This is a genomic window from Modestobacter altitudinis, assembly GCF_005930475.1.
Lineage (GTDB): Bacteria > Actinomycetota > Actinomycetes > Mycobacteriales > Geodermatophilaceae > Modestobacter > Modestobacter altitudinis.
In genome coordinates this window covers 1-57,671 of record NZ_SJEW01000002.1, presented here as the reverse complement: position 1 = coordinate 57,671, position 57,671 = coordinate 1, and the positions used below count along the sequence as shown (strand labels likewise).

General features: G+C 73.7%; 50 protein-coding genes and 1 pseudogene (1 of these 51 running past the window's edge). 34 read left to right on the top strand and 17 right to left on the bottom strand.

Features of this window, described 5'->3' with window-relative positions; genetic code table 11:
• The 5 genes in view from FHL79_RS01085 to FHL79_RS01070 are tightly spaced (each overlapping or abutting the next) and all read left to right on the top strand, a layout consistent with a single transcriptional unit that may run on beyond the window.
• On the top strand, positions 1-273 hold the final stretch of the coding sequence (locus FHL79_RS01085; RefSeq protein ID WP_218938282.1) for an ABC transporter ATP-binding protein. It extends 558 nt beyond the left edge of the window; 273 of the gene's 831 nt are visible here — the last part of the coding sequence; the start codon falls outside the window, past its left edge; its stop codon occupies positions 271-273.
• Positions 270-1,154, top strand: a complete 885-nt coding sequence (locus FHL79_RS01080; protein WP_138756799.1) for an acyltransferase family protein — start codon at positions 270-272, stop codon at positions 1,152-1,154. Before FHL79_RS01085 ends, FHL79_RS01080 begins: the two co-directional genes overlap by 4 nt.
• The gene (locus tag FHL79_RS24895) at positions 1,151-1,360 is read left to right on the top strand and encodes a hypothetical protein (RefSeq protein WP_171057947.1); all 210 of its coding nucleotides are present in this window, start codon (positions 1,151-1,153) and stop codon (positions 1,358-1,360) included. Before FHL79_RS01080 ends, FHL79_RS24895 begins: the two co-directional genes overlap by 4 nt.
• Positions 1,357-4,938 carry a CDP-glycerol glycerophosphotransferase family protein gene (locus FHL79_RS01075; protein ID WP_171057946.1) on the top strand — a complete coding sequence of 1,194 codons (3,582 nt, stop codon included), beginning with the start codon at positions 1,357-1,359 and terminating at the stop codon, positions 4,936-4,938. Before FHL79_RS24895 ends, FHL79_RS01075 begins: the two co-directional genes overlap by 4 nt.
• Positions 4,935-6,839, top strand: coding sequence for a hypothetical protein (locus FHL79_RS01070; RefSeq protein WP_138756797.1), 1,905 nt, complete (start codon positions 4,935-4,937; stop codon positions 6,837-6,839). The genes FHL79_RS01075 and FHL79_RS01070 overlap by 4 nt, the downstream gene beginning before the upstream one ends.
• Positions 6,840-6,883: 44 nt before the next feature.
• Here FHL79_RS01070 and FHL79_RS01065 read toward each other — a convergent pair whose 3' ends face one another.
• The 8 genes from FHL79_RS01065 to FHL79_RS01030 form a co-directional block, all read right to left on the bottom strand.
• Positions 6,884-8,119, bottom strand: coding sequence for a polysaccharide pyruvyl transferase family protein (locus FHL79_RS01065; protein ID WP_138756796.1), 1,236 nt, complete (start codon positions 8,117-8,119; stop codon positions 6,884-6,886).
• Between the two features lie 208 nt (positions 8,120-8,327).
• Positions 8,328-9,137 (bottom strand): CDP-alcohol phosphatidyltransferase family protein, encoded by an 810-nt coding sequence (locus tag FHL79_RS01060; protein ID WP_138756795.1) that lies wholly within the window; start codon positions 9,135-9,137, stop codon positions 8,328-8,330.
• Positions 9,134-10,354 (bottom strand): CDP-glycerol glycerophosphotransferase family protein, encoded by a 1,221-nt coding sequence (locus FHL79_RS01055; RefSeq protein WP_138756794.1) that lies wholly within the window; start codon positions 10,352-10,354, stop codon positions 9,134-9,136. Before FHL79_RS01055 ends, FHL79_RS01060 begins: the two co-directional genes overlap by 4 nt.
• Positions 10,355-10,390: 36 nt before the next feature.
• On the bottom strand, positions 10,391-11,269 hold the full coding sequence (locus FHL79_RS01050; RefSeq protein ID WP_138756793.1) for a glycosyltransferase family 2 protein: 879 nt from the start codon (positions 11,267-11,269) through the stop codon (positions 10,391-10,393).
• On the bottom strand, positions 11,262-12,740 hold the full coding sequence (locus FHL79_RS01045; RefSeq protein WP_218938281.1) for a bifunctional cytidylyltransferase/SDR family oxidoreductase: 1,479 nt from the start codon (positions 12,738-12,740) through the stop codon (positions 11,262-11,264). The genes FHL79_RS01050 and FHL79_RS01045 overlap by 8 nt, the downstream gene beginning before the upstream one ends.
• Before the next feature lie 345 nt (positions 12,741-13,085).
• A complete protein-coding gene (locus FHL79_RS01040; RefSeq protein ID WP_138756791.1) occupies positions 13,086-13,820 on the bottom strand; it encodes a PIG-L deacetylase family protein in 735 nt (244 codons plus the stop codon).
• A complete protein-coding gene (locus tag FHL79_RS01035; protein WP_138756790.1) occupies positions 13,820-14,743 on the bottom strand; it encodes an RNA polymerase sigma-70 factor in 924 nt (307 codons plus the stop codon). Before FHL79_RS01035 ends, FHL79_RS01040 begins: the two co-directional genes overlap by 1 nt.
• Before the next feature lie 77 nt (positions 14,744-14,820).
• Positions 14,821-15,099 carry a chorismate mutase gene (locus FHL79_RS01030; protein ID WP_138756789.1) on the bottom strand — a complete coding sequence of 93 codons (279 nt, stop codon included), beginning with the start codon at positions 15,097-15,099 and terminating at the stop codon, positions 14,821-14,823.
• 256 nt (positions 15,100-15,355) lie between these two features.
• Between FHL79_RS01030 and pcrA the strand changes: the two genes are divergently transcribed.
• Positions 15,356-17,647 carry a DNA helicase PcrA gene (gene pcrA, locus FHL79_RS01025; RefSeq protein WP_138756788.1) on the top strand — a complete coding sequence of 764 codons (2,292 nt, stop codon included), beginning with the start codon at positions 15,356-15,358 and terminating at the stop codon, positions 17,645-17,647.
• A gap of 160 nt (positions 17,648-17,807) precedes the next feature.
• Here the strand turns inward: pcrA and FHL79_RS01020 are convergent, their stop codons facing one another.
• Together FHL79_RS01020 and FHL79_RS01015 are read right to left on the bottom strand one after the other, a co-directional pair.
• Positions 17,808-18,806: a M23 family metallopeptidase gene (locus FHL79_RS01020; protein WP_246080201.1), complete on the bottom strand. Its 999-nt coding sequence runs from the start codon at positions 18,804-18,806 to the stop codon at positions 17,808-17,810.
• 244 nt (positions 18,807-19,050) lie between these two features.
• Positions 19,051-19,962 (bottom strand): esterase/lipase family protein, encoded by a 912-nt coding sequence (locus FHL79_RS01015; RefSeq protein WP_138756787.1) that lies wholly within the window; start codon positions 19,960-19,962, stop codon positions 19,051-19,053.
• A 158-nt stretch (positions 19,963-20,120) separates the two neighbouring features.
• Between FHL79_RS01015 and FHL79_RS01010 the strand changes: the two genes are divergently transcribed.
• The 8 genes from FHL79_RS01010 to FHL79_RS00975 all read left to right on the top strand — a co-directional run bounded on the left by FHL79_RS01010 (position 20,121) and on the right by FHL79_RS00975 (position 28,500).
• Positions 20,121-21,203 carry a hypothetical protein gene (locus tag FHL79_RS01010; protein WP_246080199.1) on the top strand — a complete coding sequence of 361 codons (1,083 nt, stop codon included), beginning with the start codon at positions 20,121-20,123 and terminating at the stop codon, positions 21,201-21,203.
• Positions 21,204-21,323: 120 nt separating this feature from the next.
• Positions 21,324-22,487 carry an ADP-forming succinate--CoA ligase subunit beta gene (sucC, locus tag FHL79_RS01005; protein ID WP_138756786.1) on the top strand — a complete coding sequence of 388 codons (1,164 nt, stop codon included), beginning with the start codon at positions 21,324-21,326 and terminating at the stop codon, positions 22,485-22,487.
• Positions 22,488-22,585: 98 nt separating this feature from the next.
• Complete coding sequence (sucD, locus tag FHL79_RS01000) at positions 22,586-23,464, top strand: succinate--CoA ligase subunit alpha (protein WP_138756785.1); 879 nt, start codon at positions 22,586-22,588, stop codon at positions 23,462-23,464.
• A 129-nt stretch (positions 23,465-23,593) separates the two neighbouring features.
• Complete coding sequence (locus tag FHL79_RS00995) at positions 23,594-24,244, top strand: hypothetical protein (protein WP_138756784.1); 651 nt, start codon at positions 23,594-23,596, stop codon at positions 24,242-24,244.
• Positions 24,245-24,296: 52 nt separating this feature from the next.
• Positions 24,297-25,493 carry a cell division protein PerM gene (locus FHL79_RS00990; RefSeq protein WP_138756783.1) on the top strand — a complete coding sequence of 399 codons (1,197 nt, stop codon included), beginning with the start codon at positions 24,297-24,299 and terminating at the stop codon, positions 25,491-25,493.
• Positions 25,494-25,640: 147 nt separating this feature from the next.
• Positions 25,641-26,276, top strand: a complete 636-nt coding sequence (gene purN / locus FHL79_RS00985; RefSeq protein ID WP_246080197.1) for a phosphoribosylglycinamide formyltransferase — start codon at positions 25,641-25,643, stop codon at positions 26,274-26,276.
• Positions 26,273-27,823 carry a bifunctional phosphoribosylaminoimidazolecarboxamide formyltransferase/IMP cyclohydrolase gene (gene purH, locus FHL79_RS00980; protein WP_138756781.1) on the top strand — a complete coding sequence of 517 codons (1,551 nt, stop codon included), beginning with the start codon at positions 26,273-26,275 and terminating at the stop codon, positions 27,821-27,823. The genes purN and purH overlap by 4 nt, the downstream gene beginning before the upstream one ends.
• Before the next feature lie 11 nt (positions 27,824-27,834).
• Positions 27,835-28,500, top strand: a complete 666-nt coding sequence (locus FHL79_RS00975) for a pentapeptide repeat-containing protein (protein ID WP_138756780.1) — start codon at positions 27,835-27,837, stop codon at positions 28,498-28,500.
• Between the two features lie 6 nt (positions 28,501-28,506).
• Here FHL79_RS00975 and FHL79_RS00970 read toward each other — a convergent pair whose 3' ends face one another.
• The gene (locus tag FHL79_RS00970) at positions 28,507-29,073 is read right to left on the bottom strand and encodes a hypothetical protein (RefSeq protein ID WP_246080195.1); all 567 of its coding nucleotides are present in this window, start codon (positions 29,071-29,073) and stop codon (positions 28,507-28,509) included.
• Between the two features lie 216 nt (positions 29,074-29,289).
• Here FHL79_RS00970 and FHL79_RS00965 point away from each other — a divergent pair, with 216 nt between their 5' ends.
• From FHL79_RS00965 to FHL79_RS00950, 4 genes are all read left to right on the top strand, one after another.
• On the top strand, positions 29,290-30,159 hold the full coding sequence (locus FHL79_RS00965) for a bifunctional methylenetetrahydrofolate dehydrogenase/methenyltetrahydrofolate cyclohydrolase (protein ID WP_138756779.1): 870 nt from the start codon (positions 29,290-29,292) through the stop codon (positions 30,157-30,159).
• Positions 30,156-30,497 (top strand): DUF3017 domain-containing protein, encoded by a 342-nt coding sequence (locus tag FHL79_RS00960; protein WP_138756778.1) that lies wholly within the window; start codon positions 30,156-30,158, stop codon positions 30,495-30,497. Before FHL79_RS00965 ends, FHL79_RS00960 begins: the two co-directional genes overlap by 4 nt.
• A 59-nt stretch (positions 30,498-30,556) precedes the next feature.
• Complete coding sequence (mdh, locus tag FHL79_RS00955; protein ID WP_138756777.1) at positions 30,557-31,510, top strand: malate dehydrogenase; 954 nt, start codon at positions 30,557-30,559, stop codon at positions 31,508-31,510.
• Between the two features lie 83 nt (positions 31,511-31,593).
• Positions 31,594-32,808 carry an NADP-dependent isocitrate dehydrogenase gene (locus FHL79_RS00950; RefSeq protein WP_138756776.1) on the top strand — a complete coding sequence of 405 codons (1,215 nt, stop codon included), beginning with the start codon at positions 31,594-31,596 and terminating at the stop codon, positions 32,806-32,808.
• A gap of 194 nt (positions 32,809-33,002) precedes the next feature.
• Here the strand turns inward: FHL79_RS00950 and FHL79_RS00945 are convergent, their stop codons facing one another.
• Complete coding sequence (locus tag FHL79_RS00945; RefSeq protein WP_246080193.1) at positions 33,003-33,413, bottom strand: CAP domain-containing protein; 411 nt, start codon at positions 33,411-33,413, stop codon at positions 33,003-33,005.
• Positions 33,414-33,537: 124 nt separating this feature from the next.
• Between FHL79_RS00945 and FHL79_RS00940 the strand changes: the two genes are divergently transcribed.
• Together FHL79_RS00940 and FHL79_RS00935 are read left to right on the top strand one after the other, a co-directional pair.
• Positions 33,538-34,155, top strand: coding sequence for a hypothetical protein (locus FHL79_RS00940; RefSeq protein ID WP_171057945.1), 618 nt, complete (start codon positions 33,538-33,540; stop codon positions 34,153-34,155).
• A complete protein-coding gene (locus FHL79_RS00935) occupies positions 34,152-35,486 on the top strand; it encodes a hemolysin family protein (RefSeq protein WP_138756773.1) in 1,335 nt (444 codons plus the stop codon). Before FHL79_RS00940 ends, FHL79_RS00935 begins: the two co-directional genes overlap by 4 nt.
• A 12-nt stretch (positions 35,487-35,498) precedes the next feature.
• Here the strand turns inward: FHL79_RS00935 and galE are convergent, their stop codons facing one another.
• A complete protein-coding gene (gene galE, locus FHL79_RS00930) occupies positions 35,499-36,452 on the bottom strand; it encodes a UDP-glucose 4-epimerase GalE (protein ID WP_138756772.1) in 954 nt (317 codons plus the stop codon).
• 62 nt (positions 36,453-36,514) lie between these two features.
• Here galE and hisC point away from each other — a divergent pair, with 62 nt between their 5' ends.
• The 4 genes and pseudogenes from hisC to FHL79_RS25660 all read left to right on the top strand — a co-directional run.
• Positions 36,515-37,639: a histidinol-phosphate transaminase gene (gene hisC / locus FHL79_RS00925; RefSeq protein WP_138756771.1), complete on the top strand. Its 1,125-nt coding sequence runs from the start codon at positions 36,515-36,517 to the stop codon at positions 37,637-37,639.
• Positions 37,640-37,666: 27 nt separating this feature from the next.
• A complete protein-coding gene (gene trpS / locus FHL79_RS00920) occupies positions 37,667-38,689 on the top strand; it encodes a tryptophan--tRNA ligase (protein WP_138756770.1) in 1,023 nt (340 codons plus the stop codon).
• Between the two features lies 1 nt (position 38,690).
• Positions 38,691-39,287: a 2'-5' RNA ligase family protein gene (locus tag FHL79_RS00915; protein ID WP_138756769.1), complete on the top strand. Its 597-nt coding sequence runs from the start codon at positions 38,691-38,693 to the stop codon at positions 39,285-39,287.
• Positions 39,242-40,153, top strand: a pseudogene (locus FHL79_RS25660) (YihY/virulence factor BrkB family protein); the annotation flags it as partial. The gene FHL79_RS00915 and the pseudogene FHL79_RS25660, both read left to right, overlap by 46 nt.
• 40 nt (positions 40,154-40,193) lie before the next feature.
• Here the strand turns inward: FHL79_RS25660 and FHL79_RS26060 are convergent.
• Positions 40,194-41,663 (bottom strand): D-alanyl-D-alanine carboxypeptidase family protein, encoded by a 1,470-nt coding sequence (locus FHL79_RS26060; protein ID WP_281283846.1) that lies wholly within the window; start codon positions 41,661-41,663, stop codon positions 40,194-40,196.
• A gap of 294 nt (positions 41,664-41,957) precedes the next feature.
• Between FHL79_RS26060 and FHL79_RS00900 the strand changes: the two genes are divergently transcribed.
• The 10 genes from FHL79_RS00900 to FHL79_RS00855 all read left to right on the top strand — a co-directional run bounded on the left by FHL79_RS00900 (position 41,958) and on the right by FHL79_RS00855 (position 53,707).
• Positions 41,958-43,013, top strand: coding sequence for a BMP family lipoprotein (locus FHL79_RS00900; protein WP_246080221.1), 1,056 nt, complete (start codon positions 41,958-41,960; stop codon positions 43,011-43,013).
• A gap of 181 nt (positions 43,014-43,194) precedes the next feature.
• A complete protein-coding gene (locus FHL79_RS00895; RefSeq protein ID WP_138756768.1) occupies positions 43,195-44,739 on the top strand; it encodes an ABC transporter ATP-binding protein in 1,545 nt (514 codons plus the stop codon).
• Positions 44,736-45,902: an ABC transporter permease gene (locus tag FHL79_RS00890; protein ID WP_138756767.1), complete on the top strand. Its 1,167-nt coding sequence runs from the start codon at positions 44,736-44,738 to the stop codon at positions 45,900-45,902. The genes FHL79_RS00895 and FHL79_RS00890 overlap by 4 nt, the downstream gene beginning before the upstream one ends.
• Positions 45,899-47,191 (top strand): ABC transporter permease, encoded by a 1,293-nt coding sequence (locus tag FHL79_RS00885; RefSeq protein WP_138756766.1) that lies wholly within the window; start codon positions 45,899-45,901, stop codon positions 47,189-47,191. Before FHL79_RS00890 ends, FHL79_RS00885 begins: the two co-directional genes overlap by 4 nt.
• On the top strand, positions 47,191-47,610 hold the full coding sequence (locus tag FHL79_RS00880) for a cytidine deaminase (protein WP_138756765.1): 420 nt from the start codon (positions 47,191-47,193) through the stop codon (positions 47,608-47,610). The genes FHL79_RS00885 and FHL79_RS00880 overlap by 1 nt, the downstream gene beginning before the upstream one ends.
• Positions 47,607-48,890 carry a thymidine phosphorylase gene (locus tag FHL79_RS00875; RefSeq protein WP_138756764.1) on the top strand — a complete coding sequence of 428 codons (1,284 nt, stop codon included), beginning with the start codon at positions 47,607-47,609 and terminating at the stop codon, positions 48,888-48,890. Before FHL79_RS00880 ends, FHL79_RS00875 begins: the two co-directional genes overlap by 4 nt.
• Positions 48,891-49,003: 113 nt before the next feature.
• Positions 49,004-49,864: an ABC transporter ATP-binding protein gene (locus FHL79_RS00870; RefSeq protein ID WP_171057944.1), complete on the top strand. Its 861-nt coding sequence runs from the start codon at positions 49,004-49,006 to the stop codon at positions 49,862-49,864.
• A 70-nt stretch (positions 49,865-49,934) separates the two neighbouring features.
• The gene (locus tag FHL79_RS00865; protein WP_138756763.1) at positions 49,935-50,750 is read left to right on the top strand and encodes an ABC transporter permease; all 816 of its coding nucleotides are present in this window, start codon (positions 49,935-49,937) and stop codon (positions 50,748-50,750) included.
• Positions 50,751-50,763: 13 nt separating this feature from the next.
• Entirely contained in the window at positions 50,764-51,837 is a 1,074-nt protein-coding gene (locus tag FHL79_RS00860) for an adenosine deaminase (protein ID WP_138756762.1), read from the top strand.
• 226 nt (positions 51,838-52,063) lie between these two features.
• Complete coding sequence (locus tag FHL79_RS00855; protein WP_138756761.1) at positions 52,064-53,707, top strand: DEAD/DEAH box helicase; 1,644 nt, start codon at positions 52,064-52,066, stop codon at positions 53,705-53,707.
• Between the two features lie 151 nt (positions 53,708-53,858).
• Here FHL79_RS00855 and FHL79_RS00850 read toward each other — a convergent pair whose 3' ends face one another.
• From FHL79_RS00850 to FHL79_RS00840, 3 genes are all read right to left on the bottom strand, one after another.
• A complete protein-coding gene (locus FHL79_RS00850) occupies positions 53,859-55,298 on the bottom strand; it encodes a SatS C-terminal domain-containing protein (RefSeq protein WP_138756760.1) in 1,440 nt (479 codons plus the stop codon).
• Positions 55,299-55,364: 66 nt separating this feature from the next.
• Positions 55,365-56,231 carry an aldehyde dehydrogenase family protein gene (locus FHL79_RS00845; RefSeq protein ID WP_138756759.1) on the bottom strand — a complete coding sequence of 289 codons (867 nt, stop codon included), beginning with the start codon at positions 56,229-56,231 and terminating at the stop codon, positions 55,365-55,367.
• Positions 56,228-57,671 (bottom strand): aldehyde dehydrogenase family protein (locus FHL79_RS00840; protein ID WP_439331119.1); only part of this gene is annotated, 1,444 nt, incomplete at its 5' end. The genes FHL79_RS00840 and FHL79_RS00845, both read right to left, overlap by 4 nt.

Sequence of the window (57,671 nt, the reverse complement as noted above, 5' to 3'; positions counted from 1 at the left end):
GTCGCCTTCGCTGTGGTCTCCCGGCTGGAGGAGGAGGTCATCCTCGTCGACGAGGTGCTGGCGGTCGGCGACAAGCGCTTCCGCCGCAAGTGCTACCGGCGCCTCGAGCAGCTGCTCGAAGAGGGGCGCACGCTGTTCCTGGTGTCGCACAGCGAGCGCAATCTGCGGCGCTTCTGCTCCCGGGGGCTCTACATGCGCAACGGCGCGCTCGTCCTGGACGGCCCGCTGGACGACGTGCTGGCCGCCTATGCCCGGGAGGATGACGACGAGTGACCGGTGCGACCGCGACGACCCCGGTACGGGAGCGGGTGCGCGATCCCTACTGGGACAACGTCCGGTTTGTCGCCGTAGTCCTCGTCGTGGTGGGCCACGCCGTGGAGGACTTCACGTCTTCGGCCACGATGACGGCTCTGTACTTCGTCATCTACGCCTTCCACATGCCGCTGTTTGCCTTCGTCGCCGGACATTTCGCCAAGGCCGGTCCGATCACGGCGGACACGGCGTTCTCCAGCGTGCGACAGCTGGTGGTGCCCTACGTCGTCTCCAGCGTCATCTGGTTCGGCCTGCGCCGGGCGGCGGAAGGAAGTGCCCGGCTCGATCTTGGCAGCCCGTACTCATTCCTGTGGTTCCTGGTCGCTCTTGCGTTGTGGCGAGCGATGCTGCCCTACCTGGTCAGCCTCAGGTACCCGGTCCTTATCAGCGTTGCGATCTCTGTCGGCGCGGGCTATGCCGGGTCGGTCGGGCCGACCTTCGAGACGGGGAAGATCTTCGGGATGCTTCCCTTCTTCGTCCTGGGCTGGGCGACCCGGGAGCGATGCTGGACCACCTCACCGGTGTTCGGCCGTCTGACTGCTCGCTCGACCCGCGTCGGGGCCGTCGTGATCCTCGCCGGGGCGCTCGCACTCGCCTACCTGCACATCGACGGGATCCGGGACCTGCGCTTGCGTCCGTGGGTGCGGATGGCGGCCAACTACGACGACCTGGGCAGGCCGGAGTGGTGGGCCGGCGTCGTGCGGGTCGCGCTCGCCGGACTCGCCCCGCTGCTGGGCGCTTGCGTCCTGTCGCTGGTCCCGCGGGGGCCTCGGTTCTGTCCGGGTGGGGCTCCCGGACCATGTACGTCTACCTGCTCCACCTGTTCCCCATCTACCTCGTGAGGGAGACGACCTCCGCCTTGGAGTGGTTCAACGCATTGCCCCGGCTGTTCCTGCTGATGGCGCTGGCCGTCCTGTGGGCGGCGTTGCTTTCGACCTCCGCCGTCCAGCGGGTGTTCCGCCCGTTGGTCGAGCCCCGCCTCGACTGGCTGCGAGCGGTGCCGGCTGCTGCCGGGCTCACGGTCGGCACCGGGCGGGGAGCACGGTGAGCCGCCTCACGCACCCGCTCCGGCTGGGGCGTCGGGTCGTCCCCTGGCGGTTCCGCGGCCGGTTGGTGCACCGGCTCCGCAAGGCGCGTCGCAGGTGGGGGAGTCCGCTGGTCACCGTGGTCGTGACGACCCAGGACTCAGTCGGCTGGGTTGCCCGCTGCCTCGGCAGCGTCCGGTCGCAGAGCCACCGGCGGCTCCAAATCGTCGTCGTCGACGCCGGCTCCACCGACGAGACGCTGCAGGTCGTGCGGACCCTCGCCGCTAAGGACAAGCGGATGAGCGTGCTGGCCCGGCCCGACCGCGGTGTCGGAGCGGCGCGCAACGCCGGCGCGGCGACCGCCAAGGGCCGCTTCCTGATCTTCGTCGACGCCGAGGACACCCTGCCCCGGCACGCGCTGCGCACCCTCGTCGGCTCGCTGGCCGGGTCCGGGTCCGACATCGCGGTGGGTCGACCGCGCAAGTCCGCGGGTGGGCGGTTGTCCGACCCGCACTGGGCGCCCGAGGTGCACCTGGTCGACCGCCGGGCGATCACCGTCGACGACTTCCCGGCGGTGATGCACGACCTGCTCCTCGGCGACCGGATGTTCCGCACCTCTTTCTGGACGGCCGGGCTGACCTTCCCGGCCGACGTCCCGCAGCCCAGCGCCACCCTGGCGTCGGCCTACGTCGCCGCTGACCGCATCGACGTCCTGCGGGCGGTCACCCTGCACTGGACGCCGTCGGAGGGCGACGGGCTGCTGGGCACGAAGGTCCTCGACATCGACCGCGCGCAGGCGTTCGCCGCTGACGTGCTCGCCGCAACCGCGCACGTCGACGAGCGCGGCACCGACCCCGAGCGGCGGGCGTGGACAACGCGGGTCATCGACATCGACCTCGAGCCACGCATCCGGGCGAGTGTCGACGCCGTGCCGGAGGTGCGCCAGGTGCTCCAGCGGCTGGCCGCGACCTTCGTCGCTCGCGCTGACGCGGAGGCGCTCGCCGAGGTGCGGGTGGTCGCCAAGGCACTGGCCTGGCTGACCGCCGAGGGCCGGTGGGCCGAGGTCGAGCAGGCGGTCGAGCATGTGGCGCTCTACGGCTCCAGCCCGCGCACCAGCGTGGTCGACGGCGAGGTGCAGGCCGAGGACGGCACCGACGTCGCGGTGTTCGAGCCGATGCCGGTCCAGGTGCGCCGGCTGGCCGCCGGCGAGACCCGGCTGGCTGCGGCGGTCCAGCGCGTCGCATGGGTGGACGACGTCCTGGAGATCACCGGCTGGGCGTTCATCCGCGGCATCGATCTCACCGACGTGCAATCGGAGACGACGCTGCGGCTGGTCGACCCTGCCTCCGGCGAGTCGTGGCCCTTCGACGTGGAGCCGGTGGTGCTGCCGGCCGCGACTCGCTGGGGCAACGACGCCTTCCAGCGCTACGAGAACGCAGGGTTCGTGGCCCGGCTGCGCCCGGCCGACTGCGCCTTGCTGGGTACGAGGCCGGCCACCGACCGGGTGTGGCGGCTGGAGGCGACGGTGCGCGCGCTCGACGTCGAGCGCACCGGGCTGGTCCGCACCCTCATCGCGGCGGGCTCGGCCAGCCTGCTGCGCTCCGCGTTCGTCGACGACGTGCTGCTCGCCCCGGTCCGGTCGGTCACCGATGGGCTCACCTTGCGCGCCCGCCGGCCGGCGGTCTGCGCCCAGACGCTCGCCGTTTCCGGCGGTGCGCTGATCGCCCGGCTGCGCACCGAGGACGTCGTGATCGACCGGCTTCGGGTGTGGTCGGACCGGGCCCGCCACCGGGTCGAGGTGCCGGTCACCCGCAACGCCGACGGGACCTACTCCGCTGAGGTCAGCCTGCCCGCCACCGACTCCACGCGACCCGTGCGCAACCGCATCTGGCAGGTGCGCGCGGTGACGGCCGATGGCGGCACCCGTCGACTGGCCTGGGATACCCCGCACGACTCCTCCCGCATCGCCGGCGCCCCGGGGCCGGGTGCGGCCGTCTGGCGGCGCACCCCGCGCGGCCACGTGGAGGTGGTCGAAGGCCTCGCCGTGCTCGAGGTCGTCGACGTGGAGCGCACGTCCGACGTCCTCCGCCTCGTGGTCGAGGCGACCGGCGCTGAGCTTCCGGTGAGCGCCACGCTGGCCAGCCACCGGGTCACCCTTCCCGCCGACACCGTCCGCACCGAAGGCGATCGCACCGTGCTGGAGTTCCCGCTGCGGGTCTCCCGGTGGGACCGCGCGCCGCGGGTGTGGCCGACCGGCACGTACGCCCTTGCCGTGCAGACCGAGGACGGCGCGGTCCGGCGGCCCTGGCCGTCGTGGCGGCTGCTGGACCGGCTGCCCGAGGAGGAGGAGCACCCGGAGTGCGTGCTGCGCTTCGGCCGGCAAGCCCCGGGCACGTTCACCGTGCGGGCCCGTCCGCCGCTGACCGATGCTGAGTGGGGCAAGACCGCGCAGCGGCGCATGCAGCTGGCGCATCCGCACCGCTCGGTCGAGCCCGAGGACGCGATGCTGTTCCAGTGCTATCGCGGCGAGGTGGCCACCGACAGCCAGCTGGCGCTGCACGAGGAGCTGCACCGGCGTGGTGCGCCGCTGGAGCTGTACTGGGGGGTCGCCGACCACTCGGTGGACCTGCCCGCCGGAGCTCGCCCGGTGCTGATCGGATCGGCCCGCTGGTACGAGTTGCTGGCGAACGCCCGATACCTGAGCAACAACGTCGACTTCCCGCGGTGGTGGCTGCGCCGGGGGCATCAGGTCTTCATCCAGACCTTCCACGGTTACCCCTTCAAGTCCATGGGGGTCTCCTTCTGGAAGGAGCAGGGCCGCAACGAGCGCGACCTGCAGCGGGAGACGGCCCGGCTGGGGCGCGCCTGGAGCGTCGCCCTGGTGCCCGCGCCGTTCTGCGAGGAGCTCTACCGGCGGGAGTACCGGTTCACCGGGGAGGTGATGGTGAGCGGTTACCCGCGGGACGACGCCCTGGTGGGCGAGGGCGTGGCCGAGCGCCGAGCCCGGGCCCGGGCCCGTCTGGGCATCCGCGCCGACCAAAAGGCGGTGCTCTACGCGCCGACCTGGCGGGAGAGCATCTCGGCAGACACCTGGAACGCGCCGATGTTCGACGCGCTGGACCTCGACCGGCTGGCCACCGAGCTGGGCAGCGACCACGTGCTGCTGCTGCGTGGGCACAACCACAACCTCGGTGAGGCCACCCGTTTCTCCGACCACGCCGTCGTCCTGGACGTCACCGACCACCCGGACATCAACGAGCTGGTGCTCGCCTCCGACGTCGCGGTCCTCGACTACTCTTCGCTGCGCTTCGACTACGCCCTCACCGGCAAGCCGATGCTCTTCTTCGTGCCTGACCTGGAGGACTACGTGCAGGGCCGGTCCTTCCTGTACGACTTCGAGCCCACCGCTCCCGGACCCTGGCTGCGGACGACCGAGGAGGTCGCCGACGCCCTGCTCCGGCTGGACGAGGTCGCTGCGGAGTACGCCGACGCCCGCGCAGAGTTCCACCGCCGGTTCAACCAGCTCAACGACGGGCACGCGGCCGCCCGGGTGATCGACGCCTGGATCCCCGAGGCCCGGCTGCAGGCAAAGGCCGGATGAGCCCGGCCCGACGACGGCTCGCCGACGGCCGGGGCGGGGCCGCAGCACGACAGCTGAGGTCCCTCTGGGCCGGCCTGGCGCTGGGCACCATGGTCGCGGCGGCAGCCGCGCTGGCGGGCGTCCCGGCCGTCGCGCTGGCCGCTCTGGTGGTCGCCGCGTCCGTCGATGCCGTCCTGCCGACGTCCGGCATCGCCGGCAGCCGGCCGGCTGAGATCGTGCAGCACGCCCTGGGCCGGTCGACCCGGCTCGTCGTCCGCCTGCTGGTGCTGGTGCTCGTGCTCGCCACGCTCGCTGCCCAGGACCGGGCCGCGGCGGTGATCCGGCTGGTGGTGGCTGCGGCCGTGCTCCTGGTGGCCGCGGTCGCGGCCACCGACGCGGTGGCCTGGTCGCTTCAGGGCATGCGCCGGCACCCCGTGGCGCGGGGGATCGACGGGCTGCAGCAGCATGCCGCCCACCCGCTGCCCTCCCGGCTGCTGGTGACCCTGGTGCCGGAGCTGCTGCTGGTGACCTGCGTCGCCTGGGCCGCTGACCGGGTGGGGATCGCGCTGGCGCTGTGCGCGGTGTCCGTGGCGGCCGCCGGCGCAGGCGCCGCCGTCTGGGCCGGGTCCATGTGGCGCGGCCGTGCCGACCGACCCCGACGGCTGCGGCTGATCCAGCGGCTTCTCGTGGAGGCACCGCCCGAGGTGGTGCTCTACTTCGGCGACGGCGAGAAGTCCGTCCACGAGGTGAACACCTGGTTGCCCACCCTGGAGCGGTTGCCCCGCTCGGTCATGGTGGTCGCGCGCAGCCGAGCGGCCTTCCTGGCGCTGCCCCCGACCACCGTCCCGGTGGTGTGCGTCCCGGCCGCCGCGGACATGGTGGCCCTCCCGTGGGCCGGCGTCCGGGTGGCGCTGTTCGTGTCCAACATCGGCAACAACATCCACCTGCTCCGCACCCCGGGGCTGCGGACGGCGTTCATCGGCCACGGGGACAGCGACAAGAGCGCGTCGTCGAACCCGTTCAGCAAGGTCTACGACGAGATCTGGGTGGCCGGGCCCGCGGGTCGCCGCCGGTACCTGCAGGCCGATGTCGGCGTACGGCCCGAGGCGCTCGTCGAGGTGGGGCGCCCGCAGTTGGAGCTGGTGCACGATCGCAGCGGGCTGGCTGACCGGGTGCCGACCCTGCTCTACGCGCCGACCTGGGAGGGCTGGAACGACGACCAGGCCTACGCCTCGGTGCTGACCCACGCCGAGGCGATCGTCGACGCCGTGCTGGCCTCACCCGTGCCGGTCCGGCTGCTGTACCGGCCGCATCCCTACGCCGGGCGGCGCGACGCCCGCCTGGCCGCGGTGCACCGGCGGATCGTCGCACGGCTGACCGCGGCGAACGCGGCGGCCGGCTCCGCAGCCCCCACCGTGCTCGCCGCCACTACCCGTACGGCGGTCGCCGATTCGGCAGCTGAGGAGGAGCTTCGGGCCGTCCAGCGGGGCGAGGAGCTGCTGGACGCCGGACCGCGTGGCCTCCACCGGGTGGTCGAGCCGGGCGGCGCTCCGCTGACCAGCTGCTTCAACGTCGCCTCGGCCCTGATCACTGACGTGTCCAGCGTGCTGACCGACTTCCTCGCCGCCGACCGACCGGTCGCCGTGTGTGACCCGCGCGGCCAGGACCGGGCGGCCTTCGTGGCCCGCTACCCCTCCGCGGCGGCCGGTCTGGTGCTGCCGCCCGGAGCAGGCGGCATCGAGGAACTGCTCCAGGTGCTCACCGGCGTCCGGGACGATGCTCATCGCTGCGCGCGGGAGGCGACCCGGCGGGAGCTGCTGGGCGACCCGGGCATCCGGGCGCTGGACCGGATGGCCGCAGCGGTCGAGGCGCTGGGCGGCCGGTCGGCGGCGGCCAGGGGCACAGTGGGCCGGCCGGGCTGAGCGCCCGGCCGGCGCGTCGCGTACGAGGGCTCCCCGACTCCGTCTCAGCGGGGCAGGACCGGCCCGACCTGCTGGCCTGCGACGATCTGCGCGTCGAAGTCGGCCGCGCTCTGGCCCTCGTCGAAGACGGTCGTCAACGCGTTGCGGTGCAAGAAGTCCAAGTAGACCTGGAAGCGCACCGGCATCAGCTCGTTGAACTCGCGGAACGAGCTCTTCCAGTACAGCTCGGCCGCCGTGGGCGGCGTCTCGAGCTCGCTGATCCGGGTGTGCGGGATGCGGTGGTACTCGGCGAGCTCCACCGTGCGGCTGTCGTGCGCGAGCAGGTGTGCCGGGGTGCCGGCCAGCAGTGCGGCGATGTTGCCGTGCAGTCGGCTGCCGAAGGCGAAGCGCTGCTCCTTGAAGGACTCGATCCAGCCCCAGGGGTTGGGGTAGTAGACCATCCGCTTGGACGTGTACAGCGGGTGCTCCGTGTGGATGGGCGTCCGGGGGTCGAACTTCCCCTCGGGGTGCTGGTTCTCGCCCCGGATGATGGTCCGGGCCGAGAGGGAGTCCTGCACCGGGCTGGTCAGCCGGGGGTAGAGCTCCGCGTTACGTTCGACGACGGCGCCCATGCCCGCGACGCGGTGGTCGACGTTGACGGAGATCCGGGACCGGCGGGTGATCGGCCGGAACTTCTTGTCCACCCGCAGCCCCGGCCCCCACGTGTACAGCGACGGGCAGCCGATCACGTCGACCCGGTCACCCGGGACGCCGAGTGACTCCAAGTACCGCTTGGTGAACGCGCCGCGGACCCCCAGCGACGTCGACTTCTCCAGCACCGCGGTGGCGAAGTCGAACACGTTCTTGTTGTGCCGCTCGGCCTCCTCCGGGCTGGGAGCCCAGGACGACCCGGTCTTGCCCATCGCGAAGCCGCCCTCGCTGGGCTCGTCGGCCGGCGCCTGGGCACCGACCCCGATCACGGTCACCGGCATGTCGAGCCGGCGGACGATCTCGGTGAGCTTGACCAGCTGCTGGCTGAACCCGAACCGGAAGGCGTTCGACATCGGGACGACGAACCGGTCGAACTTCCGGTTGATCTTGTTGATCCACTCGGTCGGGTCATCGAGGGTGTGCGCCGTGAAGCCCCCGGCCTTGATCTCGGCGTCCGAGGTGCTCAGCGCACGGTGGACGCTGTGCGCGTACAGCAGGTTGCCGGAGTTGCCGCCCATGCTGCGGGTGGCCTTCTCGGGGTTGAGGACCTCGAAGGGGTCCTGCGCCGAGCGGACGAGGATCTTGGACATCAGAACGCAACCACCGTTTCGTCGGGCGGCACAGCTGGAGCCCTGGCCGCTCGATCGTCACGGTACAAGCGGAGATGAGGACAGTGAGTGACGAAGCGGTCCGCCACACCGTGAGTTCGGGAAGACTCGACCCCTCCTGCACACCGTTCCCGCGGGTCGCAAGCGCCCCAGCCCGGCGGGCGTCGCTCCCGGATCCCCGCTTCCCGGATCAGGACCGGAGGCGGGAGGAGGTGACGATCGCCAGGAAGTGGCCGGCCACCGCCAGGAGTGCCGCCGGCAGCAGCACGATCAGCAGCACCTGCGTGCCCACGAGAGAGCCCGCGACCGCGTCGACGACCGCCGCGACGAGCACCAGCAGGCTCAGCTCGATCGAGTGGTAGAGCCGGTGGAAGGGCACGAACCGGGCGAGCCGCCGCAACCGGGCCAAGCCGCCCGCCCGGGGGGCGGTGGTGGCCTCGTCGTCGCTGACCCGGGCCAGCCCGGCGTCGGCCCGCGCGACGTGCACCATGTCGTTGAGCGCCTTGTTCAGCACGATCACGACGGCCAGGACGCCTCCCAGGGTCGTCCAGCCGTAGGTGTCGCCCTCCGCGAGGTCGTCGATCCCCCCGGCGGCGCGGACACCGAGGCCCAGCGGGATCAGGGACTCAGCGAGGTAGTGGCCGACCTTGTCCAGGAAGACGCCCAGCGGGCTGGACGTGCCACGCCAGCGGGCCACCTCGCCGTCGCTGGCGTCCCACAGCATCTGCAGCTGGGTGAGGGCCACCGCCAGGACGGCGCCGGCCAGCCCCGGGACGAGCAACGCAAAGCCGGACGCGGCACCGGTCACGATCATCAGCCCGGTCACCGCGTTCGCCGACAGCCCGGCACGCAGCAGCAGCCGGGTCAGGTAGGGCGAGATACGCCGCATGTACAGGTCGCCGGTCCAGTGCTCGGCGTTGCGGCGGCCGCGGATCGACGGCGGCTGGGTCACCTCGCGGAGCTGGCGGATCGTCGGGCGTGCCGGGCGGGCAGCGGTCACGGCCGCGCCGTCGTCCGTGCGCCGTCGACCGCGGCCACCAGCTCGGCGCAGGCGGCGAGGAACGCCTCTGTCGCCGCACCGGGCCGGATGTCGCCGAGGTAGTGGTTGACCAGCTCTGACCGGCGCGGTGCGAGGTCGTCGTCGGTCAGCAGCCGACGGAGCAGCTCGCCGGCCCCACCGGCGTCCGCGGCCGCCAGCCGGGGCGCGGCGGCCAGCAGGGGCGACGGCGGGACGACGGCGCCGACCGCGGCGGGCACCGTCACGACCAGCGGCCGGCCGGTGGGCAGCCACTCGGGTGCCAGCGACGAGACGTCGGTGACGAGTGCGTCGGCGCGGGCGAAGGCCGTCTCGAGAGGGGAGTCGACGTCCACCGTGCTGCCGGTCGCCTGCAGCGGCGGCGTGCTGACCAGCCGGCGCAGCGTCTGGTCGGCCTCGGCCACCTCGCGGCGGTTCGCGCCGGTACGCGGGTGCGGCCGGTAGACGACGCGCAGCCCGGCGGCGGCCAGTGAGGCCAGCAGCGCGGCACCGTGGCTGGCCACCGAGCTGTAGGCCATCGACGGCTGCGCGCCTTCCCAGGTTGGTGCATAGAGCACGGTCGGCGGCTGACCGGGCTTCCGCGCGGCTGCGGCGGTCACCTGCGGCCGGCCGATCCGGACCAGTCGATCGGCGTCGAACCACAGCAACTCAGCCGAGATCCGGTCGACCGCGGCCTGTCCGGCGACGAAGGACCGGTCGTAGGCCTTGAGCTGGTTGGACGCGGACACGGCCTTGTCGCTCTCACCGTGCCCCAGGTAGGCGTGCGCGAGCGTCGGGAACCGCAGCAGCTGGAAGTTGCGGGGGTGGTGGCTCACGTACAGCGCCAGCGCCGACCGGCCGCGCGTGACCAGCCGGTCGAGGGTCGCCGTTCGGGCGACGCAGTGCACCGGCAGCGAGGTGCGCTCGCGCAGCCGCGCGGTGGTCCGACTGTCCTGGGTGACCAGCGCGACCCCCTGCTGACGGTCCAGCTCGGCGAGAGCGGGCAGCCACTGCTCCAGTTGGTAGGCGTTGCGCACCGGCTCGGGGAAGAACACGAGCACCCGCTGCGGCAGCACCAGGTCGCCGATCGCGGCGTCCTCGCCGAGCCCGTCGGGTTCGCCACCGGGAAGCAGGCCCAGACGCCGGATGACGCGGCCACCGGCCGAGCGCAGCCCGGCAGGGGAGAACAGAGAGGGGGGCAAGACGGCTCCTGAGGGTCTCGCTGGCGAGGTTACCCGTCAGACGATCGGCGGCCGGCCGTGCCGCACCATGCGGGCGATCGTGGTCCAGCGCAGCCGCCGACGCCCGCCCGGATCGGTCTGCCAGCCCTCCAGCCAGCCCGCCCACCACGGCACCAGCGTGCGCGGCTGCCGAGCCGAGCGGACCACCTGCAGCGCCGTCCAGGACAGCAGGTAGGGCGCCGCGAACACCCAGGGCAGGTTCCGGCGGGCCAGCCACACCCGGTTGCGGGCGTTGAGCCGGAAGAAGTCCGCGTGCCGGGTGACCCGGGTCAGCGGGTGGGTCGCGGCCAGGTCGCCGGCGTACCGGACCTCGTAGCCGACGTCCCACACCCGCCAGGCCAGCTCGATGCCCTCGTGGGCGTAGAAGAACGGCGCCGCCCAGCCGCCGGCCGCCGCGAAGGCCGCTCGACGGACCACGACCGCGCCCTCCCAGACCGAGAAGACCGCACTGGACCGGTGCCGGTCACCGACCCGCAGTCGGGGCGTCCACCGGCGTGGCGGCTCCTCACCGCCGGCGGTGTCGACGCGCGGCTGCAGCAGGCCGAGCGACGGGTCGTCGAACCGGCGCACCGCGTCGGCGAGGAAGCTCCGATCGGCGAGCGCAGCGTCGTCGTCCAGGAACAGCAGCAGCTCGCCGCGGACCTCGGGCACGCCCGCGTTGCGGCCCGCCGGGATGCCCACGTTCTGCGGCAGGGCGAGGCTGGCCACACCGGCTGGCAGCCCGTCCGGCTGCCAGCCGTTGCCGACCACCACCACGTCGGTGTGGACGCCTCGTTGTGCCATGACCGACGCCAGTGCCCTGGCGAGCTCAGCCGGTCGTCGTCCCTGGCTGAGGACGATGACGCCGACCGACGGTGCCGGTCCGGCGTCAGCCATGCAGGACGACGTCGGCGTCCACTCCGTCGGGGACCAGGTCGCCCGGCTCCTCCTCGTGGATCTCGTGCGCGGCCACGGCGGCGTTCAGGTGGGAGGCCAACTTGTCCTCGCGGCGCACGTCGACGATGTGCCCGGTCCAGTCGGACACCAGGACACCGAGGGAGGTCTCGGCGACCGCCTCCGAGGTGAGCAGCGAGCCGGCCGGCTCATCGCCGAAGGCCTTCGTGCGCATCGGGGTGGAGGTGCGTTCCGGGTTCACGCAGTTGACCCGGACGCCCTCGGCGGCCCACTCGTCGGCCAGGGCCTGGGTGAGGTTCACCGTGGCGGCCTTGGCAGAGGAGTAGAGGCTGTAGCCGCTGCGGCCTCGGGTGTAGGAGCTGGAGGTGAAGAGCAGCAGCGAGCCGCGGGTCTCCTTCAGGTGTGGCTGGAAGACCTGCGCGATGTGGATCGGGGCCAGGTAGTTGACGTCGGTCGCGAGGTAGATCGTCTCCTCGCTGGTCTCGGCCAGCTCGCCGCGGGGGAGCACCCCGGCGGTGTTGACGACGAAGTCGACCCGGCCGGTCTGCTCGAGCACCTGTGCGCAGGCGGCCGCGATGTCCTCGCGGCGCTCGACGTGGGTGCCCGTCGCGGAGCGGCTGAAGGTGAAGGTGGTGGCGCCGTGGCGCTCGGCGAGCGCCACGATGTCCCCGCCGATGCCGTATGAGCCGCCGAACACGACCAGCGTCTTGCCCTCGAGCGCAGCGCGGTAGTCGGCGTCGGTCACCGGGCGAGGTGCGTCGTGGTTGTCGAGCTGGAAGAGCTTGTCGGCCAGGTAGACGTCGATCGGCTCGGTGACCTTCATGTTCCGCTCCTCGCCGCGCACCACGCCGATCGGCACCTCGGGGGCATAGCGGAGCACGACGGTGCAGTCGTCGGTGGCCTCGAAGTCGGGGTCCTTCGCCGCGAGTTCGTAGGCCCGCCGGATCACTGAGAGCCGGAAGCACTGCGGGGTCTGGCCACGGCGCAGCAAGTTGCGGCGAAGCACGTCCCGGATGACCTCACCGGTGTGCTCGTCCACCTGGATGATCGTGTCGGCTGAGGGGATGGCCGTGTCCACGGCGTCGAACCGGTGGAGCGCGGCCACGCAGTCCTCGATCACCCGCTGGCTGAGCAGCGGCCGGACCGCATCGTGGAAGAGGACGTTGCACTCCTCGCTGCCGAGTGCGTCCAAGGCCCGCTGGGTGGTGGCGTTGCGTGTCTCCGCGCCCTCCAGCACCTGGGTCACCTTCGGGTAGGTGCCCGGCCGCAGGATGTCCCGGACGGCGTCCAGGTGCCCAGGGGTCATGAGCACGAAGATCTCGTCGACCAACGGAGATGCCTGCAGGATGCCGATGGTGTGCTCGATGATGGGCTTGCCGGCCACCTTGATCAGCTGCTTGGGGATGGACAGGCCCACCCGGGTGCCGGTCCCACCGGCCAGTACGACGGCCACGTTCCGCAATCTCGCCACAGAGCGACCATAAGCTCCATCGTCCCGAAGGCTCGACACAGCTCGTCGACCGACGTTCACCTGAACCACATGCGGCTGTCAGGTTCACACCAGCATCGGATGGGCATGTTGGTCCGGTGATCGACCTCTTGGAGCAGTCTGAGATGACCTGCGACTGCGGCCACGTCTCCGGCGCGCACGCGCACTGCCGCGCCGGCACCGACTGCGCGCTCTGCGACTGCGCTCGGTTCCACCGGCCTCTCGTGCGCCGCGGGAGCCGGGTACGTCGGCTCACGGGCCGGAGCCGCTGAGCCCGCCGCCGGGCGGCGGCCTCCATCCGGCAACGGCTCAGCCGGTGTGGACGACGTGGAAGGCCTCGGCGAGGCGGCCCGGGGGGAGTCCGTGGGTGCGCGCGGTCTGGCGCATCCACGCGCCGACGAACTCCTGCAGCTGGCCCGGCGGCTGGTGGCTGACCTGGGTCACGTGGCTCAGCAGCGCCGCCCACTTCTGCTCCACCACGTCGGTGACGTCGACGGCGTGGTCGGCGCGCGGGCTGGCGCCCAGCCAGACCTCCGAGACCGTCCACGCGTCCAGCCCCTCGTCAGCGAGGAGCTCGGGGAAGGCGAAGGGGTTGCGGGCGTCGGGGTAGACCGCCTGCAGCGTCGACTCGCCCACGGTCATGTGGTCGGGGTGGCTGGCGCCGATCCGCTCCCACATCCGCTCCGGTGAGCTGGTCAGCACCCGCTGCGGGCGGACCTGGCGGATCACCCGGCTGATGTCCCGGCGCAGGTCCAGGGTCAGCTCGACCCGGCCGTCGGGGTGGCCGAGGAACCGCACGTCGGTGACACCGACCGCGGCCGCCGCGGCCCGCTGCTCCTCCCGCCGGAGCGGGCCCATCCGGTCCCGGGGGGTGTCGTCGAAGCCGCCGGCGTCCCCGTCCGTGACGATGCAGTAGGTGACCTCGGTGCCCGCCGCGGTCCAGGTGGCGACGGTGCCGGCGCTGCCGAAGTCGACGTCGTCGGGATGGGCGAGCACGCACAGCGCGCGCTCGACGTGGGCGGCCGGTCCGGTCGGCAGTGGCATCACCCGGCGGAGCCTACGGAACCCCGCAGGCCGGCCAGCTTCTCCGGGTTGAGCACGACGAGGGCCTGCTCGACGCGGCCGTCGGCCACCACGAGCGAGACGGCGATCGCCGGGCCCGTCCCGGTGTCCACCACGACGCCGGGCGCACCGTTGACGTCGACGAGCCGCATCGTCAGCCCCGGCTGGGACAGCCCCTCGGCCGAGACGGCGACCAGGAAGCGGGCGGCCTTGTCCGCGCCGACGATCGGCCGCAGCGCGGCCTTGGCCACCCCTCCGCCATCGGTGAACAGGACGACGCCGGGGGACAGCACGGCCAGCAGCGCGTCGACGTCCCCGCCCACGCAGGCGGCCAGGAAGCGCTCGGTGACCTCCCGCTGGGCCCGCCGGTCGGCGTCGAAGCGCGGCCGGCGGGCCTGCACGTGCTCGCGCGCCCGGTGACCGAGCTGCCGGACCGCGGCCTCGGACCGGTCGAGGACCCCGGCGACCTCGGCCCAGCTCATCCCGAAGACCTCGCGCAGCACGAAGACCGCGCGCTCGGGAGGGGAGAGCGTCTCCAGGACCACCAGCACGGCGAGCGACACCTGCTCCCCGAGTTCCGCGGCCTCCTCGGGACCGGGTGCGTCGTCGGTCAGCAGCGGCTCGGGCAGCCACGGCCCGACGTAGGTCTCGCGCCGGGTGCGGGCCGACCCCAGCCGGTCCAACGCCAGCCGGGAGGCGACCCGGACCAGGTAGGCCCGGGGGTCGGCGACGTCGCTCCGGTCGGCGGCCGACCAGCGCAGCCAGGCGTCCTGGACGACGTCCTCGGCGTCGGCGACGCTGCCCAGCATCTGGTAGGCGACGCTGAACAGCAGCCGCCGGTGCTGGTCGAAGGCCGCGAGCCCGTCGGTCGGTGTCCCGGGCGGGTCCAGCGGGAGGCGTGCCATGTCGGGCTCCTCGTCTCGGGTCGACCGGGGTGGGGACGTCGTGCAGACGACGCGACCCCGCCGGACGTGACATCGGCCTACAGGCGGCCGCGGCCCTGGCGGAGCAGCATCATCCCAAGCGCGGCGCCGTCCGGGCCGAGCGCGGCGCGGAACCGGGACAGCACCCGCTGCTCGCGGGCCAGCGACAGCCGCATGCCGCCGGCCGCGGTGCGCAGCGCACCGATCTCCTGGGAGATGGCGACCCGGCGCTGCACCAACTCGATGATCTGGGCGTCGCAGGCGTCGATCTCACCGCGCAGGACGTCGATCGGGTCGGTGCCGTCGGCAGCGGGACTGGGGGAGAGGCTGGTGTCCATGGGTCCTCCGGGGCGGGTGGAGGCCCTCGACCCACGAGACGACGAACGCCCCGGGCCGTGGGCCCGGGGCGTCGTGTGGGAGTGGCTGCTCAGCCAGCTGTCACGGACACCGGGACCCGGTGGCCGTAGGAAAACTCGCGGCTGCGCAACACGCTGGCGAGTGTGTCACACCACGTCCGCCGACGGCCAGGCGTCGTCCCCAGGCGACACGCGGGGCCCCGGTCGTGTCGGTGCCGCGGCCTAGAGTGGCGGGGTCATGAGCAGCCTCCAGCACACCCTCCCCGGCACCGCCGCGCTCCCCCGGCAGACCTCCGGCCAGACCGGGCGGGAGCTGGACCGGATGCTCGCCGGGCTCAACGGCCCGCAGCGCGACGCCGTGGTCCACGAGGGCAGCCCGCTGCTCATCGTCGCCGGCGCCGGGTCGGGCAAGACCCGGGTGCTGACCCACCGCATCTCCTACCTGCTGGGCGCCCGCGGCGTGCAGCCCGGCGAGATCCTGGCGATCACCTTCACCAACAAGGCCGCCGGCGAGATGAAGGAGCGCGTCGCGGCCCTGGTCGGCCCGCGCGCCCGGGCGATGTGGGTGTCGACGTTCCACTCGATGTGCGTGCGGATCCTGCGCGCCGAGGCCGCGAAGCTCGGCATGAAGAGCTCGTTCACCATCTACGACCAGGGCGACTCGGTCCGGCTGATGACGATGGTCGCCCGCGACCTCGACCTCGACGCGAAGCGCCATCCGGGCCGCAGCCTGGCCAACCAGGTGTCGAACCTGAAGAACGAGCTGGTCGACGAGGAGTCCTACAGCCCGCTGACGGCGCCGGAGAAGGTGCTCAAGGAGGCCTACACGCTCTACCAGCGGCGCCTGCGCGAGGCGCACGCGATGGACTTCGACGACCTGATCATGACGACGGTCCACCTGCTGCAGGCGTTCCCCGACGTCGCCGAGCACTACCGCCGCCGGTTCCGGCACGTGCTGGTCGACGAGTACCAGGACACCAACCACGCCCAGTACGTGCTGGTCCGCGAGCTGGTGGGCGGGCACGACGGCCCGGTCCCGCCGGCCGAGCTCTGCGTGGTCGGTGACGCCGACCAGTCGATCTACGCCTTCCGCGGCGCGACCATCCGCAACATCGACGAGTTCGAGCGCGACTACCCCGAGGCGACCACCATCGTCCTGGAGCAGAACTACCGCTCCACCCAGCGCATCCTGCGCGCGGCCAACCAGGTCATCGCCCGGAACACCTCGCGCCGGCCGAAGAACCTGTGGTCCGACGCCGGCGACGGCGAGCTGATCGAGGGCTACGTCGCCGACAACGAGCACGACGAGGCTGCCTGGGTCGCCGAGCAGATCGACGCGCTGACCGACGAGGGGCTGGCCCAGCCCAAGGACATCGCGATCTTCTACCGCACCAACAACGCCTCCCGGGTGTTCGAGGAGGTGTTCATCCGGGTCGGCATGCCCTACAAGGTCGTCGGCGGCGTGCGGTTCTACGAGCGCCGGGAGGTGCGCGACGCGCTGGCCTACCTGAAGGTGGTCGCCAACCCGGCCGACGTGGTGAGCCTGCGCCGGGTGCTCAACACCCCCAGGCGGGGCATCGGCGAGCGGGCCGAGTCGGCCGTCGAGCGCTTCGCCGACCGGGAGCGCATCCCCTTCGCCAGCGCCCTGCGCCGCGCCTCCGAGGTGGGCGAGCTGGCCACCCGGTCGCTCAAGGCCATCAAGGAGTTCGTGGCCCTGCTGGAGGAGTTCGAGCAGCTGGTCGAGACCGGTTCCGGCCCTGCCGCGCTGCTGGAGAGCATCCTGGACCGCACCGGCTACCTGACCGAGCTGTCGGCGAGCACCGACCCGCAGGACGAGGGCCGCGTCGACAACCTCAACGAGCTGATCTCGGTCGCGGCCGAGTTCGAGGCCGGCACGCCCGGCGGCACGGTCACCGACTTCCTGGAGCAGGTCTCCCTGGTCGCCGACGCCGACCAGATCCCGGTCACCGGGGACGAGGCCGGCGTGGTCACGCTGATGACGCTGCACACCGCCAAGGGGCTGGAGTTCCCGGTCGTCTTCCTGACCGCGCTGGAGGACGGCGTCTTCCCGCACCTGCGGGCGCTCGGCGACCCCCGCGAGCTGGAGGAGGAACGCCGGCTGGCCTACGTCGGCATCACCCGGGCGCAGAAGCGGCTCTTCCTCTCCCGGGCCACCGTCCGCACCAGCTGGGGGCAGCCGGCCTACAACCCGCCGTCCCGCTTCCTGGACGAGCTGCCGGCCGACGCCGTGCACTGGGCGCGCACCGAGCCGGCGCACACCACGCCGATGAGCTCGGCGCAGGCGCGGGTCGCCGCCACCGGGCTGTCCACCGGCGGTCTGCGCGGCGGCGCCGGCAACCGCGCGGTGATCAGCGTGGACGTCGGCGACCGGGTCAGCCACGACGCCTTCGGGCTCGGCACCGTGATCGAGGTCAACGGCATCGGCGACAAGGCGCAGGCGACCGTCGACTTCGGCTCCGGCGGCACCAAACGGCTGGTGCTCCGCTACGCACCCCTGACCAAGCTGTGAGGTCCACCGCCGCACGGTGAGCGGGTGGCAGCCGGTGACGACGGTGCGTAGCTGCACCGAGGCGGCACCGGGCCAGGGCGGCGGGACGAGCCCCGCCGAGGCTCGGCCTCGGAGTTGCCGGGTGCTGGCGGGTCCCGGACGTCGCGGTCGGGTCGAGGCCTCAGCCGACGGACAGGCCGCGCTCGGCGAGCCAGTCCTGCGGGTCGGTGGGCTTGCCGTTCATGCCGCCGACGTGGATCTCGAAGTGCAGGTGCGGGCCGGTCGACTGGCCCTGGCTGCCCACCTTGGCGATCTGGTCGCCGGCCGAGACGACGTCCCCGGCCTCGACGTCGTAGTACTTCATGTGGCCGTAGATCTCGACGTTGCCGTCGGCGTCCTGGATGTAGACGGCGTTGCCGTAGCCCGTTGCCGGGCCGGCCCGCAGGACGACGCCGTCGGCGGCCGCGTAGATCGGCGTGCCCAGCGGCGCGGCCAGGTCGATGCCCCAGTGCATGGTGCCCCAGCGCTGGCAGAAGCAGGTGGTGAGGCGACCGGCGGTGGGCACCACGAAGTCGGGCTCGCGCGCGGCGCGGGAGGCGGCGATCTCGCTGAGCCGGGCCTGGGCCTCGGCCTGGCTGATCTCGCCACGGGCGCTCGCGGCGTCGTCGACGCCGCCGGAGAAGCTGGAGTCGGAGGTGCCCAGGCCGTAGTCCTGGCCGGAGGCGATCGAGGAGCCGGCATCCGAGCCGAAGCCGCCCAGCCCGCCCAGGACGCCGGTGAGCACGGCGCCGAGCACGGCGGCGGCCAGGAGCACCGGAGCGCGCCGGCCCGGCGGGCGGCGCAGCTTCGCGGGCACGGTGACGGTCGGGCGTCGGCGGCTCGGCCGGGAGTCCTCGGCGGGCTCGTCGAGCGGGGCCGGTCGCGCCTCGACGGGGTCGCCGGGTGCGTCGTCGGTGCTGGTCAGCAGGGCGTCCTCGCCGGAGGCCTGCGCCTCGGTGCCCTCGATGTCGAGCTCGTCGTCCTCGTCGTCCTCGTCCGCCTGTGATGCCGCCCAGGCCGCGTCCCAGTCCCAGGCGCCGTCCGGCGCCACGAAGTCAGCGCTGGCAGGACCGGCGTCCAGGACGGCGGCGAGGCCGTCCTCGGACCGGGTACGGCCCACGAGCTCACGGAGACGGGACAACAGGCACCTTCCGGGGGCAACACCACGGGGGGAGCCGTGGGGTCTGACGTGCACCAGACGGTCATGGGATCGGCAGGTGCGCAGCGCGGTGGTACCACCCGGGAGGAACTGATCCCGCCGGTGTCGTGCCGACGCTAACGACGGCTGGTACGCGGTTCAATCACCTGACAGCACGTGTCCCAGTCGAACGCGATGCGTGACGACACCCGGGGAGAACGGACTCCTGCCGTCGACGCGACGTGGTTCAGGCGGCGGTGGCCGGCGGGTCGGCGGCGCCGGACCGCAGCCCGGCGAGCGTCGCGGCGACCTCGTCGAGGACGCCGCGGTGGATGGGCAGCGACATGTGCCCCACCCCGCGGAACAGCACGTTGCGTGCCCTCAGGTCCGGGTGCTCGCACCGGCCGGCGGCCGAGGGGACGACCATCTGGTCGAGGTCGCTGTAGATCGAGGTGATGCTGGTGCCGCAGCCCGGCGCCGGCTCGGCCAGCTCGCGGAGCAGCGGTGAGCCAGGGCGCAGCTGGCGGACCAGCGACGTCGGGAGGCAGTGCGCCCACAGGGTGCCCTCGTGCGGCGTCCCCAGGGTCACCAGGGTGTCGATGCGCTGGTCGCCGCCCAGCCGCTGCACCAGGTAGCGCGCCACCAGGCCACCGAGGCTGTGGCCGACGACGTGGACGCGCTCGTGCCCGGTCTCTCGGCACACCCGCTCGAGGTGCCGGCCCAGCGCCTCGGCGGCGCTCTCGACGTCGCGCTGCAGCGGGCTGTAGTTCCAGGTGCACACCGAGACGAACCCGCGCCGCCGCAGTGCCCGCCGCATGACGGTGAAGACCGACCGGTTGTCGACCAGGCCGTGCACCAGCACGACCGGGACGTGCGCGGCGAGCGGGTCGCCGGCGAAGAGGGCGCGCACCCCGGGCGGCTGGGCCCCGGGCCGGAACCGGACGTCGACCCGCAACTGCTCGGTGCGGGCACCCAGCGGGTAGAGCAGCGCGTGCGCGCCCACCCAGGCGAGCTCGGTGAGGCTGCCGGTGAGGACGGCGGGGGAGACCAGCGAGCGCAGGCTCCGCGCCGGGGCGGGCGGCACCGCCGGGACGTCGCTCCCGGCCACCGCGGCCGGGGCGTGCCAGGCTGGTACGGAGGGCAGGTCGGTGGCGTGCACGCCGGTCTCCCTCCAGTCCGTGTCGGCCAGCCGACCGGTGTGACCGAGCACCAGGTGTGCTCGCGTCCCGGGACGTTAATGCCCCCGTGTGCTGGACATCACACAACCGACACACAACACGCCCGAGGGCGACCACGACGACACCGAGGAGGCGACCTGTGCCCGCCCGTGACCGGATCCCTGCCCGTTCCCGTGCGGACGGAGGGCGCCCGGCGGGCGGGACCCGGCGTGCGTCGGCGACGACCGGGGCGAGCCGGACCGGCGCCGGCCCGGCCCGCCGGACGGGTGCCCCGGCCGCGGCGCCGGTCGACCAGCTGGTCGTCGGACCGGTGCCGCCGCTGGCCCGGGCCGTCGGCGTCCTGCTCGCCGTCGCCGGGGTCGTGGGTGCCGTCGCGGTCTTCCCGACCTACCTCGTGGTCGGGGGCACGGCCGTCTCGCCGGTGACCGGGCCGGTCGACGCGCTGGTCGCCCTGGTGGCGCCGGTCGCCGCGCTGGCGGTGGGCACCGGCCTGCTGCTCGGCCGGGTGCCACGGCTCGGGCTGGGCTACGCCGCGGTCACCGGTGCGCTGGCGGTGGGGCGGCTGCTGATCGAGCTCTACCAGGGGCGCGGGTCGACGACCCGGCCGGCGGTCGAGGTGCTGGCCGGCGAGCGGGTGATCACCAGCTCCGTCGACATCGGCGCCGGGTGGGTACTGGGGATCGTCGCGCTCTCGCTGACCGTCCTCGCCGGTGTCCTGGCGATGGTGGCATGGGGCCGCACGGTCATGGACGACGGCGGGACGCTGGACCCGCTGCGCCCGGTGCTGGCCGGTTGCGCCGCCGTCCTCGGGGTGGCCGCCGTGCTGTGCCTGGCCTCGCCCGCCGCCGACGTCCCCGACCAGGTGGTCACCGACCCGACCACGGGACTGGAGACGGTCGTCACGGGGGAGGGGGCGCAGGCGCTGCTGGAGCGCCCGGGGCTGGCCCTGCTGGGCGGACTGCTGCTGGCCGGGGCCCTGCTGCTGTGTGCGGTGACCGCCCCGTCGTTGCGGCCACGGCTCGGCGCGGTCGGCGGCCTGCTCGGGATCACGGTCTTCCTGCTGGCGGCCGGGCTGACCGGGTGGCGCGACGCGCTGCACGGCACCGACGTCGACTGGACCCTGCCCGGCGTGGGTCTGCTGGTGCTGGGGGTCGGTGCCGCGGCGCTGACCGTGCTCGCCTGGCGGGCGGGGAGCGGGCGAGCCGGGGCTGCCGGGGCCTGACCCCAGCCGGTCCGGGACGGCTCGTGCGGACGCCGCTGAGCGGAAGAGACGTGTGATACGACCCACCCTCGCCGAGGCGCGTGCGGCGACCCGGAGACGGGAGAGCTACGGTGCCTGTTCGTGGATCTCTTCGAGTACCAGGCCCGTGACCTGTTGGCCGCGCACGGCGTTCCCGTGCTCCCCGGCGGCGTCGCCGAGACACCCGAGCAGGCCGAGGCGATCGCGCGCGAGATCGCCTTGCCCGTCGTCGTGAAGGCCCAGGTCAAGGTGGGCGGCCGCGGCAAGGCCGGCGGCGTCAAGCTCGCCGACGACCCCGAGAGCGCCAAGGCGCGCGCCCAGGACATCCTCGGCCTGGACATCAAGGGGCACATCACCCACCGCGTGATGGTCGCCCAGGCCAGCGACATCGCCGAGGAGTACTACTTCTCCTACCTGCTCGACCGGTCCAACCGCACGTTCCTGGCCATGGCCTCGAAGGAGGGCGGCATGGACATCGAGCAGCTCGCCGTCGAGCGGCCCGAGGCGCTGGCCCGCATCCCCGTCGACGCCAGCGTCGGGGTGGACGAGCAGAAGGCCGCCGAGATCGTCGACGCCGCCGGCTTCCCCGCCGAGGTGCGCGACCAGGTGATCGCCATCGCCGTGCAGCTGTGGGACGTCTTCACCAAGGAGGACGCCACGCTCGTGGAGGTCAACCCGCTGGCCAAGGCGCCCGACGGCACCGTCCTCGCCCTCGACGCGAAGGTCACCCTCGACGAGAACGCCTCCTTCCGGCACGGCGACCACGACGCCCTCGAGGACTCCGCCTCGGCCGACCCGCTGGAGGCCGCGGCCAAGGAGAAGGACCTCAACTACGTCAAGCTGCAGGGCGAGGTCGGCATCATCGGCAACGGCGCCGGCCTGGTCATGAGCACGCTGGACGTCGTGGCCTACGCCGGTGAGGAGTTCGGTGGGGTCCGCCCGGCCAACTTCCTCGACATCGGCGGTGGCGCCTCGGCCGAGGTCATGGCCAACGGGCTGGGCATCATCCTGTCCGACCCGGCCGTGAAGAGCGTGTTCGTCAACGTCTTCGGCGGCATCACCGCGTGCGACGCCGTCGCCAACGGCATCGTGCACGCCCTCGGCATCCTCGGTGACGAGGCCACCAAGCCGCTGGTCGTCCGGCTGGACGGCAACAACGTGGAGGAGGGCCGGCGGATCCTCGCCGAGGCCGCCCACCCGCTGGTGACCGTGGTGGACACCATGGACGGCGCCGCCCGCCGCGCCGCCGAGCTCGCCGCCGCCTGAAGACCTGGCGAACAGACGAAGGACCCCCTTCCCCCCACACCTCGCAAGCTCGGCGCGGGCCCCTGAAGGGGGCCGGTCCAGAACGGAATTGAGCAATCATGTCGATCTTCCTCACCGAGAACAGCAAGGTCATCGTCCAGGGCATGACCGGCTCCGAGGGGCGCAAGCACACGGCTCGGATGCTCGCCTCGGGCACCGCCGTCGTGGGTGGCGTGAACCCCAGCAAGGCCGGCCAGGACGTGGACTTCGACGGCGCCTCCGTGCCGGTCTTCGGCTCCGTCGCCGACGCGATGAAGGAGACCGGGGCCGACGTCAGCGTCGTCTTCGTGCCGCCGAAGTTCGCCAGGGACGCCGTCCTGGAGGCCGTGGACGCCCAGATCGGGATGGCCGTGGTCATCACCGAGGGCATCCCGGTGCACGACTCGACCTACTTCTGGGCGCACGCCCAGGGCGGCTCGACCCGGATCATCGGCCCGAACTGCCCCGGGCTGATCAGCCCCGGGCGCTCGAACGCCGGCATCATCCCGGCCAACATCACCCAGGCCGGCAAGATCGGGCTGGTCAGCAAGTCCGGCACGCTGACCTACCAGATGATGTACGAGCTGCGCGACATCGGTTTCTCCACCGCGGTCGGCATCGGCGGTGACCCGGTCATCGGGACGACGCACATCGACTGCCTGCAGGCCTTCCAGGAGGACCCGGAGACCGAGGCGATCGTGATGATCGGTGAGATCGGTGGCGACGCCGAGGAGCGGGCCGCGGACTTCATCAAGGCCAACGTGACCAAGCCGGTCGTCGGCTACGTCGCCGGCTTCACCGCGCCCGAGGGCAAGACGATGGGCCACGCCGGCGCGATCGTCTCCGGCTCGGCCGGGACCGCCGCCGCCAAGCAGGAGGCCCTCGAGGCTGCCGGCGTCAAGGTCGGCAAGACCCCGTCGGAGGCCGCCCGCCTCATGCGGGAGATCGTCGGCGCCTGACGAAGGACCCCCGTTCCCCCACGCTTCGCAAGCTCAGCGCGGGACCCTGAACGGGGGCCGAACTGCCCGGCATCCCCTTCGGGGTGCCGGGCAGTGGCGTCTCCGGGTGTCGCTGGGAGGATCCGCGCCATGACGTCGAGTGGTCCGGAGCAGGCGACGGGCGGGCCGCCGGGGCGGCGGACCCGCGGTCCGGTGCTGGGCCGGCTCGCCCTCGCCGACCGCGCCGTGATCGCCGGCACCCTGCTGTACCTGCTGTGCGCGCTCGTCCCCTGGTACCGCGTCGCCGCCTTCGACCTGGGGCGGGGCTACAGCTTCCCCGGTGCGTCGGTCAACGGCTTCGACTCCGGCCTGGTCGTCCTCGCGTTCGTGCTGCTGCTGCTGGCGACGGCCTGGGCCGTGCTCCCGGCGGTCGCCGACGTCCCGGTCCGGTTCCCCCGGTCCCTGGTCACCGTCGGGCTCGCGACGGCGGCGTTCCTGCTGACGCTCATCGAGTGGCTGTCCGACCTCGACATCGGGTTCAGCCTCATGGGCCTGCTGGCCCTCCTCGCCGCGGTCACCGTGCTCACCGGCGCGGTGCTGCGGCTGCTGCCCGAGCTGCGGCGGACCGCACCACCCGCCGCGGAGAGCGCGCCGCCCGACCCGTCGGCTCCCCGGGCCGGTGCCGAGGTGCCACCGGAGGCGCCGGCTTCAGACGACCCGGAGCCGCCGGACGACTCGCCCTACCGCGGGCCGCCGCCGACCCTGCCGCCCGCCGGTGCCGCCGGGGACGCGGCTCGCTGACGGGCCGACCCCGGTACGTGCGTCCGGCGCCCGGCCTTGCGACAGTGGACCGGTGACCTCGTTGCTCGCGCGCCTGCCGACCCTGGCGCCGGGTGGACCGGGCGAGCGCCGCGGCCCGGCCGCAGGCTGGCTCGCCGCGGCGACCACCCTCGCGGTGTCGGTGGTCGGGCTGCTCGGCCTGGGGCTGGCCCTCGTCGTCGTCCAGACCCTGGACCCCGACGGCGGGCTGCCGGTCCGGTCCTCGGCGCGGCTGGCCGGCCAGCTGTGGCTGCTCGCCCAGGGGGGTGAGCTGGAGCTGCCGTCCGGTCCGCTGCGGCTGGCCCCGCTGCTGCTCACCGCGGGCATCGCCTGGGGGCTGAGCCGGGCGGCGGGGTCGGTGGTCGCCCTGCGCGAGCTCTCCGGCCCGGGTCCGCTGGCCCGGGTGCTCGCCGTCGTCGTCGTGCTGCACACGGCCGCGACCGCCGGCCTGGCGCTGGCCGTCGGCACCCCGGGCGCCTCGGTCGCGCTGCTGCGGTCGGTGCTCGGGGCCCTGGTCCTCGCCGTGCTCGCCGGCGGACTGGGGGCACTGCGCGAGTCCGGGTCGGGTGCCGGCCTCGCCGACCGCTTCCCCGGGCCGGGCCGGGCACTGGTCCGGGCCGCCGTCGCCGGCACCCTGACCCTCGCCGCCTGCTGCACCGCGGTGATCGCCGTCGCCCTGGTCGACGACGTCGACGCCGCCGGCCGGCTGGTCACCGGGCTCGGTGGCGCCAGTGCCGGCGCGGCGGGCCTGGTCGGCCTGAGCGTGCTGCTGCTGCCCAACGCCACCGCCGCCGTCATGGGGCTGGCCGCCGGACCGGGCTTCCTCGTCGGCGCGGGCACCTCCGTGTCCACCGGCGGGGTGACGCTGGGCAGCGTGCCGGCGCTGCCGCTGATGGCTGCCCTGCCCGACACCCAGGCCGTGCCGCTGCTCGCCTTCCTGGCCCAGGCGCTGCCGGTGGTCGCCGGGCTGGTCGCCGGCCTGGTGCTCGGCCGGCGGCTCGGGGACGCCGACGGCGGCGCGCTCACCGCCGGGTTGTGGGGCGTGGTCGCCGGGGTCGGGGTCGGCGTCCTCTGCGGGCTCTGGGTGCTGGTGGCCGGTGGCCGGCTCGGTGACGCCGGGCTGGCCGAGGTAGGCGCACCGGCGCTCGCCACCGGGCTGTCCATCGCCGCGCAGGCCGGGATCGCCGCCGCTCCGGCGGCCGCGGTGGTCCGCTGGCGGTCCCGCGCCTGAGGAAGGTCGGAGGACCCCGTCCTCCCCACCCTCCGCAGGCTCAGGGCGGTGCCCTGGACGGGGCCTGACCCACCGCTCGCAGGCTCGCGGCGGGCTCCTGCGAGGGGGCCGAGGAGCTCCCGGCCCGCCCGGCTAGGGTTGATGACCGTGCCCGCCGATGCGCCCGCTGCACCGCGGTCCCAGGTGGTGGTCCTGATCTCCGGCACCGGCACCCTGTGCGCCGCACTGCTGGCCGCCGCGGCCCACCCCGACTACCCGGCCGAGGTCGTCGCCGTCGGTTCCGACCGGACCGGCGCCGCCGGTCTGGCTCACGCCCGGGAGCGCGGGGTGGAGACCTTCGTCGTCCCGCTGGGGAGCCACCCCGACCGCGCCGCGTGGGACCGGGCGCTGGCCGAGGAGCTCACCGCCCGCCGTCCGGACTGGGTCGTCTCCGCCGGCTTCATGAAGCTGCTCGGCCCCGCCGTCCTCGGCGCCTTCCCGGGCCGCGTGCTCAACACCCACCCGGCCCTGCTGCCGGCGTTCCCGGGCGCCCACGCGGTCCGCGACGCGCTGGCTGCCGGCGTGCCGACCACCGGGGCCACCGTCCACCTCGTCGACGCCGGCGTCGACACCGGGCCGGTGCTCGCGCAGCGACCGGTCCCGGTGCTGCCCGGTGACGACGAGGCCGCCCTGCACGAGCGGATCAAGACCGTGGAGCGCGAGCTCCTGGTGCAGACCCTGGGCGACCTGGTGGTCGCCGGGCTGCCCCCCACTGCCACGACCACCGAGGAGAGCCCCCGATGAGCGACCGCATCCCCGTCCGCCGCGCGCTGCTCGGCGTCTACGACAAGAACGGCGTGGAGGAGCTGGCCCGCGGGCTCGTCGCGGCCGGCGTCGAGCTGGTCAGCACCGGGGCCACCGCCGCCCGCATCGCCGAGGCCGGGCTCCCGGTGACCCCGGTCGAGCAGGTCACCGGGTTCCCGGAGTGCCTGGACGGGCGGGTCAAGACGCTGCACCCCGCGGTGCACGCCGGGATCCTCGCCGACCGGCGCAAGGCCGACCACGTCCGCCAGCTCGACGAGCTCGGCATCGCGCCCTTCGACCTGGTCGTGGTCAACCTGTACCCGTTCAGCGACACGGTCGCCTCCGGTGCCTCGCCCGACGAGTGCATCGAGCAGATCGACATCGGCGGCCCGGCGATGGTGCGCGCCGCGGCGAAGAACCACCCCTCGGTCGCCGTCGTGGTCGACCCCGGCCGCTACGACGAGGTCGTGGAGGCGGTCACCGCCGGCGGCTTCACCCTGGCCCAGCGGCAGAGCCTGGCCGCCGAGGCCTTCCGGCACACCGCTGCCTACGACGTCGCGGTCGCCTCCTGGATGGGCAACGTGCTCAGCCCCGACGACGAGAGCGGCTTCCCGGCCTGGGTGGGCGGCAGCTGGGAGCGGGCCGACGTGCTCCGCTACGGCGAGAACCCGCACCAGGGCGCGGCGCTCTACCGCAGCGGCCAGCCCGGGCTCGCCGACGCCCAGCAGCTGCACGGCAAGCAGATGTCCTACAACAACTACATCGACACCGACGCCGCCTGGCGGGCCGCGCACGACCACGACGACCCCTGCGTGGCGATCATCAAGCACGCCAACCCGTGCGGGATCGCGGTCGGCGCCGACATCGCCGCGGCGCACCGCAAGGCGCACGCCTGCGACCCGGTGTCCGCCTTCGGTGGCGTCATCGCGGCCAACCGCGAGGTCGACCTGACCCTGGCCGAGCAGGTCGCCGAGGTCTTCACCGAGGTCGTCGTCGCCCCGTCCTTCACCGAGGACGCGCTGGCGGTGCTGACCCAGAAGAAGAACGTCCGGCTGCTGCTGATGCCCACCGCGCCCCGGCTGACGGTCGAGCTGCGGCCGGTCAGCGGCGGGCTGCTGCTGCAGACCGCCGACCGCATCGACGCCCCCGGCGACGACCCGACCAGCTGGACCTTGGCCACCGGCCGGCCGGTGGACGCGGCGGGCATGGACGACCTGGTCTTCGCCTGGCGGGCCGTGCGGGCGGTCAAGAGCAACGCCATCCTGCTGGCCAGCGACAAGGCCACGGTGGGCGTCGGGATGGGCCAGGTCAACCGGGTGGACTCCGCCCGGCTCGCCGTCGCCCGGGCCGGGGAGCGGGCCGCCGGTGCGGTCGCCGCCTCCGACGCCTTCTTCCCGTTCGCCGACGGCCTGCAGGTCCTGCTCGACGCCGGGGTGCGTGCCGTCGTCCAGCCCGGTGGGTCGGTGCGCGACGCGGAGGTCGTCGCCGCCGCCGAGGCGGCCGGCGTGACGCTGTACCTCACCGGCACCCGCCACTTCGCCCACTGAATGAGGACCCCGTGCCCCCCACGCCTCGCAAGCTCGCCGCGGGTCCCTACACGGGGCCGAAACCGCACGTGGCGCCTCCGGAGCCGGACAGCGTCTGGGAGGACGAGGACCTCGCCCGCGTCGACTGGGACGGCGCGGTGCTCGAGCGGGTCACGTTCGTCGACTGCCGGTTCGACGACGCGCAGCTGGCCGAGCTGGTGACCCGGCGGTGCGTCTTCGAGCGGTGCGTGCTCACCGGGGTGGCGATGGCCGGCTCCGCGCACGACGGGACGGCCTTCCTGTCCTGCCGGTTCGACCGGGCGAGGCTGTTCGACGTGCGCTGGACCGGCTGCAAGCTCACCGGCTCGCAGTTCCCCGGCGCCACGATGCGGCCGATGACCTCGGTGGACTCCGACTGGTCCTACGCCTCGCTGCGCGGCGTCGACCTGTCCGGGGTGGACCTCTCCGGGCAGAAGCTCCGCGAGGCCGACCTCACCGACACCGAGCTGACCGGCGCCGACCTGACCCGCGCCGACCTCCGGCACGCGCGGCTGCAGACCACCCGCCTGCGCGGCGCCGACCTGCGCGGAGCGGACACCGACGGGGTGAACTGGCGCGGCTTCGACCTCACCGGGGTCCGGGTGGACGTCCTCCAGGCGGTCTCCTTCGCCCGGGCCCACGGCGCACTGGTCGACTGATGGTGCCTACCTCCGCCGCGGGTGGGTCGACAGCGCCTTGAGGGCGCCGAGGAACCCGAGTGCGGCGACCGCGGCGGCGATCCAGGAGCCGACCGCCCAGCGCTGCAGGTCCCAGTGCAGGTCGGCCAGCGGCACGAGCACGCCGGCGGCGACCACCAGGCTCACCAGCAGGGCCAGCGCCCCGACCAGCCGGTGCGTCTTCGCCGGCACGTACACCAGCAGGCCGAGCACGAACAGCGCCGCGCCGCCGAACACGACCGCCGGCACCTCCCAGCCGCCGTCCTCGACCAGCCGCTGCGGGGAGTCGAGGTCGGCCGTGCGGTCGAGCAGCAGGTCCAGCCCGGTGGCGCCCCCGTGCACCCACACCACCAGCAGGCTCACCCCGGCCGCGATCCCGGCGAGCAGGAGCAGCAGGCCGGCCAGGGTGTCCGCGCGGCGCACCACGACGGGGGCGTCCCGGTAGTCCGGCCGGGTAGCCGTCCCGTCGTCCTCCCACTCCGCGATGTCGTCCAGCGGGTCGTCCGAGCGCTGGTCGTCGGCCGGCCACGGGGACGCCTCGCGGGGCGTGGGCACGACGTCGGTCGGCTGCTCGGGTCGAGGCTGCCCGGGCAGCGGGGCGCCGGTGTAGCTGGTGTAGCCGGTGCTGCCGTGCGGGGTGGTGTCCTCGTCGCGGTACCGGGCGTCGGGCTCGCTCAGGGGGGTCTCCTCCGCGCGCAGATGGCGAGAGCCACGCGGCTGTCGGTGCCGCCGAGCCTAGGGCGGGCACCGGCGTGCGGCAGACTGCGACACGTGGCGACGACGACTCTCGACGGCAAGGCGACGGCAGCGGCGATCCGGGCTGAGCTCACCGACCGGGTGGCCGCGCTCGCCGCCGTCGGACGGCGTCCGGGGCTCGGCACCCTGCTCGTCGGGGACGACCCGGGCAGCCGCTGGTACGTCTCGGCGAAGCACTCCGACTGCGCGCAGGTGGGCATCGCCAGCATCCAGCGCGAGCTGCCGGCCACCGCCGCCCTCGAGGACGTCGTGGCGGTGGTCGACGAGCTCAACGCCGACCCGGCGTGCACCGGCTACATCGTGCAGCTGCCGCTGCCCAGGAACATCGACGAGAGCGTCGTCCTCGAGCGGATCGACCCGGCGAAGGACGCCGACGGCCTGCACCCGGTCAACCTCGGCCGGCTCGTCCTCGGTGTCCCCGGCGCGCTGCCCTGCACGCCGCTCGGCATCGTCGAGCTGCTCCGCCGCTTCGACGTCCCGCTGGCCGGCGCCGAGGTGGTCGTCGTCGGCCGCGGCATCACCGTGGGCCGGCCGCTGGGCCTGCTGCTCACCCGCCGCAGCGAGAACGCCACCGTGACCCTGTGCCACACCGGCACCCGCGACCTGGCCGCGCACACCCGCGCCGCCGACGTGGTCGTCGCCGCGGCCGGGGTCCCGGGCCTGGTCACCGCCGACATGGTCAAGCCCGGCGCGGCCGTCCTGGACGTCGGGGTCAGCCGGGTCGACGGCAGGATCGCCGGGGACGTCGCCGCCGACGTGCGCGAGGTGGCCGGGCACGTGGCGCCCAACCCCGGGGGCGTCGGCCCGATGACCCGGGCGATGCTGCTGGCCAACGTCGTGCTCGCCGCGGAGCAGGCCGCCGGGGTCGCGGCGCTGTCGGCATGACCGGCCCGGCCACCCGCCCGGTCCGGCGCCCGGGGAGCACGCAGCGACGGCCGCTGTACCTGCGGCGACCGCTCATCGCCGGGTTCCTGCGGCAGTGGCCGCTGCTGGTCGTGCTGGTCACCGTCGGGTGCGGGCTGCTGCTGGTCGCGGCCGAGCGGTGGCGCAGCGGGCTGGTCGTCATGGGCCTGGCGGTGGTGGTGGCCGGGCTCTTCCGGCTGCTCCTCCCGCTGCGCCGGATCGGCTTCCTCGCCGTCCGCAGCCGGCCGGTCGACGTCGCCCTGATGCTCGCGACCGGGGTGGCCGTGGCGGTCATCGCGCTGGCGATCCCGCACACCTGACCAGCGCGGAGCGGCCCCCGCATGGCCGGGGGACGCCGCCCGGGGCTAGGTTGGCGGTCATGGCAGAGCGGGCCCGGAACGGCAAGGTGACCGTCGTCGGTGCCGGTTTCTACGGGTCGACCACCGCCCTGCGACTGGCGGAGTACGACGTGTTCGAGACCGTCGTCCTGACCGACATCGTGGAGGGCAGGCCCGAGGGCCTGGCGCTGGACATCAACCAGTCCCGGGCGATCGAGGGCTTCGAGACCCGGGTCGTCGGTGTCGGCGGCGGCTCCTACGCGGGCACCGAGGACTCCGACGTCGTCGTCATCACCGCGGGTCTGCCGCGCAAGCCCGGCATGAGCCGGATGGACCTCATCGCCACCAACGCCGGCATCGTCCGCCAGGTCGCCGAGAACGTCGCGCAGACCTCGCCGGACGCCGTCGTCATCGTGGTGTCCAACCCGCTGGACGAGATGACCGCCCTGGCGCAGCTGGCGACCGGCTTCCCGAAGGCCCGGGTCATGGGCCAGGCCGGGATGCTGGACACCGCCCGCTTCACCGACAACGTCGCCGAGGAGCTCGGCGTCCCGGTCGGCTCGGTCCGCACGCTGACCCTCGGCTCGCACGGCGACACGATGGTCCCGGTGCCCTCGCGGTGCACGGTCGACGGGAGGCCGCTGGCCGACGTGCTGCCCGCCGACCGGATCGCGCACCTGGTCGACCGGACCCGCAACGGCGGCGCCGAGGTGGTGGCGCTGCTGAAGACCGGGTCGGCCCACTACGCGCCGTCCGCAGCCGCCGCCCGGATGGCGCGCGCCGTGATCGAGGACTCCGGCGCCGTGCTGCCGGTGTGCGCCTGGGTCGACGGCCAGTACGGGATCTCCGGGGTCTACCTGGGTGTCGAGGCGGAGATCGGCCGTGAGGGTGTGCGGAGGGTCGTCGAGGGCGACCTGTCCGACAGTGAGCTGGCTGGCCTGCGCGAGGCGGCTGAAGCCGTGCGCGCCAAGCAGGCCGACGTGACCGACCTCTGAAGAAGGACTCCCTGCCCCCACCGCTCGCACGCTCGCGGCGGGACCCTGCAGCGGGGCCACAAGAGCACAAGGAGAAGAAGTCTGTGAGCAAGATCAAGGTCGAGGGCAAGGTCGTCGAGCTCGACGGCGACGAGATGACCCGGATCATCTGGCAGTTCATCAAGGACCAGCTGATCCTCCCGTACCTCGACGTCGACCTCGAGTACTACGACCTCGGCATGGAGAACCGCGACGCGACCGACGACCAGGTCACGATCGACGCGGCCAACGCCATCAAGCAGCACGGTGTGGGCGTCAAGTGCGCCACCATCACCCCGGACGAGGCGCGGGTCGAGGAGTTCGGCCTGAAGAAGATGTGGCGCTCCCCGAACGGGACGATCCGCAACATCCTCGGCGGCGTCATCTTCCGCGAGCCGATCATCATGCAGAACGTCCCGCGGCTGGTGCCGAGCTGGACCAAGCCGATCATCATCGGCCGTCACGCCTACGGCGACCAGTACCGCGCCACCGACTTCACGTTCCCGACCGCGGGCACGCTGAAGGTCGTCTTCACCCCCGAGGACGGCGGCGAGCCGATCGAGCGCGAGGTCTTCCAGGCCCCCGGTGCCGGCGTCTCGCTGTCGATGTACAACCTGGACCAGTCGATCTACGACTTCGCCCGGGCCTCGCTCAACTACGGGCTCAACCGCGGCTACCCGGTCTACCTGTCGACGAAGAACACGATCCTCAAGGCCTACGACGGCCGGTTCAAGGACATCTTCCAGGAGGTGTTCGACGCGGAGTTCAAGGAGCAGTTCGACGCGGCCGGGATCACCTACGAGCACCGCCTGATCGACGACATGGTCGCCGCCTCGCTCAAGTGGGAGGGCGGCTACGTCTGGGCGTGCAAGAACTACGACGGTGACGTGCAGTCCGACACCGTGGCGCAGGGCTTCGGCTCGCTGGGCCTGATGACCTCGGTCCTGGCCACCCCGGACGGCAAGACCGTCGAGGCCGAGGCCGCCCACGGCACGGTGACCCGGCACTACCGCCAGCACCAGCAGGGCAAGGAGACCTCGACCAACCCGATCGCGTCGATCTTCGCCTGGACCCGTGGCCTGGCCCACCGTGGCGTGCTCGACGGCACCCCTGAGGTGACCCGCTTCGCGGAGACCCTCGAGCGGGTCTGCGTCGAGACCGTCGAGGGCGGCCAGATGACCAAGGACCTCGCCCTGCTGATCAGCAAGGACGCCCCCTGGCTGACCACCCAGGACTTCCTGGCAGCCATCGACGCCAACCTGCAGAAGGCCATGGCCTGACGTAGGACGCCGTCACCACGGCCCCCTCACCCACCGGGTGAGGGGGCCGCGGTGGTCTCCGGCAGCCGACCTACGGCGGCCCGAGAGGCTGCTCGCCCGGCTCCGCGCGGAGCTCCGGTGATCACCTCGAACCGGGTGTGGTCATCGACGACCGATCACCACGACCGACCCGAGGTGATCGCCCCGGCCCAGGATCAGCCGCCGAAGAGCTGGGTCCACCACGGGCCGCCGGCCCCCTGGGCCACACCGACCCCGAGCGTCGTCAGGCTGCAGTTGAGGATGTTCTGCCGGTGCCCCGCGCTGTTCATCCAGGCGGTCATGACGGCCGCGGCGTCGGGCTGCCCGTAGGCGATGTTCTCGGCCCGCGCGTAGCTGATCCCGGCCGCCCGCGCCCGGGCGAACGGGTCCAGGCCGTCGGGGTTGGTGTGGTCGAAGAAGCGGCGGTCCCGCATGTCGGCGCTGTGCGCCCGGGCGACGGTGGCCAACCGGTCATCGGCGGTGACCGGGGCGCACCCGGCCCTGGCCCGCTGGGCGTTGACCAGGGCGAGCACCTGCCCCTCCGGTCCGGGCGCGGCCGCCGGGGTGGCGGGAGCAGGCGCGGGCACGGGAGCGGGGACAGGAGCCGGCGCAGGCGCGGGAGCCGGCGGGGGAGTGGCCGTCGCGGTGCTGGTCGCCACCGGGGCAGGAACCGGGGCAGGGACCGGGGCAGGAGCCAGAGAGGGGACGGCCGTGGTCGAACGCGTCGGCGTCGGACGCGTCGTGCCCCGCGCCGCCGGGGCGGAGGCGGTGGCCGTCGTGCGGGGCGACGGGATCGCGCTGGCGGTCGCCGCAGCGTTCGACGACGACGACGACGGCGCCGCGACCGGCGGCACCGGCGGCACCGACGTCGGCGACGTCGGCGGGACCACGACGGGCGGGACCGGGGTCGTCGGGCTGCTGCTGAGGGCCGTCGGCGTCGCGGGGGCCGCGTTGCTCAGCTGCGGGGCCGACGCGCTCGAGGCATCGCTCGTCCCGGGGAGCGACCCTCCGCCGATCGCGGCGGTGAGCGCCACCGAGCCCACGGAGCAGGACAGCGCCAGCGGCGCCCACAGCCGGCGCCACCCCCGCAGTCGGGCGGACGAGGGGAGGGAGCGGGAGCGCACGATGGGAGTCCTCACGGCAGATCACGAATCGTTACCGAGCGAGGGTAACCACATGCGCTGCGTCACCGGAGTGTCGCGTGCGGAACACCCCGACGAGGCGGACGTGTTGCTCTGGGGAATCTGCGGGCTGCCGCAGCCACTACCGTGGTCGGTCACGGGACACTCCCGTCGAGGACCACATCTTGGAGGAGCACGCCGCTCGTGAGCGACGTCTGGCTCAACATCGTCATGGTGATCGCCTTTGTGCTGATCGGAGGCGCCTTCTCCGGCGCGGAGATCGCCCTGGTCTCCCTCCGTGAGTCGCAGGTCCGCGCGCTGGCCGAGACGGGCCGCCGCGGACAGGCGCTGAACAAGCTCCTCGCCGACCCCAACCAGTTCCTCGCCGCCGTGCAGGTCGGCGTCACCCTGGCCGGCTTCTTCTCCGCCGCGTTCGGCGCGAGCACCCTGTCGGCCCCGTTGGCGGACTGGGCGGTCAGCGGTCTCGGGATGTCCCGCGGCCTGGCCGACCCGCTCGCCTTCGTGGCCGTCACGATCGCGATCAGCTACCTGTCGCTGGTCGTCGGCGAGCTGACCCCCAAGCGGCTGGCCCTGCAGCGCGCCGAGGGGTTCTCGCTGATCGTGGCCGCCCCGCTGAACGCCATCGCCAAGCTGTTCCGCCCGATCATCTGGTTCCTCTCCGCGTCCACCAACGTGCTGGTGCGGCTGCTCGGCGGCGACCCCCGGGCGAGCGGTGAGTCGATCAGCCAGGAGGAGCTGCGCGACCTGGTCGCGGCGCACGAGTCGCTGTCCTCGGACGAGCGCCGGCTGATCGACGAGGTCTTCCGCGCCGGTGACCGCGAGGTGCGGGAGGTCATGACCCCCCGCACCGAGGTGCACTTCCTCGACGCCGGCACCACCGCCAGCCGCGCAGCCAAGCAGGTCGCCGACTCCAGCTGGTCCCGGTACCCGGTCGCCGGACGCAACGAGGACGACGTCGTCGGCTTCGTGCACGTGCGCGACCTCTTCCTGCCGACCCACGCGGCCGGCCGCGCCGCCACCGTCGGCGACCTGGCACGTGAGGTGAAGCGGCTCCCCGGCACGGCGCGGGTGCTGACCGCCCTGTCGGAGATGCGCAAGGAGAACCGGCACTTCGCGATCGTGGTCGACGAGTACGGCGGCACCGACGGGATCGTCACCCTCGAGGACCTCATCGAGGAGGTCATCGGCGACATCTACGACGAGTACGACGACGACGTCACCGCCGACTCCGACGAGCCGGCCGAGGGGCCGCACGACGTCGACGGCCTCTGGAACCTCGACGACTTCGCCGAGGCGACCGGGCTGCGGCTCCCCGAGGGGCCCTACGAGACCGTTGCGGGCTACGTGCTGGCCCATCTCGGCCGGCTGCCGGTCGTGGGCGACACCGTCGACGTGGAGGGCCGGACGCTCACCGTGCTCGAGCTCGACGGACGGCGGATCGCCCGCATCTCGGTCAGCGCCGCACCGCAGCAGGACGCCGACCCGGCCGAGTCGACGACGGAGGCCCCCACCCGCTGAGGGGGTCCGCCCTCAGTGCTGCTGGGCGAACTCCCACGCGTCGGCGACGATCTCGGTGAGGGCGGTGTGCGCCGGCGCCCAGCCCAGGTCGGCGTGGATGCGCTCGGAGCTGGCCACCAGGCGGGCCGGGTCGCCGGCGCGACGGGGACCCACCACGACCGGCAGCGGGTGCCCGGTGACCGTGCGCACCGCGTCGACCATCTCCTGCACGGAGAAGCCGCTGCCGCTGCCCAGGTTGTAGATGCGGTGCTCGCCCGGGGCGGGGGCCGGCAGCGCGAGCAGGTGGGCGGCCGCCAGGTCGGTCACGTGCACGTAGTCGCGGATGCAGGTGCCGTCCGGGGTCGGGTAGTCCTGGCCGTAGACGGTGAGCGCCTCGCGGGTGCCGGCCGCGACCTGCAGCGCGATCGGGATGAGGTGGGTCTCGGTGGCGTGCCGCTCGCCGCGCCCGTAGGCGGCGCCGCCGACGTTGAAGTACCGCAGGCTGACCGCGGCGAAGTCGTACGCGACCGCGTAGGAGGTCAGCATCGCGTCCACGGCGAGCTTGCTGGCCCCGTAGGTGTTGGTCGGCCGGGTGGGCGCCGTCTCGAGGATCGGCACCTCCTCGGGCTCGCCGTAGGTGGCCGCGGTCGAGGAGAACACGATGCGCCGGCAGTCGGCGGCCCGCATCGCCTCCAGCAGCGCCAGCGAGCCGCCGACGTTGTTCTCCCAGTACAGCTCCGGGGACTCCTGGCTCTGCCCGACCAGGCTCTTGGCCGCGAAGTGCAGCACGGCCTCGGGGCGGACGTCGGCGAGCACCGGCGCCGAGTCGTGCAGCGAGGCGCGGACCAGCCTCGCGCCCTCCGGGACGGCGTCCTCGTGGCCGGTCGACAGGTCGTCGAGCACGGTCACCTCGTGACCGCCCTCGAGCAGGGCTGCCGTGACTACGCTGCCGATGTACCCGGCGCCGCCGGTGACGAGAACGCGCATGGTGCGAGCCTAGACAGCGCCCCGTCCGGGGAGCGGCCCGGACATGCGGAGGAGGAGCCCGCGTGGTCAGCGCACGTCCCGCCGTGGCCGCGATGCCGGCGTACCGGCCCGGTCGCAACCCCGCCGACCTGGCCCGGGAGATCGGGGTCGAGCGGGCGGTGAAGCTGGCCAGCAACGAGGTCGCCTTCCCCCCGCTCCCCGCCGTGCTGCAGGCCATCGCCACGACCGCCGCGGAGACCAACAGGTACCCCGACAACGGTGCCGCCGTGCTCACCGCGGCGCTGGCCGAGCGGTACGGCGTCGAGCCGGCGCAGGTGGCCGCCGGCTGCGGCGCGGTCACCGTCTGCCAGCAGCTCACCCAGGCGTTCAACGACCCGGGCACCAGCATCGCCTTCGCGTGGCGGTCCTTCGAGATGTACCCGCTGCTCGCCCAGGTCGCCGGCGCCCGCACCCAGCAGGTGCCGCTCGTCCCCGGGTCGCCCGGCGCGGCGCCGGACACCCACGACCTGCCCGCGCTGGCCGCGGCGGTCGACGGGACGACCCGGCTGGTGTTCGTCTGCAACCCGAACAACCCGACCGGGACGGCGGTGCGCCGGCCGGAGCTGGAGCGGTTCCTGGACCAGGTGCCCGCCTCGACCCTCGTCGTGCTGGACGAGGCCTACCGGGAGTTCGTCACCGACCCGGACGTCCCGGACGGCGTCGAGCTGATGCGCGGGCGGCCCAACGTCGCGGTGCTGCGCACCTTCTCCAAGGCCTGGGGGCTGGCCGGGCTGCGGGTGGGCTACCTGCTGGCCGAGGACCCGGCCGTGGCCGACGCCGTCCGCCGCACCCACGTGCCGTTCAGCGTCTCGACCCTCGCGCAGGCCGCCGCGGTGGCCGCGCTGGCCAGCGAGGACGAGGTGCGGGCGCGCTGCGCCGCCGTCGTCACCGAGCGGGCCCGGCTGACCGGTGAGCTGCGCCGCCGCGGCCTCGCGGTGGCCGACAGCCAGGCCAACTTCGTCTGGCTGCCGCTGGGGGAGCGCACCACCGACGTCGCGGCGGCGCTCGAGGCGCGGGCGGTGATCACCCGGCCGTTCGCCGGTGAGGGGCTGCGGGTGACCGTCGGGACCCCCGAGGAGGACGACGTCTTCCTCGGCGCGCTGGACGCGGTCCTGACCAGCGAGCCCGCAGGAGCCGCGGGCACCTGAGCGGTGGCGCGTGGGGCGCGTGGTTCGATGGAGGGCGTGCCTGCTCCCCGTGTGCTGTCCGGCATCCAGCCGACGGCGGACTCCTTCCACCTCGGCAACCTCCTCGGTGCGCTGAAGCAGTGGGTGGCGCTGCAGGACGACCACGACGCCTTCTACTGCGTCGTCGACCTGCACGCCATCACCCTCGAGCAGCCGGAGCCGGCCGTCCTGCGGAAGCGCACCCTGGTCTCCGCCGCGCAGCTGCTGGCGCTGGGCGTCGACCCGGCCCGCAGTGCGCTGTTCGTGCAGAGCCACGTGCCCGAGCACGCGCAGCTGGCCTGGGTGCTCCAGTGCCTGACCGGCTTCGGTGAGGCCAGCCGGATGACCCAGTTCAAGGACAAGAGCACCCGCGAGGGGACGTCCGGGACGTCCGTGGGGTTGTTCACCTACCCGGTGCTGCAGGCCGCCGACATCCTGCTCTACCAGGCCCAGCGGGTGCCGGTGGGCGAGGACCAGCGCCAACACCTGGAGCTGACCCGCGACCTGGCCACCCGGTTCAACAGCCGCTACGGCGACACGTTCGTGCTGCCTGAGGCCTACATCCCGCCGGGCGCGGCGAAGGTGCTGGACCTCCAGTCGCCGGACAAGAAGATGAGCAAGAGCCTGCCCCCGGCCGGCTGCATCAACCTGCTCGACGACCCGAAGGTGTCCGCGAAGAAGATCCGCTCGGCGGTCACCGACACCGGCCGGGAGGTGGTCGCGGACCCGGTGGAGAAGCCCGGCGTGACCAACCTGCTGACCATCCACGCGGCGTTGTCCGGGCAGACCGTGCCCCAGCTCGAGGAGCACTTCGCCGGCCACGGGTACGGCGACCTGAAGAAGGAGCTCGCCGAGGTCGTCACCGACGCGCTGGCACCGGTCCAGGCGCGGACGGCGGAGCTGCTGGCCGACACCGCGGAGCTGGAGCGGGTGCTCGCCGCCGGCGCTGCCCGGGCCCGCGAGGTCGCCGCCGCGACGCTGGCCGCGGTCTACGACCGGGTGGGCTTCCTGCCGGCCGCGGGAGGCCGCTGACGTGACCGGCCGACCGCTGCGCGCCGATGACACCTTCGTGCACAGGTCGATCGCCGTCCCGCGGACCTCGCCGGAGACCGCCGTGCTCGGCGTCGTGGTCTCCATCCCGGAACCGTGGGCGCAGCTGCTGGTGGAGTGGCGGGGCAAGTGCGGCGACCCGCAGGCCAGCCTGGTGCCGCCGCACGTGACGTTGCTGCCGCCGACCGAGGTGCTGGCCGAGGACCGGGCGGTGATCAGCAGGCACCTCGCCGCGGTGGCCGCCGCGCACGCCCCGTTCGACCTGCACCTGGCGGGCACGGACACCTTCCGCCCGGTCTCCGAGGTCGTCTTCCTCACGGTCGCCCGGGGGGTGGCGGAGTGCGCGCGGATCGCCGGTGACGTCCGCCGCGGACCGCTGGCCCGGTCGCTGACCTTCCCGTACCACCCGCACGTGACCGTGGCGCACGACGTCCCGACCGACATGCTCGACATGGCCTCGGCCGGGCTGGCGGACCTGCAGGCGGAGTTCCGGGTCTCCTCGTTCACCGAGTTCGAGAAGCTGCCCGACGGTGCGTGGGCCGTGGCCCACGAGTACCCGCTCACCGGCCCGCCGCGCTGACCGACCCCGTCAGCCGGGTGCTGGCCGCCGGCCGGGGTCAGCTCCGCCGCCAGCGGGACCGCCGGCCGTGGCTGGACCACCTGGTCCACGCCGGCGGCCACTACAACCGGGTGCAGGGCGACCTGCTCGCCTCCGGGGTCACCTACTACGTCTTCCTGGCGCTGTTCCCGGTGCTGCTGCTGGTCGCCTCCGTGGCCGGGTTCGTGCTGCGCGGCAACGCCCTGCTCGAGGAGCAGCTGATCCGCGGCATCCGCGATGCGGTCCCGGGGTCGACCGGCGCGGACCTCGCCGAGCAGGCCGCTGCGGCGATCGACCGGGCGGCGACCTTCGGGGTCATCGGCCTCGTCGGGTTCCTGTTCGTCGGGCTGGGGGCGGTGGACAAGCTCCGGGTCGGCATGGACGTCGTGTGGCGTGGCCGGCCCGACCCGCCGGACTTCCTCGTCGACCGGCTCAAGGACCTGGGGGCGCTGCTCGGGCTGGGCGCCGCGGGCGTGCTGAGCATCGCGCTGACCACCGGGGCGACGGCGGCGTCGTCCCGGGTGCTGGAGCTGCTGGGGGTCGACGGTGTGCCCGGGTACTCCCTGCTCACCGGCGCGGTGGCGATCGCGCTGGCCCTGGCGGGGGACGTGCTGCTGTTCCTCTGGCTGCTCAAGGGCGTGCCGGACAACACCACCGCGGTCCGGCTGCTGCTGCCCGGGGCGGTGTTCGGGGCGGTGGGCTTCGAGGTGCTCAAGCTCGTGGGCAACTGGTACCTGACCCGGATCGGCACGAACGTGACCGCGCAGACCCTGGGCGGGTTCGTCGGGCTGATCGTCTGGATCAACGTCGTCGCCCGGTTCGCCTTCTACACGGCCTCCTGGACCGCGACGATCCCCGCCGTCGAGCACCCGGTTCCCGCCGCGGGGCCTACCCCGGCGGCTCCGGGGCCGCCGCTGGCCGCCCGGTCGCCGGACCGGTCCCCGAGGTCGGGCCCGGCGCCGGGGCGTCTGGCCCTCGCCCTGCTGGCGGTGGGGGCGCTGGCGGGTGCGCTGGGGAGCCGGTTGCTGCCCCGGTCCCGACCGGTCCGGCGCCGGGACCCGGACCGCGGGACGGCGGCCGACGCGCGCCGCCCGTGACGGCCACCGGCCGCAGGGCACGCCGCCGGCCGAGCACCGTGGCGGCGACGACGAGCAGCGCGACCCCGGCCAGCGCGAGCGGGAGGACCGGTGACCCGGGGTCGGCCCGCTGCGCGCTCGGCTGCGCCGTGGGCCGGGCCGTCGCCGCCGAGGCGGACGCGGCCTCCTCCGACGACAGCCGGCCGTCCGCCGCCGCGGTGGGGGCGGGCACCATCGGGGTGCTCACCGCCGACACCTCGCCGGGGTCGACGAGCCGGCCGAGCCCGGAGGCGTCGGGCGCGGTGCTGAAGCCCCAGTCCAGCAGGTTCCTCGCCTGCTGCAGCTCGGGCACCGGCCGGCGCTCGGCCTGCATGAGGCTGACCACGATCCGCCGCCCGTCCCGCTCGGCCGCGGCCACGAAGGTGTGCCGGGCGGCGTCGGTGAACCCGGTCTTGCCGCCCAGGGTGCCGGGGTAGCTGTCGAGCAGGGTGTCCTGGCTCTGGATCTGGTACCCGGGGGTGAGGTCGGCGACGGCGGGCATCTGCGCGGTGCGGGTCTGCAGCACGTCGAGCGTGTAGGGGTCGGCGACCAGCTGCCGCATGATCAACGCGAGGTCGTAGGGCGAGGACGACTGGCCGGCGACGTCCAGCCCCGACGGGGTGCCGGCGACCGTGTCGTGGGCACCGATCCGCTCCGCGGTGGCGTTCATCGCCGCGGTCGTCGCCTCCACGCCGCCGGCAGCCCGGGCCAGCGCGTTGGCCGCGTCGTTGCCCGACTGCATGACCAGCGCCCGGAAGAGCAGGTCGACCGGGTACTGCCCGCCGCGGACCAGCCCGACCCGGCTGCCCTCGATCCCCTCGTCCTCGGGAGTCCCCTCGACGACCAGCCCGTGGTCGAGGACCGGGGCCAGCGTCAGCAGGGTGAGCGTCTTGAGCGTGCTCGCCGGGTAGTAGCGGCCGTGCGGGTCCTGCGCCGCGAGCACCTCGCCGGTGCCCGCGTCGGCGACCAGCCAGCCGTGCGCGTCGGTCCCGGCCGGCAGTGTCGGCGCGCCGGGGACGGTGACCAGCCCGCGGGTGTCCAGTCCCGGGCCGCCGACCGTGCTCCCGTCGGGTGCGCTGCCCTGCGGTGGCGGCCCGGGCCAGGGCACCGTGGGGGTCGGCGCGGATGGGTCCACCGTCGGCCGGCTCTCCTCGGCCAGGGCCGGGCCGGCGACGCCCAGCAGCAGCGTCGCGGCGACCAGGGCCGCGGCGGTCAGCCGGCGCAACGGAGGAGGTCGGCGCACCCCCGGACGCTAACCCGGCGCCGGGGGGCCGTGGCGCGGGGTCGGGACGGCGGTGTGGCGGGCCTCACCGGTCGTGTGTGGGCGAGGTTGCCCGTTGGCAACGATCGGGTCTCTATCCGCTCCCGGGCGGTCATCTGCGGCAGGGCCGCAGTTAGCGTGCCCAGGTCGCCGTCGCCGGCCGAGCCGCCTCACCGCGGCAGTCGGACGGCGGGTGAGCCTGGACCACACCGCACCGGGGCGCGGCCTGCCGACGGCCGCCCGCGCCCTCCGAGAGAGGAGACCGTCTTGCGCCGAGTGCGTGGGATGAAGGCCGCAGCGCTGCTGCTGGCCGGGAGCATGGCCCTGGCGGCCTGCGCCAGCGACGAGGAGCCCAGCAGCGGCAGTGGAGGCGGCGGCGAGAGCAGCGCCGCCAGCGGCGACCTGCAGATCGGCCTGGCGTACGACACCGGTGGCCGCGGCGACAAGTCGTTCAACGACTCGGCGTACGCCGGCGTCGAGGCCGCGATCGGGGACCTCGGCGGCGACGTCACCGAGCTCTCGCCGAACGCCGACGGCTCCAACCGGGTCGACCTGCTGACCCAGCTCGCCGACGACGGCAACAACCCGGTCATCGCCGTGGGCTTCGCCTTCGCCGACGCCCTGGCCGAGGTCGCCCCGCAGTACCCGGACACCGAGTTCGCGATCGTCGACCAGTCGGTCGCCGACATGGGCCTGGACAACGCGACCGGCCTGCTCTTCGCGGCCAACGAGGGCTCGTACCTCGGCGGTGTGGCGGCGGCGCTGAAGTCCGAGTCCGGCCACATCGGCTTCGTCGGTGGTGTCGAGACCACGCTGATCCAGGAGTTCGAGGCCGGCTTCGTCGCCGGCGCCCAAGCTGCCAAGCCCGGCATCGTCATCGACCGCCAGTACATCTCGGCCGCCGGTGACTTCTCCGGCTTCGCCGACCCCGCCCGCGGCAAGATCCTCGCCCAGGGCATGTTCCAGAGCGGCGCGGACATCGTCTACCACGCGGCGGGTGGCTCCGGCCAGGGCGTCTTCGAGGCGGCCGCCGAGGCCGGCGGCCGGGCGATCGGTGTCGACTCCGACCAGTACGAGACCGTCGGTGACCCGGCCCTGCAGGCGGTGATCATGACGTCGGTGCTCAAGCGGGTCGACGTCGCGATCCAGACCTGGATCACCGACTACTCCGAGGGGTCGGTCGAGGGCGGCAGCGACGTCGTCAACGACCTGGAGAGCGACGGCGTGGGCCTGTCCACCTCCGGTGGCCAGATCGACGACATCAAGACCCAGCTGGACGACTACACCCAGCAGATCATCGCCGGTGACATCGAGGTCCCCACGGCCCCGTGACGCGGGCGTCGTGAGCAACGACTGACAGCGGCGGGCCCGGGCGCGACACACGCCCCCGGGCCCGCCGTTTTCCGTGTGTACCGTCTCCGCGTCGGACGGGGACACCGCCCGACGCCCGTGCGGCCGGAAGACCTCCGGTCCGCACGCCTTCCGTGCCCACCCGGCCCCCCGAGGAGCTCCGTTGACCGAGTCGACACCGCTGGCGGTGGAGCTGCGCGGGATCACCAAGCGCTTCCCCGGCGTGGTCGCGAACTCCGACATCGAGCTGCGCGTCGCCCGCGGCGAGGTGCACGCCATCGTCGGTGAGAACGGCGCGGGCAAGTCCACGTTGATGAAGACGTTGTACGGCATGCACCGCCCGGACGAGGGCCAGATCCTCGTCGACGGGCGGGAGGTGCACCTGCGCAGCCCCAACGACGCGATCGCGGCCGGCATCGGCATGGTCCACCAGCACTTCATGCTGGCCGACAACTTCACCGTCCTGGAGAACATCGTCCTGGGCAGCGAGCCCACCAAGGGCGGCAGGCTGGACCGGGCCGCCGCCCGTCGCCGGATCACCGAGATCTCCGACAGCTACTCCCTCGGGCTGCAGCCCGACGTGCTGGTCGAGGACCTCGGCGTCGGCGACCGGCAGCGGGTGGAGATCGCCAAGGTCCTCTACCGCGGCGCCAGGATCCTGATCCTGGACGAGCCGACCGCCGTCCTCGTCCCGCAGGAGGTCGACGAGCTGTTCGGCAACCTCGCCGAGCTCAAGCGCGAGGGCCTCACCGTCATCTTCATCTCGCACAAGCTCGACGAGGTGCGGAAGGTGGCCGACTCGATCACCGTCATCCGCCGCGGCACCACCGTCGGCACGGCCGACCCGGCCACGACGACCGCCCGGCAGCTGGCCGAGATGATGGTCGGCGCCGAGCTGCCCACCCCGGCCACCCGGGACTCCACCGTCCGGGAGGCCCCGGTGCTGCGGATCAGCCACCTCACCGTGCCGGGCGGTGTCGGCAGCCGGGCGGTGGTCGACGACGTCTCCATGACCGTCCGTGAGGGCGAGGTCGTCGGCATCGCCGGTGTCGAGGGCAACGGGCAGTCCGAGCTGATCGACGCCGTCCTCGGGCTGCGGCTGCCCGCGGCGGGCACGGTGCTGCTGGGCGAGGAGGAGATCACCGACTGGTCCACCCGCCGCCGGCGGGAGCGCGGCGTCGGCTTCATCCCCGAGGACCGCCACCGGCAGGGGATGCTGCTGGACGCGCCGCTGTGGGAGAACCGGATCCTGGGGCACCAGACCCGCCCGCCGGCGGTCAAGGGCGCCTTCATCGACCGCAAGGCCGCCCGCACGGACACCTCCCGGATCATGCGCGAGTACGACGTCCGGGCACCCGGCCCCAACACCCCGGCGGTCGCGCTCTCCGGCGGCAACCAGCAGAAGCTCATCGTCGGCCGCGAGATGAGCGCCTCGCCGCGCGTGCTGCTGGCCGCGCACCCCACCCGCGGTGTCGACGTCGGTGCCCAGTCGGTCATCTGGGAGCTGCTCAAGGACGCCCGGGCCGAGGGGCTGGGCATCCTGCTGGTCTCCGCCGACCTCGAGGAGCTGATCGGCCTGTCCGACACCCTGCACGTCATGCTCCGCGGGAAGCTGGTCGCCACCGTCGACCCGCGGCAGGTCACCCCCGAGGTGCTCGGTGGGTACATGACCGGCGGGCACGAGACCTCCCCGGCGGGTGTGGCATGACCGTGCTCCGCCGGCTCGGCACCCTCCTGCTCGCACCCGCGTTGGCGGTGCTCATCGCCGTCGCGATCTCCGCGGCGGTCATGGCGCTGCTGGGGGTCGACCCGCTCCAGGTCCTGTCGGTCATGGTCGACCTGGGCGACACCCCGAGCCAGCAGATCACCGCGGTCGTGGCGATCCTCAACCGGGCGCTGCCGTTGTTCCTGGCCGGGCTCGCGGTGGCCATCGGCTTCCGGATGAGCCTGTTCAACATCGGCGTCGAGGGCCAGTACCGGATGGCCACGATCATGGCCGCCGCGGTCGGTGCCGCGGTCACCCTGCCCGGCCCGCTGCACGTGCTGCTGATCATCGTCGTCGCGATGGCGGTCGGGGCGATCTGGGCCGGGATCGTCGCCGTCCTGAAGGTCACCCGCGGGGTGAGCGAGGTGATCAGCTCGATCATGCTCAACTTCATCGCGCTGGGCCTGGCCTCCTACCTGCTCACCGGCCCGTTCCGGGGCAGCCCGGAGGGCGCCTCGACCGTCAGCACCGCGCAGATCCCCGAGTCCGGCCGGCTGGGCGGGCTCAACGGCATCTTCGACGTGCTGGGGCTGGCGAACCCGCCGCGGCAGCTGTACGGCTTCCTCCTGGTCGCCGTCCTGGTCGGCATCGTGGTCTGGGTGCTGCTGCAGCGCACCCGGTTCGGGTTCGACCTGCGGGCCACCGGCCTCTCGCCGTCCGCGGCGAGCGCCAGCGGCGTGGACGCCCGCCGGATGGTCGTCAAGGCGATGCTGCTGTCCGGTGCGGTCGCCGGCCTGATCGGGCTGCCGGACCTGCTGGGCCGCACCTACGACTACAACACCGACTTCACCTCCGGGCTGGGCTTCCTCGGCATCGCCGTCGCGCTGCTGGGCCGCAACAACCCCGGTGGCATCGCCCTGGCCGCGATCCTGTACGCCTTCCTCGACCGTGCCTCGGTGCCGCTGCAGGCCGCGAGCCTGCCGTCCTCGGTGGTCACGATCATTCAGGGCACGATCGTGCTGGCCGTCGTGGTCGCCAACGAGATCGCCGGCCGGATCACCCGGCGGGCCGCCGAACGGGCCAGCCGGCAGTCCTCGGGCCCGCCCCCGGACGACTCGATGACCACCCGCCGGGTGCCCGGCGTCGTCTCGGAGGGGACCCCATGAGCACGTCTGTGACGACGACGGGACCCGGTGGCACCGCTGCCGCCGGCCGCCCGTCGCCGATGCGCCGGCTGGGGGCCGCCGGGACGCCGGGCCGGCTGGCGATCGGCCTGGCCGGGCTGGTCGTGCTGTTCTCCGTCGTCCGGGTGGTCAGCGGGCAGAACGCGCTGACGTCGTCGTCGGTGATGACGGCGGCGCTGCTGCTCAGCACCCCGCTGCTGCTGGTGGCCCTCGGCGGGCTGTTCTCCGAGCGCGCGGGCGTGGTCAACATCGGCCTCGAGGGCATGATGATCCTCGGGACCTGGGGTGCCGGGTACGCCGGCTACCAGTGGGGCTGGGTGGCGGCGATCGTCGGCGGTCTGCTGATGGGCGCGCTGGGCGGGCTGCTGCACGCGGTCGCCACGGTCACCTTCGGGGTCGACCACACGATCTCCGGTGTCGCGATCAACATCCTGGCGGCGGGCGTCGTCCGCTTCCTCTCCGAGTCGCTGTACAGCGGTCGCAGCGACGGCGCCGGCATCACCCAGTCGCCGTCGCTGTCGTCCAAGCCGCCGTCGTTCTCGCTGCCGGTGCTGTCCAGCGGGCCGGACCTGCTGGGCGACCTCGAGGCCAGGCACTGGTTCCTGATCAGCGACGTCGCCGGCATCCTGCGCGGCTTCACCTCCGACGTCGGGGTGCTCACCGTGGTGGCGGTGCTGCTCGTGCCGGCCGTCTACCTGCTGCTGTGGCGCACCGCCTTCGGGCTGCGGCTGCGCTCCTGCGGGGAGAACCCGGCCGCGGCGGACTCCCTCGGCGTGCCGGTCTACCGGATCAAGTACATCGCGGTGGTCATCTCCGGTGCACTCGCCGGGCTGGGTGGTGTGGTGCTGGTCTTCGTGGCCAACATCTACCGCGAGGGGCAGACCAACGGTCGCGGGTACATCGGCCTCGCCGCGCTGATCTTCGGCAACTGGCGCCCGGGCGGCCTGACCGGCGGCGCGTTCCTGTTCGGCTTCGCCGACGGCCTGCAGCTGCGCAGCCGCAGCGCCGTCGTGGCGCTGCTGCTGATCGTCGCGCTGATCCTCGCCGTCGTGGCGATCTTCCAGTTCCCGCGGCGCCGGTGGCTGCAGGGCTCGCTGGCCGTGGTGTTCGCCGTGCTCGCGCTGGTCGGCTACCTGACCATCGACGAGCTGCCGACCGGCATCGTGTCGTTCACCCCGCACCTGGTCACGTTGCTGGTGCTCTCGCTGGCCTCCCAGCGGTTGCGCCCACCGAAGGCCGACGGCCTGGTCTACCGACGAGGAGAGCACTAGTGGGTCAGGTACCGGACCTGGACTGGGACGCGCTGCGCGCGGCGGCGCAGGAGGCGATGACGCACGCCTACGCGCCGTACTCGCAGTTCCCGGTGGGCGTCGCAGGACTGGTGGACGACGGCCGGGTCGTCACCGGCTGCAACGTGGAGAACGCCTCCTACGGACTGGGCCTGTGCGCCGAGTGCGGCATGGTCAGCGACCTCGCCCGCAGCGGCGGCGGCCGGCTGGTGGCGGTGGCGTGCGTGGGTGGTGACGGCCAGCCGCTGATGCCGTGCGGCCGCTGCCGGCAGCTGCTGTGGGAGCACGGCGGGGCGGACATGCTCATCGAGACCGTGTCGCTGGGCATCGTGGCGATGAGCGAGGTGCTGCCCGACGCCTTCGGTCCCGAGGACTTGGTCAAGGCAGCGGAGCGGGCATGAGCGCGCCGTTCGACGCGATCGACGTCATCCGGGCCAAGCGGGACGGCGCCGTCCTCTCCGCCGACCAGATCCGCTGGGTGATCGGCGCCTACACCGGCGGGCAGGTGCCCGACGAGCAGATGAGCGCGCTGCTCATGGCGGTGTTCTTCCGCGGCATGACGCCGGACGAACTGGCCGTCTGGACGCAGGCGATGATCGACTCCGGGGTCCGCAAGGACCTCTCCGGGCTCGGCCGCCCGACCGCGGACAAGCACTCCACCGGCGGCGTCGGCGACAAGGTCACGCTGCCGCTCGCGCCGCTGGTCGCCGCCTGCGGGGTGGCCGTGCCGCAGCTGTCCGGCCGCGGTCTGGGCCACACCGGCGGGACGCTGGACAAGCTGGAGGCCGTCCCCGGCTGGCGCGCCGCGCTCAGCGACGAGGAGTACGTGCAGCAGCTGCGGGACGTCGGCGCGGTCATCTGCGCGGCCGGCAACGACCTCGCCCCGGCGGACAAGGTGCTGTACGCGCTGCGCGACGTCACCGGCACGGTGGAGTCGATTCCCCTGATCGCCAGCTCGATCATGAGCAAGAAGATCGCCGAGGGCGCCGACGCCCTCGTGCTGGACGTGAAGACCGGCTCGGGCGCGTTCATGCGCGACCCCGACGACGCCCGCACGCTGGCCCGCACGATGGTCGGCCTGGGCGAGGCCGCCGGGGTGCGCACCGTCGCGCTGGTCACCGCCATGGACCGGCCGCTGGGCCGGGCCGCGGGCAACGCGGTCGAGGTCGCCGAGTCCGTCGAGGTGCTCGCCGGCGGCGGCCCGGCCGACGTCGTCGAGCTGACCCTGGCGCTGGCCCGGGAGATGCTCGCCGGGGTCGGGCGGGACGACGTCGACCCCGCCGACGCCCTCGCCGACGGCCGGGCGATGGACGTGTGGCGCCGGATGATCACCGCCCAGGGTGGCGACCCGGACGCCGCGCTGCCGCAGCCGGCCGAGCGGCACGTGGTCACCGCGCCGGCCACCGGCACGCTCACCCGGCTGGACGCCTACGCCCTCGGCGTCGCGGCCTGGCGGCTGGGCGCCGGGCGGGCGCGCAAGGAGGACCCGGTCTCGGCCGCGGCCGGCGTCGTGTGGACCGCCGGGGTGGGGGAGCAGGTGACCGCCGGCCAGCCGCTGCTCGAGCTGCAGACCGACGACGCCGCGCGGATCCCGCGGGCGCTGGAGGCGCTGGAGGGCGCGATCGGCGTCGACACCGCCGACCAGCCGCTCCCGCTGCTGCTCGACCGCATCACTGCCTGAGTGGAGTGCCAGGGGCGCGTTTTCCGCGCCCTGGCACTCCGTTGCAGCTCACACAGGGGCGCGGGGCAGACTGGTACCTCGTGAGCCGCCCGTCGACCGTGTCAGCGCCGGTCATGAGCCCGGTGGACCCTGACGCCGCCATCTCCGTGCGCGGACTGGTGAAGCGCTACGGCGACCGCAACGCCGTCGACGGGCTGGACCTCGACATCGGGCGCGGTGAGATCTTCGCGCTGCTCGGTCCCAACGGCGCCGGCAAGACCACCACCGTCGAGGTGCTCGAGGGCTACCGCGAGCGTGACGGCGGGGAGGTCCGGGTGCTCGGCGTCGACCCGGCCCGCGGTGGACGCCGGTGGAAGGCCGACCTGGGCATCGTGCTGCAGTCCGGCGCCGGGGACAGCCAGCTGACCTGCCTGGAGCTGCTCCGCGCGCAGGCCGCCTACTACCCCGAGCCGCGCGACCCCGCCGAGGTGCTCGAGCTGGTCGGGCTGAGCGAGAAGGCCGGCGCCCGCGGCCGCACCCTCTCCGGTGGCCAGCGGCGCCGGCTGGACGTGGCGCTGGGCATCGTCGGCCGCCCGCGGCTGCTCTTCCTGGACGAGCCGACCACCGGGTTCGACCCCGAGGCGCGCCGGCAGTTCTGGTCGCTCATCCGCTCCCTGCGCGACCTGGGGACGACGATGCTGCTCACCACCCACTACCTCGACGAGGCCGAGGAGCTCGCCGACCGGGTCGGGGTCATCGCCCACGGCCGGCTGGTCGAGGTGGCCGTCCCCAGTGAGCTGGGTGGCCGCGGGCAGGCGCCCGCGGTGGTGCACTGGACCGAGGACGGCGTCCGGCGCACCGCCGAGACCGCCACCCCCACCGCGTTCGTCGCGGAGCTGGCGGCGCGGTTCCCCAGCGAGGTGCCCGACCTGGCCGTCGCCCGGCCGACCCTCGAGGACGTGTACCTGCGGATGATCGGCGAGCCACGGGAGTGAACGAGCATCGCAGCGAGCGCCAGCGAGCGAGGAGCGGAGTGACCGGCCGAGCGGACCGAGGGAGCATGTCATGGTGACCACCGTGGAGCGCCCGCTGCCGTCGGTCGGCAGCGTCTGCCGCACCCGCGCCGGGGTGGAGCTCAAGGAGTTCTTCCGGCAGCGGGAGTCCGTCGTCTTCACCCTGATGTTCCCGGTGATCCTGCTGCTCGTCTTCGGCGCGGTCCTGGACTACGACCTGGGCAGCGGCGTCTCCTTCACCCAGTACTTCATGGCCGGGGTGATCGCCGCCGGCATCCTCGGCGCCAGCCTGCAGAACATGGCGATCAACATCGCCACCGAGCGCAGCGACGGCACGCTCAAGGGCCTGGCCGGCACCCCGATGCCGAAGGCGGCCTACTTCGTCGGCAAGGTCGTCCAGGTCTTCGCCGTCACGCTGGCGATCATCGTGATCCTGCTGGCCATCGGCGCGCTGTTCTACGGCGTCGACTTGCCCTCGGGCTCGGACTGGATCACCTTCGTCTGGGTCGCCGGGTTGGGCTCCGCGGCCTGCACCCTGCTGGGCATCGCCGTCTCCAGCCTGGCCCGCAACGGCCGGTCGGCCTCGGCGACGGTCACCCCGATCGCCCTGGTGCTGCAGTTCATCTCCGGCGTCTTCTTCCAGTTCAGCCAGGTGCCGACCTGGCTGCAGACGGTCGCCGCGCTGTTCCCGCTCAAGTGGATGGCCCAGGGTCTGCGCTCGGTGTTCCTCCCCGACGCCCTCGCCGCCCAGGAACCGGCCGGCAGCTGGGAGCTGGGCCGGGTCGCCCTGGTGCTCGGCATCTGGTGCGTCGTCGGGCTGGTGCTCTGCGTCCGCACCTTCCGCTGGCAGGACAGGATCGACCGGTAGGTAGCGTGCGGGGATGCCCGCCGCACCACTGGACGCCACCACCCTCGCCCGCGCTCCCAAGGTGCTGCTGCACGACCACCTCGACGGCGGGCTGCGGCCGCAGACCGTCCTCGAGCTCGCCGACGAGGCCGGGTACCGCGAGCTGCCGGCCGACGAGCCGGAGGCCCTCGGCCGCTGGTTCCGCGAGTCCGCGGACTCCGGCTCGCTGGAGCGTTACCTGCTCACGTTCGCGCACACCGTCGGGGTGATGCAGCGGCCCGAGGCGGTGCAGCGGGTGGCCCGGGAGTGTGCGCTCGACCTGGCGGCCGACGGGGTGGTCTACGCCGAGGTGCGGATGGCGCCCGAGCTGTTGTCCGGAATGCCGCTGGAGACCGCGGTGGAGGCGATGCTCGACGGGTACGCCCAGGGCAGCCGGGAGGCCGCCGCGGCGGGCCGGCCGATCGGCGTCGGCGCCCTGCTGTGCGCGATGCGCCAGGCCGACCGCTGGGTCGAGGTCGCCGAGCAGGTCGTCCGGCACCAGGGTTCCGGTGTCGTCGGCTTCGACCTCGCCGGGCCCGAGGACGGGTTCCCGCCGGACCGCATCCCCGACGCCATCGCGCTGCTGGACCGGGCCGGCGCGCACCGCACCATCCACGCCGGCGAGGCCGCCGGCATCGAGTCCATCCGCGCCGCGCTGGAGGGCGCCGGTGCCGAACGGCTCGGGCACGGCGTGCGGATCGCCGACGAGGTGCCGCTGGACGGTCCGCTGGGCCCGGTCGCCCGGCGGGTGCTGGAGGAGCAGGTGCCGCTGGAGGTCGCCCCCTCGTCCAACGTGCAGACCGGCGCCTACCCCTCGCTGGCCGCGCACCCGGTCGGCCGGCTGCACCGCGGCGGCTTCACGGTGACCCTCAACACCGACAACCGGCTGATGAGCGGGGTGTCGCTGACCAGCGAGTTCGCCGACGTCGTCGCCGCCCACCGCTGGGGTTGGGACGACGTGCAGACGGTCACCGAGCGTGCGCTCGCCGCGGCCTTCCTCGACGACGCGGAGCGGTCCCGGCTGCTGCGCGAGGTCGTCCGCCCCGGGTACGCCGCACTGCGCGGCTGAGCGACGCGGGGCACGTCACTCCGGCCCGGGAATCAATCCGGCGCCCACGCTGCTAACCTGATCGTGCCGGTGAGTGCCGGCCATCCTCCCGGACGGTCCTGTCCGGGCAGCGCATCCGTGCAGATCACGCGTCAACGCAGACGGCGACGATCACCAGTGTGGCCGCCGGGCATCCGGCGGCAAGCACCACCACGGGACGCGCGCCGATCTGTATCGGAGTCCCCGCTTGTCCTCGTTCGACTCTGTCGACGCCCCGTTCACCGCAAGCCAGAACGACCTCCCCGAGATCACGGCCGCCGTGACCGAGGAGACCCCCGAGATCCCCGCCGAGCCCACCGGCCCGACCTTCGCCCAGCTGGGCCTGCCCCAGCCGCTGGTCACCGCGCTCGAGCGCAAGGGCATCCGCCACCCGTTCGCCATCCAGACCTCCGCCCTGCCGGACGCCCTCGCCGGGCGCGACGTGCTCGGCAAGGCCGCCACCGGTTCGGGCAAGACGCTGGCCTTCGGCCTGCCGCTGCTGGCCCGCCTCGGCGCGGACGTGCAGCAGGGTCGCCGCGCACCCCGCGGCCTGATCCTGGTCCCGACCCGTGAGCTGGCCCAGCAGGTGCACGACAACCTGGCCCCCCTCGGCCAGAGCAACGGCGTGCAGCTGGCGGCCGTCTACGGCGGCGCCTCGATGTACCGCCAGATCCAGCAGCTGCGTCGCGGTGTCGACGTCCTCATCGCCACCCCCGGCCGGCTGCAGGACCTGATCAACCAGGGCGAGGCGACCCTCTCCGAGGTCATCGTCTCGGTCATCGACGAGGCCGACTTCATGTCCGACCTCGGCTTCCTGCCGGTGGTCAAGGAGCTGCTCGACCAGACCCGCTCCGACGGCCAGCGCCTGCTGTTCTCCGCCACGCTGGACGGCGAGGTCGACACCCTGGTGCGTCGCTACCTCAAGGACCCGGCGCGGCACGAGGTCGCCAAGGCCGAGGACTCCGGTCCCCAGGCCGAGCACCTGGCCTACAGCGTGTCCTTCCCGGACAAGCTGAAGATCGCCGAGGCGATGGCCGCCCGTCCGGGCCGGATCATCATCTTCGTGCGCACCCAGCACGGCGCCGACCGGCTCGCTGAGAACCTGCAGCGCGCCGGCATCAACGCCGAGCCCATCCACGGTGGTCTGCCGCAGGCAGCCCGTCGCCGGGCGCTGGAGGCCTTCACCGACGCCCGCAGCCCGGTGCTGGTGGCCACCGACGTCGCCGCGCGTGGCATCCACGTCGACGACGTGTCGCTGGTCCTGCACTACGACCCGCCGGCAGACCACAAGACCTACCTGCACCGCTCCGGCCGCACCGCGCGCGCCGGCGCCGCCGGTGTCGTGGTCTCGCTGCTCCTGCCCGACCAGGTGGGCCAGGCCAAGCGCCGGTTCCGCCAGGCCAAGCTGGACCCGCAGGTGAGCCGGATCCGTCCGGGCGACGCGCCCATCACCGACCTCGTCGCCGGTGGCACGTTCGTCGAGCCGATCGTCCGTCCGGTGCGCGAGTCGCGTCGTCCGGCCGGTGGCCGCGACGGGCGTCGTCCCACCGGTGACCGTCCCGGCTACCGGGGTGGCCCGCGTCGGCCCACCGGCGACCGCGAGCGCACGTACGGAGACCGCCCCTCGGGCGAGCGCTCCTACGGCGATCGGGATCGCACCGCTGCTGACCATCCCGCCGGTGGCGACCGCGACCGCTCGTACGGAGGCCGCCCCTCGGGCGAGCGCTCCTACGGCGATCGGGATCGCTCCGCGGGTGGCGGCGACCGGGACCGTCGTCCCGGTGGGTACCGCGGCGCCGTCGAGGGGCAGCGTTCCAGCGGTCGCCCCGCGCGCCCGGCTCGCTCCTTCTGAGCAGCAGCATCTGACGGCAACGGCCGGTCCCCGCACTGCGGGGGCCGGCCGTTGCCGTCTTCGCGGCTCACTCCGTTGATCATGGGGTGGTTGCCAGGTGACACGCGAGGGACGGCGTGTCGTTCGGCAGGACGCCCATGATCAACGGCGGCTACCGACGGAGGTCGCTGCGGAAGACCAGCGCGGTGCCGATGTCCTCCACGATCTGCTGCCACGCGCTCACCAGCGCCGGTGCCTCCTCGGCGGCCAGCGGCGCGCGGGGGTCGCTGTCGGCGCGGGCCACGGCCCGGCCCAGCGGCGCGTCGGCGCCCAGCTGCTGCTGCACCCGCGGCAGGTCGGCGTACTCGGCGAGGTCGAGCACCCCCTCGACCGGCTGCAGCAGCGCCCGGAGCTCGACCAGGCCGCCGGCTCCCTGGGCCACCTCACCGAGCACCTCGGAGATCTCCACCAGGTCGTAGCGGTCCTGGTCGGCCGGCAGCGGCAGGGTGTCGGTGTCGGCGACCTCGGCCCACGACGCGATCTCGGTCAGGTCGTGGGCCTCGTCACCGGCGCAGAACCGGGCGAGGTCGACCGGCGTCGGGAAGAGGAAGACCTGGCCCTCGCGGCCGAGGAACCGGGCCCGGTCCTCGACGTAGCAGCGCAGCGTCAGCCCGGCGCCGTCGGGGACCACCAGCTCGACCGGGAGGATGCCGACCGCCTCCCAGAACTCCTGCGCAGCCGCGACGGCGGCCGGGGTGGCGGTGAGCTCGCTGCCGCTGCGGATCGTCCGGATGCCGGCGGTCGCAGCCTCGGCCGGGGCCGCGGCGGTCGAGCCGGCAGCGGGACGGGCCGGGGTGCCGTCCAGGTCCTCGTCCTCGTCGTCGTCCTCCGGCTCGGCGACCCGGGACTCGGCCTCCTCGGCGGCGGACGGGTAGGCCTCGAGGGAGACGGTGCCGGCGCCGGTCCAGTCCAGGTGGTCGTCCAGCTCCTCGAGGACGTCCTCCCACAGCTCGTCGATCGCGGTGCCCAGGCGCGCCCAGGCCTCCTCGCCGTCGCGGCCGAGGAACGCGTCGATGCCCAGGCCCAGGGCGGCGGCCTCGGGGCGGGAGACCAGTTCGGCGACGGACTCGAACGCCGTCTCGTCGTCGTCGTCGTCCTCGTCGTCGTCGTCCTCGGCCGGGGTGTCGCAGCACTCGGCCAGCCGGCCGACGATGTCGAGGGTCGCGGCCAGCTCGTCGACGGCCCACCGGTCGGGGTTCTCCGCGACCACGTCGTAGACCCCGTCGAGATCGAAGCGGTGGTCCTCGTCCGGGGTCAGGTCCTCGGGTCCGAGCGTCGACACGACCGGCCAGACGGGGTGGTCGGCCAGGTCGTGGTCGGTGTTCACCCGGCAGAACGCGGCGAGCGCCGCGGGCGAGGGGAACAGGTGCACGACGGCGGTGGGGCCGGGGGCCTCGGGGTCGTCGTCGTTGATGTCCGCCGGCAGGTCGACGGTGCTGCCGAGGAACGCCTGCCACTCCTCGCCGTCCTCCTCCCAGGGCGGCGCCCAGAGCGTGTAGCCCGTGCGGTCGTCGAGGGTCAGGGCGATGGGGACGATGCTGGGACGGGCCACCCCGCCATCCTGCCCGGTCCGCCTGCGGCACCGCAGTCCGGTTCCGGCTCCGCCGCCCGGGGACCGTCACATGCCGATCGGATGCCAGACGCTCTTGGTCTCCAGGAAGGGGCGGAGCCGGGTGAGGCCGGGGTCGGCGGTCCAGTCCGGCTCCTCGGCGGGTGCCCGCAGCACCCGCTTGACCGTGCCGGCCGCGGAGCGCTCCAGCTCCATCGCCAGCGGCGCCGGGGCGCCCGCCAGGTCGATCGCGTCGACATCGGCGTGCTCGGCGAGCCACGGGCCGATCTCGGCAGCGTCCCCGGTCAGCAGGTTCACCACCCCACCCGGGACGTCGGAGGTGGCCAGCACCTCCCCGAGGGTGATGGCCGGCAGCGGCCGGGCCCTCGAGCTGACGACGACGGCGGTGTTGCCGCCGGCCAGCACCGGGGCGAGCACGCTGACCAGGCCCAGCAGCGAGCTGCGCTGCGGTCCCAGGACGGCCACCACCCCGGTCGGCTCGGGCAGCGAGAAGCCGAAGTAGGGACCGGCGACCGGGTTGGTGCTGCCCAGCACCGCGGCCAGCTTGTCGGTCCAGCCCGCGTACCAGACCCACCGGTCGATGGCGGCGTCCACCTCGGCCCGGGCCTTGGACGACGAGATGCCCTCGCCGGCGGCGACCTCCTCGGCGAACTGGGCGGCGCGGCCCTCCATCACCTCGGCCACCCGGTAGAGCACCTGGCCGCGGTTGTAGGCGGTGGCGGTGGACCACTTCGCGAACGCGCCGCGGGCGGCGACGACGGCGTCCCGGGCGTCCTTGCGCGAGGCCCAGGCGGCGTTGGCCAGGAAGTGGCCCTTGGTGTCGGTGACCTCGTAGGTGCGGCCGGACTCCGAGCGGGGGAACGCCCCGCCCAGGTACAGCTTGTAGGTCTTGCGCACGGCCAGCCGGTCGGTCATCGGGCGTCTCCGGTCGAGAGGTAGGCGGCCAGGCCCTGCCGGCCGCCCTCGCGGCCGTACCCGGACTGCTTGTAGCCGCCGAACGGCGAGGTCGGGTCGAACTCGTTGAACGTGTTGGCCCACACCACGCCGGCCCGCAGCTTGCTGGTGACGGACAGGATCCGGGAGCCCTTCTCGCTCCAGATGCCGGCCGAGAGCCCGTAGGTGGTGTTGTTGGCCTTGGCGACGGCCTCGTCGGGGGTGCGGAAGGTCATCACCGACAGCACCGGGCCGAAGACCTCGTCGCGGGCGATCCGGTGCGCGGGCGACACGTCGGTGAAGACGGTCGGCTTGAACCACCACCCGCGCCCGGGCAGCTCGCCCTCGGGCTGCCAGCAGGTGGCGCCCTCGGTCTCCCCGAACGCGGTCAGCTCGCGGATCCGGGCGAGCTGCTCCGCCGAGTTGATCGCGCCCAGGTCGGTGTTCTTGTCCATCGGGTCACCGACGCGCAGGGTGCCGATCCGCCGCTGCAGCGCCGCGACGACGTCGTCGTGCACCGACTCCTGCACCAGCAGCCGGGAGCCGGCGCAGCACACGTGGCCCTGGTTGAAGAAGATGCCCCGGACGATGCCCTCGACGGCCTGGTCGATCGGGGCGTCGTCGAAGACGATGTTCGCCGCCTTGCCGCCCAGCTCCAGGGTGAGCCGCTTGGAGGTGCCGGCCACCGCGCGGGCGATCGACCGGCCCACCTCGGTGGAGCCGGTGAACGCCACCTTGTCCACGTCGGGGTGGCTGATCACGGCGCGTCCGGTCTCACCCGCGCCGGGGACGATGTTGACCACGCCCGGGGGCAGGTCGGCCTGCCGGCAGACCTCGGCGAACAGCAGCGCGGTCAGCGGCGTGGTCTCGGCCGGCTTGAGGACGACGGTGTTGCCCGCGGCGAGCGCCGGGGCGACCTTCCAGGCCAGCATCAGCAGCGGGAAGTTCCACGGGATGACCTGCCCGGCGACGCCGAGCGGGCGGGGGGCCGGGCCGAGGCCTGCGTGCTCGAGCTTGTCCGCCCAGCCTGCGTGGTAGAAGAAGTGCGCCGCGGCCAGGGGCACGTCGACGTCCCGGCTCTCCCGGATCGGCTTGCCGTTGTCCAGCGTCTCCAGGACGGCGAACTCGCGGGCCCGCTCCTGCAGCAGCCGGGCGATCCGGAACAGGTACTTGCCGCGGTCGGCCGGTCGCATCGGGCCCCAGACCCGGGTGGAGGCGCGCCGGGCGGCCCGGACGGCGCGGTCGACGTCGGAGTCACTGCCGGTCGCGACCTCGGTGAGCACCTCCTCGGTGGCCGGGTTGACCGTCTTCAGCGGCGTGCCGGTGCCGTCGGTGAACTCACCGTCGATGAACAGCCCGTAGCTGGGCCGGATGTCGACGATGGACCGGGACTCGGGCGCGGGGGCGTACTCGAACACGGTG

Bases quoted from the DNA above. Each gene is read 5' to 3' on its own strand.
- FHL79_RS01070 (WP_138756797.1), top strand. From the start codon at position 4,935: ATGAGCCCGGCCCGACGACGGCTCGCCGACGGCCGGGGCGGGGCCGCA.
- FHL79_RS01065 (WP_138756796.1), bottom strand. From the start codon at position 8,119: ATGTCCAAGATCCTCGTCCGCTCGGCGCAGGACCCCTTCGAGGTCCTC.
- FHL79_RS01050 (WP_138756793.1), bottom strand. From the start codon at position 11,269: ATGGCTGACGCCGGACCGGCACCGTCGGTCGGCGTCATCGTCCTCAGC.
- FHL79_RS01040 (WP_138756791.1), bottom strand. From the start codon at position 13,820: ATGCCACTGCCGACCGGACCGGCCGCCCACGTCGAGCGCGCGCTGTGC.
- FHL79_RS01035 (WP_138756790.1), bottom strand. From the start codon at position 14,743: ATGGCACGCCTCCCGCTGGACCCGCCCGGGACACCGACCGACGGGCTC.
- FHL79_RS01030 (WP_138756789.1), bottom strand. From the start codon at position 15,099: ATGGACACCAGCCTCTCCCCCAGTCCCGCTGCCGACGGCACCGACCCG.
- pcrA (WP_138756788.1), top strand. From the start codon at position 15,356: ATGAGCAGCCTCCAGCACACCCTCCCCGGCACCGCCGCGCTCCCCCGG.
- sucD (WP_138756785.1), top strand. From the start codon at position 22,586: ATGTCGATCTTCCTCACCGAGAACAGCAAGGTCATCGTCCAGGGCATG.
- FHL79_RS00995 (WP_138756784.1), top strand. From the start codon at position 23,594: ATGACGTCGAGTGGTCCGGAGCAGGCGACGGGCGGGCCGCCGGGGCGG.
- purH (WP_138756781.1), top strand. From the start codon at position 26,273: ATGAGCGACCGCATCCCCGTCCGCCGCGCGCTGCTCGGCGTCTACGAC.
- FHL79_RS00960 (WP_138756778.1), top strand. From the start codon at position 30,156: ATGACCGGCCCGGCCACCCGCCCGGTCCGGCGCCCGGGGAGCACGCAG.
- mdh (WP_138756777.1), top strand. From the start codon at position 30,557: ATGGCAGAGCGGGCCCGGAACGGCAAGGTGACCGTCGTCGGTGCCGGT.
- galE (WP_138756772.1), bottom strand. From the start codon at position 36,452: ATGCGCGTTCTCGTCACCGGCGGCGCCGGGTACATCGGCAGCGTAGTC.
- trpS (WP_138756770.1), top strand. From the start codon at position 37,667: ATGGAGGGCGTGCCTGCTCCCCGTGTGCTGTCCGGCATCCAGCCGACG.
- FHL79_RS00890 (WP_138756767.1), top strand. From the start codon at position 44,736: ATGACCGTGCTCCGCCGGCTCGGCACCCTCCTGCTCGCACCCGCGTTG.
- FHL79_RS00885 (WP_138756766.1), top strand. From the start codon at position 45,899: ATGAGCACGTCTGTGACGACGACGGGACCCGGTGGCACCGCTGCCGCC.
- FHL79_RS00875 (WP_138756764.1), top strand. From the start codon at position 47,607: ATGAGCGCGCCGTTCGACGCGATCGACGTCATCCGGGCCAAGCGGGAC.
- FHL79_RS00870 (WP_171057944.1), top strand. From the start codon at position 49,004: ATGAGCCCGGTGGACCCTGACGCCGCCATCTCCGTGCGCGGACTGGTG.
- FHL79_RS00865 (WP_138756763.1), top strand. From the start codon at position 49,935: ATGGTGACCACCGTGGAGCGCCCGCTGCCGTCGGTCGGCAGCGTCTGC.
- FHL79_RS00860 (WP_138756762.1), top strand. From the start codon at position 50,764: ATGCCCGCCGCACCACTGGACGCCACCACCCTCGCCCGCGCTCCCAAG.
- FHL79_RS00845 (WP_138756759.1), bottom strand. From the start codon at position 56,231: ATGACCGACCGGCTGGCCGTGCGCAAGACCTACAAGCTGTACCTGGGC.